Raw genomic sequence first — 57,671 nt, forward strand, 5'->3', positions numbered from 1 at the left:
GAGCCTATTGCTTGTTATCAGCGGGGGGAGCACCTATAGATGTCATCAAGCAATATATAGAAAATCAGGAAAAGCCTACAGAATGATTGCTCACCTCGCTTTGGCTCGGATCACAATTCGCCTTTCCATCCCCCACTAAATCTGGACACCCTTAGCAGGGTTTAGACTCTAGTGGGGGAATTCTGGCGGGAAATGTTAAACCATAGGAGAGCAAGCTAGCTTAGCTGGCTTTTTTTCCTTTCCACGCTGTTTGGCTTTGCTGATTGACGAATTCAAGTACTTTATTGCGACTTAACACTCCTACCACATGTCCATCATCATCTGTAACCGGATAAGCATGAAACCATCGATCGATAAACGATTGAATGGCATGAAATATCGTTGTTTTTTGATTCATACTATAAATATCGTGGCTCATGTAGTCTTCGACAAAGCGGGGTTGTTCGTTAAGATATCGCAATTGAGTTGCTAGCTTCAAGCAGTCCTTCTGCGAAAGAAAGCCCACGAGGCGCTTCTCTTTATTTAGAACCGGTGCTCCCGTTATGTTCGCTGCGACGATTTTATCGATGGCAGTCTCAATGGACGAGGCGGCTTCAAACCAAAGATACGACCGATCCATGATGGTCGCGATGGGTTCTTCAAACTGATTTGTTTCTTCCCGCACCAAGTGCGGCGTGTAGTTAACCATAGCCGTTCCTTTCTCTAAACGTTGGCTGCCACATCCTGTATCGTCGGTCTTTCCTGTAGAACTTAAGGCCTCGCTAGTAATCTTACTAAGAATTCTAGATTTTGAACGGGAATTCAAACATGCTCACCGGGAACTCATTGTGAGCACACGATAAATTATAAGTTATTGATATTATTACAGCTTGATTTTGACACCCCAATTCAATCGCTCACCTTGAAAAGGAAGTTTTTGCAACTAAACAACTTGCCTTGCACAAACCATCCTTTTTTTCCTAAGGTCTTATTATCGAAGCAAGTCATAGGATGATTTATGCATCGAGTCCATTATCAGATGAATATCTGAAGTCTAAATAATCCCATCTTTAGAGAGGCCGGTAAATTTTCTATCGGCCTCGAATTTTTTCTACTCCTTCAAAAAACGCCAAATGCACGAACTTATCTCCTATTGACAAATGTCGATAATGAATCGAACAACTCTTTGAGGCTGACTTGCGATTCGTAACACGATGGCTACTTTTCTCGGCTGGTATAATTGCTATAGCTGGGGAATCGCGATCCGACATTAAAATAACGAAATACCGATTCGACTTTGAATCGCAGTCTGCATGGCAAATTTTAGCCTCTCCGGCGACTGATTGGGATGAAGCTCTTTCTGCTGAAAGCTGGCAGGCTTACAACGTTTCATTTGAAGATCACGATGAACCGCAATTCTATTGGCTCAAATCGTCGATAACCAACCACCTACCTCTTCAGAAAAATGTTTTTTTTCACGTAGTGCCAAGCCTGATCGATCAATTCCAAGTTTTCATTGTGAAAGATAGAAAGCTAGAAAGTAGTTTTCGCTTGGGCATGGAGTCTTCGGTCCGCTCTTCAAAGGTGAGTGGATTTAGCCATAATTTTTCCCTCAATCTGCCACCAGGTGCCAAGCGAATCATATTAATTAAGCTCGAAAAAACCTATTTAAACCACATAAAAATCAAGCTTCAAGATCAGGAAACATTTAAGGTTCGGCTATCAGAGACCAGATCGTTTCACGGTGCCATTATCGGGGCGATTGGCTCTCTTTTGCTGGTAGGCTTCATCTTGAGTCTTGCCCGATCCGATCGACTATGCTTCATTTTTAGCATTGGCTCACTCTTTTCTATCGCCCTTATTGCAAGGGCATTGGGCTATTTAGGGTTTAGTGATCCAACTTTCGCTTCTTGGTGGAACCTTTGGAGCATCACTCTATTTGAAACCCTGTACATTGTATGCATGGCTCGGTACTTCTCTTTTGCACCGACTCTGAACACAGCCCATCAGGTGAGATCCATCATGAAGTTTTTTTCATGGCTGGCTCTGCTCTTTCTGCCGCTTTCCTTGATCGACATTCACTCAAGTGTAACCGTTTCCTATCTACTTAATATCTTAGGGTTTCTTGCTAACCTTCTTATTCTCGTCTCCCTTCTATCCAAACGAGATAGAGCTGTATGGCTATTTGCTCTACCACTGGTATTGCAAGGCGGGCTGATTTCATCAAGTAGTTTGATTCGCTGGGGATTTGCAGATGCTGAATCATTGGAAGCTTATCTCTATTTATTTTTCCTTGTGATCGTCAACTACTACGGAGCACTTTTGTATCAAAGTGGTGCGAAGAGACAGTCCGAACCAGCACATCCAACGCCACAAGGAGCAGGCATGGAAAGCTCCGTCACACCTGATAGCAAAGACGCACCTCTCGTTTTAGCAAAGCAAGCAAGTGCCGAGCCAGATGAAAGCAGCCTTTTTCAGGAATTTAGAATCGCCTCACTCGGAACTCTGACCAACGGTCTCGCCCACGAGCTTAATAATCCGCTCGCAATCATCGCTGGCCATCAATACCGATTGTCTTCGATGGTCCGCTCCAAAGCCCTCAATATGAATGACATCAAGGTGTCCCTCGAAAAAATTGGCAGTGCTGTGAAACGCGTTCTGTCAGTCATTGATGCTTTGAAGGCCTACTCACAAGATGATTTTGCAAAAGTCGAATTCAGTTCACACAATATTCGAGAAACTATTCAGTTCGCCTTGGATTTAAGTCGGGAGCGCTTAAATAGCCTTGGAGTTCACTTAACAACCCAGCCCATTCCTGATACTTTTATAAACTGTAACCAATCGCAGATTATGCAGTGTATTTTGATACTTATCGACAACGCCCTCGATGCTGTTCGTGACCAGGAAAGCAAAACCATCGCCATCGAATTCAAACAAACAGTCACCATGGTAGAGGTTTCTGTGATCGACAACGGGCCTGGCATATCTATCTCTCACCAATCCAGAATCTTCGATCCATTTTTTACCACTAAAAGTTCAGATCAAAGGAAAGGGCTAGGCTTGAGCATCGCAAGGGGTGTTGTGGCAAACCATGGCGGCAAACTCTATCTTAGAGCAGACTTCCCACAAACCTGCTTTGTTGTTCAACTTAAAAGATAAGTTGCTCCCGAATCAGGAACTACCGATTTCGAGTTGCATTGCTTCGTCATTCCCACCTATCGTAGGCACCCTGCAAGATCTCATTTACGGAGCACTTATGATTGTCAATGGTAGCCATAGTGAAGCCTTTTATCTTCTCCATGGTGGCGCTGGCCCGATGGACCCATCGAAGCCCTGGGTCCATAAAGCCACCAGTGCATTAATAGAGTTGGGTAAGATACTTGAAATGAAACCCTATCAGAGTGGAATTGACTTTATCACAGAAGGCTTGATGCTTCTGGAAGATCATCCAGAATTTAATGCTGGACTGGGATCTGCACTTCAGGCAGATGGTCAAGCCAGACTTACGACGTCTGTGATGTCAGGTCCTCAGCAGAGCTTTTCCGCAGTGATGTCTCTTGAAGGTATACGCCATCCTTCGAAACTAGCTCGACGACTTCAAGAAAAATCATCCCGAGTCCTTACAGCCCCTGGGCACCAAAGGCTTGCCCAAGAACTTGCCTTGCCGTTTGAAAACTTAGTCGTGCCGAAGCGCCTGGATGCGTGGCTCAAGGACATTCGTGAGGCCATGCCTGATCATGATACGGTGGGTTGCGTGCTTTATCATCCCCGAGATGGGGTTTTCGCTGGGTCGAGCACAGGTGGACGAGGTTTTGAAACTCCTGGCCGGATCAGTGACTCTGGTACCGTCGCCGGGAACTATGCCAGCCGTTTCGCTGCCGTGACTGTCACTGGTATTGGCGAAGAGATCGTCGATGATGCTGTAGCAGCGCGGTTAGAGAGCCGAGTTCGAGATGGTATGTCATTGGAGGAGGCCGGACAAAAAACTTACCACGAGGCCAAGGCCCTGCAGCGGTCCTACGGCTGGGTCGCTACCGATCACCACGGCTGCTGGCAGGTGGCTTACACGTCACAAGCCATGACATTTCTTGGCAGAAGTCTCGTAGGAGATCACCTCATCGATTCGATGGTAGCTTTTGATTGACGCGCTTTCGCTGAATTTGGCATCATTAGATTCATGAGCACAATCTAAAGGTGAAACATAGTGAATGAGTCGATCATGATCCTCGGTGGCGACCTCTTTAGCTTAATCGCTGCCCAGGTCCTGGAAAAGCTAGGCTATGAAGTGATCTGGGTTAGTAGTCGCCTGAGCCAGCAAACCAACTATGGACAGGAAATCAATCGCACCGTTACATCTCACCCCAGAATCGCCGAGTATCTTTCTTATCTATCCACCGAAGATCCGTTCCTTGCAACGGATCACATGAAAGAAAGGGTCAAGGTTATTGAATCGGCCAGCTTACTAAACTTTCTTGATAATGGTTCATTTGTTGACGTGAGACTAAAAGTTCAAAACAAGGTCCATCGCTATCGACCCGATTATTTGATTGCTACCAATCGCTTTTTCAATGTTCAGAAAAAGCTACGCATTCCCTATGAGCCAAGTCCTTGGGGCGACCGACTCCAGCAGCTTTCAGTATCTCGCTGCCATATGTTAGGTGAGGTAAGCTTTTTATATTTTAAAGCTGAGCAGATCGATGCCTGGTTTGATCAACTAAACCATTTTATCAAGTCAATGCGATACCGCACCAAATCAAAGCGAAGTCATGGCTTGCCCTGGAGTCCGAAGCAAAGGCTGGCTCGTAACTTTCCATAAGCTACATTCCTTTTTTTAGGAGTCGTAATTTATCGAAACCAAATCCGATGGATGGTACTGCTGGATTGATTATCAACATCATCATCACATTCCCAATCATCCTCATCAACTCCACCACGAATATCCCAGTTTCTCGTGCCGTTATTGTCTCGAAACGTTCTTTGGGTCATCGCTAGTTGCTGCTGATCAACCAGGCCATTATTAGAAACCCCCGGAATATCACCAATATGTCCTGTTAAGGGGGTGAAGCTGTTTCGAACGTCATCACAGTTACCGACCCCAGTTTTGAGGTAATCAATACAAGTTGCTGCATCAGTTTTAAAGTGAATCACGCGATTATGAGCATTGGTTCGACAGAAGAAACGAAGCTCGGTAAATGTCCAGAGACTCAGGAACGCTGGGTTCACATGACCGAAAAACTCTGTATTCTGTTCGTCATCACCAAGATTATTTTTATCAAATTGAGGAAAGCGATCCGTTAAGGTTTGCGTTGGGGGGTTTGTTCCTCCTAAGTGAACATAGTTCAAGACCATAGTCCATCCACCGTCCTCATCCATATCACAGTGGGCATCAAATTTTGTGAGCTGCCCGGCCTCGTCCCTCTGATATAGCTGGTATTTTCCACTGGGCGCTTCGGGATTTTTGGTCTTAAGATCGAGGCAGCTGGTAAATGCTAAAAAAGCAACTTGCTCTTCGCCAGGAACAACCTCAAACAAATCAGGAACAGCTGCGACAACATCAGCAGCTTGGGTATCAACATTTACGTCTGGGCCAAGCTCCTGACTTGGGGCCTCTTGATTCTCTCCACCCTGAAATCCAGTTTCAGAGTTTTCCGCATTTTCGGCTGGATTACATGCCAATAGCGACAAGCTCACAAGAGTCAGTCGTATCATACTTATTCTCCCGATTTTCCAAACGTCCCTTCAATCCTTATCGGAATAGAATAGGCGATTCTTAATAAACACCGATATACCCCTTTAATTACAGTATCTTAATAAGTCATTCAAATATACGCATTCAGGGTAAACTATTCTGAAAACGCGATTTCGATACCATGAGGCATTCCTCAAGAATGGTCGGTTTTCCAAAAAATTATCAACAGATTGACAAACCACGACGTATTCATGAAACTGAAAGACCAGTTTGCATTTCTTACTATATTTGAGGTAGCTGCTGTATGCCTTCTCGTACTCAAACAAGTAGCCAGGGCTTTCCACCGTTAACTAAATTGCTCGAATATTCTCCTAAAACCCTTGCAAGCTCTCCTACAGCTATCTATCTTGCAGGCACGATTTTGCCGGTGTTTCTACTTGGTCTGACGAAGAATGCTATGGGCCCTTGGCTCGCATTAGCTCTACTTTTAGCCGTTGGTGTGTATCTTGTGAAGATTCCAGCCGCTTGGTCGAGGCAAGGCATGCTGTTTGTCAGTTGCTTCGCCGCCTGGTCCCTGTGCTTAATGTCTGACTTACCTGCCTGGGCGGTGATGATTAGCTATGGAGTCGCCGTAACGTGTTATCATACACTCAGCCAGCAGGCTATATCTTGGCTGGGGTTAAGCCTGGCACCACTTATCTTCGGTTCGTTTGTCCTAAGCCAGTCGGAAACCCCTAGTTCACCTCTTTATAGCCTCATCATTCTGAGCCCCCCTGTGGTCCTCAGCATGACCCTCCTGCGAGCGAGGATCGCCAAAGCCAATCAGAATGAGTTGGGGAGCCAAATCTCATATAAAAACCTGATCCGCGTGGCTTGTCACGATATTAGTAACCCTCTGACCCTCATTCTGGGGTCTGCCCAAATTGCTGAAAGCGGGGTGTTCGACAAAAAGCCAGAAAAATTAAAAGAGCTTTGGCCCAAAATTGTTCGGGCGACAGATTCAATTAACCGCGTACTAATCAATTTGAGAGCCTTTGAAGCAATTCAGGAGCCATCGCGATTGACTATCGAGCCCATCAATATTGAAAATTTTCTACAGGATCTGAGGATTCTATACCTAGACATGGCAAACGCCAGGCAGGTTACCATGGAGTATATTGACCATGTTTCATCTGACGACACCTTCGAAGGTGACCAGCTCATTCTAAAGCAAGCCTGTTTTGGCTGCCTATTGCATAACGCTATCCGCTTTTCAGAGGCGGGAGGCACCGTAACAGCCGAAACACGCTTAGAAAATGATCAGTTGCGCTTTCAAGTGACCAACAGCGGCTCCATGTTTAGCCCTGAAACCTTGCAGAATCTCTATAAATTCGATTTTGTAGCCAGGCCTGCCACCCAGTTGGGCAATAAGGAAGGAGGGTTTTCACTCTCCGTTTGCCGACTTGTTATCGAACGGTTTGGAGGCTCCCTCAGGATCGATCAAACTCCGAGCTCTCCGCAAGGGACCACCTCCGTAACTTTGATCATCCCCCAAAAAGCAAAACTTAACTGAGATATCAAAGCGCCTCCCCGTCGGGTGCTTAACCTTACCTGAGAACGACAATCCCTAGCGGCTAAGGTTCGCTTAATTCTTTCGGTGATGTATATCCGGTGAACAAAACTTGACCTCATTGCTTGTCATTACGTTCCGATAGCCTTTCTGATTGAAGCTTCATATACATCGAGTCTTCCAAGGGAGAGTAAAGGTGGGTCAAGTGTTTGATAACTCAGAAATGGAATTGCTGATTCAAACGTTTTTGGGAGAGGCAGATGAGTTCATCGAAGAGATGGAGGCGGGCCTTCTGAGTCTCGAAGATGGCCCTGATGACTCCATGGTGATCGACCAAGTTTTCCGTGCGGCCCACAGCCTCAAAGGCAGCTCCATGGCGGTAGGACTAAATCAAGTAGGCAAATTCACTCATGAAGTCGAGGCCCTGCTGCTGAAGGTGAAAGAGCATCAGATCCCAGCATCCCGCGACGTCATCAGCGTCCTGTTGAAGTGCAACGATCACATTAAGACCATGATTGAAACGCTTAAAGAAAATCTCAATGCCGAGTTTGATTCCGACGACCTCTTTGAACAGCTTCGTTTAATGCAAGGAATCGACGCCAAAAAAGCAGCGCCTACAAAACCGGCTACTGGTTTTGGTTTCTTTGACGACGATGAAGACGAACCAAAGGAAGAGCCGAAGCAAGCTCAAGTTGCCCAAGCTCCTCAGCAAAATTCCAAGCCCACTCCAGAACCTCCCAGTGAGCCTGAAAAGCGAGCTAGCCAAGCAGCACCTGCCCAGCGGAAAAAGCCTCAGGAGCAGATCAAAGTCTCTCAAGAACGTATTGATCGATTGGTAAATAACATTGGCGAGATGGCAATTCTTCTGACCGTTCTCGAAGAGCAAATGTATCAATTCGCAGGGACCAATTTAGAGAGTACTGTCAAGCAGCTGTACAAGATCAGCAAGGATGTCCAGGATGTCTCGGTATCTCTTCGCATGCTGCCCGTGAAACCCATATTTCAGAAAATGCGACGAATCGTTCGTGATACTTCAGCGAAACTTGGAAAGCAGGTGAACTTTGTTGTCATTGGTGAAGATGTTGAAGTTGATAAATCCATTCTCGACTTGGTAGGTGATCCCTTAGTTCATATTATTCGGAATGCTGTGGATCACGGGATCGAGATGCCAGACATTCGTCAAGGCAATAGCAAAGATCCTGAGGGCACAATCACCCTTCGAGCTTGTCACGAAAGCGGACGACTCGTCTTCTACATCGAAGACGATGGCGGTGGCATTGACGCCGAGCGTGTCAGAAAAAAGGCCATTGGTCTCGGCATCATCACAGAAAATCAAAAAATGAGCACCCAAGATCTTCACAACCTGATCTTCCACCCTGGCTTTTCTACAAAAGATCAGGTTACCGACATCTCCGGACGAGGAGTTGGCATGGATGTGGTTAACAACAACATTAAGCAGATGTCAGGAGAAATCGAAATAAGGTCTGAGCTTGGCAAAGGGAGTCGTTTTAAGATCACGCTTCCCCAAACGTTCTCAATCATTGAAGGCACAGTGGTGCTCTCAGGTGAAGACAAATTCGTCATTCCACTGGGAGACATTCAGGAGTCTGTGAAAGTAACCGACCGAGAAATCTCAAAATCGACAGCTCTTGGCGAGGTACTGACCCTTCGCGGTGATCGCCTTCCTGTATTCCGCTTCGAAGATCTTTTTGAAGTCAAAGAACACCAAAAACCTGAAGAACAGATCGCCCTAATCGCTAAATCCCAAGAGAAAAATTTTGCCATCGTCGTCGACGAAATTCTCGGCCGACAACAAATTGTAATAAAAAATCTGGGCAACGAAGTACAAAGCCTTAAAGAGTTTAGTGGCAGTACAATTCTTGGGGATGGCAAACCTGCCCTGATCGTCGAACTCGCAAACCTAATCAAGCGTAAAGCAAAGCCAGACCTTCACGTAGAAAGGATATCTGCATGAGCGAAGATATGACTAGCCAAGTCAATAACGAGATTAAGAACAGCCATCTGAGCGATCACGATCGATTTCTGGAGTTCAACCTCGGTAAAGAACAGTTCGCTGTGCCACTGCTTTCAGTTAAAGAAGTGATTGCAGTTCCTGAGACCACAAAAGTTCCATTCACACCAGATTATTTCCTAGGCATCATGAATCTTCGTGGCCAGGTTCTATCTGTGATCGACCTTCGAAGGCGGATGAAAATCGAGCCGCTTACCGAGAATTCTGAAACCGCAGTTATCATCATTGACCTTGATTATACTCACCTTGGCGTTGTCGTTGATTCAATCAACAGGGTGATCGCAGTAGAAGGGGAAGACTTTGCCCCACCACCAGAAATAGAATCAAACACATCTACTGAATTTGTAACGGGATGTTACAAAAATGACAAAAATCTAGTCCTATTCCTTGACGTCGATAAGATTCTAGATAATAAAGATCGAGAACTCATTCGACAAAAGGAAGTGGACAAAGCTAGCTAAGGCCGGAGAAGCACTTGGGAGCAGCAGCCCAACAAAACGATCGGCAAATCTTTGAAGCCATTGCCCAAAAGATTTCGAAGATTACGGGGGTTCAGCTCGGTGAGAAACAGTACTCCTTAGTACTATCTCGCCTGAGCAAGCATCTGCGCAACATGGGCGGTTTAACTCCTGCTCAGTACTGGGAGTACCTTCAAGGAAATGAAGAAGACGAAGTTCCTGTCCTAATTTCCCTCTTGACAACCCATCACACCTTTTTCTTTCGTGAACAGGTTCACTTTGATTACCTTGAAGAAGCCTTGCCAAAACTAATTGAGAATGTAATATCTCAAGGCCGCGACACTCTTTACTTCTGGTGTGCAGCCTGCTCAAAAGGCCAAGAGGGTTATACCCTAGCAATGTTTCTAGATTACCACCTCAAGCAGCTCCGCTGCACTCTTAAATATAAAATCCTATTTAGCGATGTAGATCAAGCCTCAGTGAACTGGGCTGAAAATGGGGTTTACTCTAACGACGAGCTAGGGAGAGTTCCCATAACCTACCGATCCAATCACTGGATTCGGGGCAAGGGCCAGATTTCCGATTTTTCCAAGGTGAGGTCGCAACTCAAAGAAAGCTGTAACTTTCGAACTATAAATCTCTTGGAACTTAAAAACGAACGCTTTCCTAATAAGTTTGATGTCGTTTTCTGTCGAAATGTCTTTATCTACTTTACAGTCAAAGAGATCGAGTCCATATCCAGAAATATTCTCAACAGTATGGAAGAGCATGGACTTTTTATTATAGGAGTTTCAGAGTCCCTATTGGGAGCTAAGCTCACCGTCGAGCACCTGGGTAAGTCCGTCTACCAGAAATCTGATGAAGAGAAAGTAGTCAACATTCGGACCGACACATCAAAGTTGAAGCCAGGCACCAGCAGTATTCCAAGAACACCCCCGAATCTGACTCAAACATCACGCTCTGAGCGACTATCTTCAGTCCCACCGCAACCTCGGAACCTTGCTGAATCTGTCACTCACGCAGTTTCTCTAAACCGAATGAGTCCTACTGCCGAAGACGACCTCAGAATCATCACCTTGCAATCATCTCTGAAACTCGGATCCGACCTTCGCTCCGTAATTAATAATTTCCCTGGGTGCAAATCAGTTGGCTTTGATGTCATAACATCAGCCGACGAAGCCATCGCCAAAATCAAAGGCAAGCAAGCAAACCTTTTGATCCTAGAAATAAACGCATCGCGATTCCTTCGTAGGATTCTAGCCGAAACGGATGTTGCCACCTTAATTGCAACCACAGACCAAGATGAAAGTGAGAAAATCAATCAAGCTTTGGACGCGGGAGCTAGAGACTATATTGTTTTTCGAACCAAGGTCCTCACTGAGCAGGATCGTGAGGTTTTGGCTTCAAAGCTTCACAATGTAGGTAGAACTGTAGGTCATGACTCCAACTCAAGATCCCGCACCACGAGTAAGCTAGATAACCAGTTTATTGTGGGTCTCGGTGCCTCGACAGGAGGGACTGAAGCAATCACAAAAGTGCTAACCAAGCTGCCCCATGACATGCCACCCATCGTCATCGTTCAGCACATACCTGAGTTCTACTCCAAACAGTTTGCTGATCGCTTAAACAAACTCTGTGAAATCGATGTAAAAGAGGCTGTGGATGGAGATGTACTGCGGCCAGGGCTTGCCATTGTTGCTCCAGGGAATTTTCAGATGAAGGTGGTCAAGCGTGGTGGACATTACAAGATTAGCGTATTCGAGGGTGAAAAGGTCAATGGCCACAGGCCAAGTGTCGATGTGCTATTTAATTCTCTTGCAGAGGTTGTTCCCGAAAAGTTACTAGGAGTATTGCTTACTGGCATGGGCTCTGATGGCGCTAAAGGACTGCTACAGATGAAAAAAAGTGGCGCTAAAACATTTACTCAAGACGAGGCAACAAGTGTTGTTTATGGAATGCCTAAGGTGGCATTTGAAATCGGTGCCAGCGACAAAGTTCTGCCCTTGGAACGGATTCCCGATGCTCTTATCAAAGCTTCGAAGAAAGCTGACCAAAGCTAGTGTTTAACAACTGTTATTTAAATGCTCATGTAATTCGAATAGCTTTGGAAAATCGCTAGGATTTTGACCGTCTACCAGCCCAGCCAGGTCACTGGTCTCTGTTTTTCGACCCAACCGAATATCCCGCGCCATGGAGTTTTCATTTTCAGAAGTCGAGTCAATCAATTCGAATAGATCCTGCCTTAGATCTAGGCGAGGCCTATCCCAAGGCCCGAATAGATCCTGCCCCAATCTGAAAGCTTCCTCATAGACGAGATCTACTTCTGTAGAAATGTTCTTAAGTTCACCATTGGAGCTTAGTCGATACTTACCGCACAAGCTATTCATAACGGTATTAAAAAGCCACTTCTCACGACGCAGTCGGTCACAGTCAGTGCGACATTGAAAGCCGAACGGTGCAAGCCGTGCTGCCATCAATCGATCAATGTCACGAGCTTCAGCACCACCCCAAGCAAGCAAGCCTCCTTGATTCTGAATTACCCAAGAGCCTCGTTGCGAGCCCTTCACTCCAATATTAGTCGTTCCTAGTTGCCAAAGTCCCTCACGAAATTCAGGATATGGATTGAGCTTGGGATCGAGGAGGCCATTGCAAATGATCCGGCACGGAGTAGAGCGCACAAACTGGTGAGATTCTAGTGCAGCTTTCACCTGATAAGACTTCACAGCAATAAAGCAGAAGTCAAACTCATCGAGACTTGCTGGCCCACCTACGATGCGATGAGTTCCCTGCTTGCCATCGTATACCTTAAAGTCATAGGCGATAGACCCTTGACGCCCTATGAGAGTAGGCTGAAGACCAACCTGTTGACAATAGAAAACGATCATGGAGCCAATCGCTCCTGGGCCAATTATGGCGATCCGGGGTTGAGATTTAGGCTGACTTGCGATGACTGGTCCTCCAACAACGTTGCGATTCCCGCTTTAAGGTCGATAGAAGCAGTTTTATCATATTCACCCTGATGATCAAGCCACCGCTCTCGCCAAACCAATAAGCCATTATCGGTTCGCTCGATATCAATGACTTTTTTGAACGACTGACTTAGCCAGCTTCCTTCCGGCTGACGCCTTCCCAAAATCAAAGACGACTGTATTACAGATGAACCAAGGCTGAGGTTCATTGTAAGACTGTATAAGATCGCTCTCTCATCTTCGGGAATGATATCCCAGTTCAATGACACGGATTTCATGTCCTGTCTCTCTACATAGTCCATGACAATGCGACTTTTGCGGTACTCCACCAAAGGTGCGTCAGGTTCCTCGATAAGCTGCCACTGGAAATCAGAAACTACATGGGTGTGTTCTCCCGTCTCTACCCGGTAGCCACCACCTTCGACTAGGACCCCCATATCATAGAATAATAAGGTGGAGACAAGATCCAGGTCCGGTAATTCTTTAATATCAAGTTTGGCAGAAGAGCCCTGCTCCGCCACGAGAAATGCTGCACTCCAAAGTACACTATCCAGTTGGGAAAAATCAGGATAAAGCATGAGGTCAACATCGTACAGGGGGAGCTCGATATCCGGCTTAAGGTCTTGAAAAAGACCTGCACCAAAATCGATGGTCTGCTCCTGGCTAGTAAGCTCAATGACCCTTTTTTCGAGATCCAGAAAAGTTTTGCGAAGACGGCTACGCAGGCCCTGTTTCAACTCCTCCACTAGGATGCGACCTTCATCTGAGTCAGGTTTTCTTAGGGCCTTCAGAAATCGATCCACATCAGTGATAGCCAGGTTATCGACATCGGCAATCGCCAAGCCTACCTCGTCAGGAATAAACTCAGGGCGCTCACGTTCCTTTTTACCCACTTCAATTTTAAAGCCACAGGCGTGGGCAGTCATAGCGACTATTATAATTGGCAATGTCCGAAGCATAGTAGCCTCCTACGGAAATCTGACTCATTCCTAGCAAGCACGAATGTCTCGGTCAATGACATTTCTATAAAATTACCTTGAAACAATTATTAATATACATAAAAAAATTAAAAATTTTTATTATAAATCTTGGGATTCTTTGGGAGTATTCGAAGGAGTCTTGCAGCCTACCATCACTGTCAATGCTACTTGGTGAAGCATTTCTAGCGAGCCGATACTCATCCTTGCGAACTATACCAATCCAGCTTTCTGAGCCCTAGTCTGCTGCGGATAAAGCTCGCCTAGGAGTTGGAATAGACGTGTTTTATCCAGGGGCTTGGGCAGATGTGCTGTAAAACCCAGTTCAAGGCATCGCTTCACATCCTGGTCTAAAGTCGCAGCAGTCATCGCTATGACAGGTAGCTCGGCATTCTGGAAGCGACTTTGGCCATTGCGAATAAATTTGATAGCTTCGTCACCATCCATGATAGGCATGTGAAGATCCAAAAGCACTAAATCGAATTTTTGCTTTTTAGCCATCTCTACAGCCTCATAGCCGTTGGAAACGTAAACAGTTACAAATTGGGTTTTCTTAAAAAAGGCCCGCAAAATAAGCTTCACATCGTCACCATCATCGGCAACTAAGATACTTAAAGGCCGTTCTACAATAGAGATCGAATCCAGATCTACCTGGGGGTGCTTAGTGGCCCGACTTTTAAAGTGTTGTAGCAACGGCATGCGAAAGTCTTCTGCCTTTGAGAAAGTTGCAACTCCCCGGCTTGCGAAGCGGCTCCTATCCTGATCCGAAAAGCTGGATGAGACCACAGCCACGGGAATCGGCAGATTCTGCCCCACATCATCGATAAGTTTTTGCCCTACCCCATCCGGTGACGAAAGATCGGTTACCAAAAAGTCCACAGCACCACTAGCCAGAGATTCCTTGGCCCGTGCCAGCGTAGGCGCTCTTAAGACCTGGTAACCCTCTTCCTTGAAAAAAACTTTCATATAGTCATGAAGCCTGCTTTCTTCTGCTGCGCAAAGGATAATCGGTTTTGAATAGTCATCAATTTCAAAGGGAATAACGCAGGTAAAGGTGCTACCTTTTCCAAGTTCGCTCTCAACGGTTATAGAGCCCTTCAATGCCTCGACGATTGATTTTACAATTCCAAGACCCAGGCCGGTTCCTCCGAAATGCCGGCTTGTGTGCGAACTAGCTTGCTGGTAATTATCAAATATCTTCCTTTGGTTTTCCTCAGAAATTCCAATCCCAGTATCCGACACCCGAATGGTAGCCGAGACTCCTGAAACGGACTCTTTCAGATGTATATCTAATCCTATTTGTCCACCGGGAGGGGTAAACTTAATGCTGTTGGATAGGAGGTTCATCAGTATTTGCGAAACCTTGTCGGGATCACTGCGAATCATGCTCGAAACCTGCCCTGTAATCGATCGCACGAGGCTGATATTTTTTTCAATGATCTTTGGTCTAAAAATCGCTTCGATGTCTTGGACGATGGAGTCAAATGTAAAAGCCTCAGATTTTAAACTGATCTTTCCCGAGCGGATCTTGGCCACATCCAAAGTGTGGTTTACTAGCTTCAGAAGGAATTTAGAGGAGCGATCCAAGGCGTCTAATCGATGATCCTGCTCTTTAGCATGGGTTTCTTCTTGCAACAGATTAGAAATTCCAACAATGGTGCTAATGGGAGCCCTCAAGTCGTGAACCAATCGCGCCAGAAACAGTTCCTGCTCTGACTCAGCTGACCGAAATTCAAGCTCCCGTTGAAAGCGGAGCACCGCCTTCCGAATAACCCTCTCATGAGCCACGTGGGAATCGAGCCTTACGATATCTTGCACACCAAGAGCAAGTAGCGGAAAATACAGGGCTTCACTTGTGGTGTATACGAGAACGGGTGCTTGGGCAAGGTCTACAAGGTTCTGCGAAAGTATCTCGATATCAGACTCTTGTGGATCTGTGAGTAAAATGGCATCGCAGTTCGGCAACTGAAAGTCTTGCTGATCGCGAATCAGATGAATCAGTTGCTTACCCGGATAGATTTCAAACTGAGAGAACTCAGCCCATAGAAAAGCTGGTAAATCGCCTACTATTAGAAGCCTGAGTTTAGCCTCGCAGGAGCTGGACCATGTCATCGAAATCTACCATTCGTATGATTCTTACCCGATAATGTGATTTCGGAATTTTCTGTTGAAAATGAATAGTGATCGAAGCGTAGGCCAAAATCCCCATACTAATATTACTTGTGTTTACAAGGAGCTGTAGGAAATCACCAAGCATTAGTCCAAGGCCAGTGACGGCCTCGAACCGAGTTTTCCCAGAAATCTGAGTGTAAAATTTCGTCCTTCGCTTTTTATTACGACAAAAAAAGGTTCTATACTCAATATTTGCTTAAAATAGCTCGAAGAGATGATAGTAAAGAGGAGGTCCTATGAGCCAAGAATCCCAAGTCAATCATCCGGAAGGATCACCGAAAATTATTTTGGTCGACGATGATCCCATGTTTGGTGCCATGATGCTCAAACAGGCAGAGAAAACTGGTATATCGTTAGACTACTATGACTCTCTGAGCAGCCTGGGGTTCATATCTCAACTCGCCGAATATGATATCATCATGGTTGATTACCAGATGGATCACATCAACGGTATCGAAATCGCTGCTTATATGCCGTCGTTCTTTGACGATAAAACGGTGATCTTAGTGAGCGCAACGGCAATCGAAGAACAGCTAGAAGCTCTTCCAGAATATATTACCGCGTTTATTCATAAGGACCACGGTCATCAAGCTCTCCTGGAAGAATCTCTCAAGGTATTCGCTGACGTCCATCGGAAAGCTTCTTGATGACACATCCTATCAAGCATCTTCCGATTTTTTTTTCTGCTTTGAATCGGTACCCGGCTGCCGACCTTGGTCCTGCTTCGCTTTTAGCTTTGCATAAGCCTTCTCATAAAACTCTGCAACGATTCCCTTCATTTGAGCGGCACTCACGGGGTTAGTTCTGGCTTTGGGTGGTTTTGGTCGATGGCCACAAAGAGGGCAGGCCATAGATGAATCGTCTATTTTTTCGTGAGTCACAAAACTTCGACATTTTAAGCAGACTCTCTGCCTTTGAAGTATCTTGTCCGAATTGTATTCGTACATACACAACCCTCCCCTATTTACTTCGGACGTGGGTAGAAAAATCTAAACCTCGCCTTGTTCACATGGCAGTGGCATTTTCCTAAGAAGCTTGAGCATACTTAAAGATTTCGTTCCATTAGGATCCAGCCAGCATGCTCTTTGTCATGCCCCTACCTTTTTAAAGAGACTCGACTCCTTAACATCACTGTAAAACATCCGAAAGGTAATTAAGATATGCTTAGAAAATTATCAGGGTTCCGGGGATGACTCCAAAAGGCATTCAATTTCTTCTCGTTCTGTGGCTTGGTTTTTCCAGCCAGTTTGGTATTTCCCAGGGAAGCGGTCAACAATACTTCGAACTTGGTTATCAGGCCTACATGCGAAATCAGTTTCCTATTGCCGAAACCCACTTTCGCCGAGCCTTCACTAACGCTAGTACTCCCGAAGACAAGGGCTTTATCCTTAAGTTTCTGGGAATCTCCCAGTTTATGCGCGGTGACCGAAAGTCAGCGGCGGCGTCTTTCATGCAAGCGGTTCGATTAGATCCCAGTTTGGCTGTATTCCAAGAAGAGGTTCTGGATCCTAGTGTTATCAAGTTCTTTGATGCTGTAAAAGTGCAAGCCTTAAAATCTGTCGTTCGTAATACACCTCCACCCAAAAGTTCAACCCCAGCACCTGGTGCGATGACTGGCGCAGACATTATCGAAGAGAGCGACAGCGTGGATGCAAGCCCTCCGGTAGAACAAAAAGTTGAAAAGAAAAAGAAGAAAAAGAAACGCAAAAAACGCCGGCGGCGCAAGAAGAGACCTCCTGTGGAAGAAGAAAGTAGTTTTAGCATGATGCACCTTCTGCCCTTTGGAACCCCTCAGTTCTACAATGGCGAATACATCTTTGGTTCGATCTATGGTCTTGGGCAGGTCGCAACTTTAGGAATTTTTATTACTCGACAATCTGAAATTGCTAAAGAAGAAGATGAGAACAGCCGCGTGGAAGCTGATGAATCCCTCAGCCAAGAGGTGAAAGACGCTTTCATTGAGGAAAACAGCAACTATATCAGCACCCTGGAAACAGACGCATCCACAGCTTTGATCGGCTTTGGACTCTTATATACGACTTCAGTGGTCCATGGGATTCTCAGTGCTCCGGACCCCACACCCCCAAAACGGCGACGTCGAACAAGCCTTAATAGGGATAACTCCGACCTACAGGTGACCCAGATGTCTTTGGATTCTTATCGTTCGTCGCAGGTCACCCAATGGACGATTCTTCCCTTAAAAAAAGGGTGGGCATTCCACTTTCAAAGAAAGTTTTAGGCCATCAAGATTAGCTAGATTTCCTTGATCGGGACGAATACAATAACCGAAAAAATCAAGGAACACCCTAATGCCCAGTAGCCATAATTTCAGATCATATGTGGTTTCCGAGCTAGTTGACACTGGCGAGTTAGCAAAAAAGCTTCATGCTGCTCATTCGACCATCGATCCACGCGCGGCTATCAATCATCGCATCTCCAACGGCGAGATGTTTGCCTTTAACTTTGGAGCGATTGTTTTCTGGAATGTACCGGACGAGGCGCAAGCGGCAGAACTTTCAAGTTTAATCGATCTTCCCGGGCTGGTGAAGGACAGCATGTGTTCTGAAGATTTTATCGCCACTGAAGATCCCGATAAAGCACCACGAGTCGAGTTTAACCGAATTTTAATCGACCACCTATCCAAGGATCGAGCTGAAGTGATTACTTCAACGATCGCACAGTCTACCACAATGGAATACTATGAAAGCATGTGCGAGGAAGCTTGGACCGAGGTCGATGGTATCATCGCTACCTTAAAGGTTCGGGGCAAGCTTTCCCCCTCACCGAACAAACTTATGCGATGGGTCGCCCACTGCCTTGAACTCCGTAGCCGCGTCGTTCGAGTCCTGCACCTACTGGTGCCGACCAGACCTAATTTGGGAAGACAAGGTTATGGACGAGCTCTATAGCGACCTCAGGGCCATGTTTGATCTAGATGAGCGCTTTCAAGCATTAGAGTACAAACTCCAGCTTATCCAACAAAGTCTTGAGTTACTGGTGGATACGTCCCGAGACCGGCGCCTCTATTGGGTAGAGATGGCGATCGTTTTGCTGATCGTTTTCGAAATCGTTATTACCCTGATTCCAGGAGGGCATTAAGCCCTTCTAGGATGCTAGTGGGGTGGCGTGATCCACTCTCACATCGCTCTTCTGGATTAGGATGTGATACCACAAGACCCCGATTCCATAGATAGCTGCGGTGGTTAGAAAGATAGTCGTATAAGAAAAGCCACCGGCGCGCAGCACACGAAAGATTTGGGTGCTAAAGAACCAGGAACCAGCCCAGAAAGCTTGTTGGAGTGCACTGGTAATTTCGCGATTCTTTTCGCCAACATACTCCATGGCAAAACTAGCCACAATCGGGTTTGCCATATTCATAAGGGGCTGGCGCAGGAGATAGCACAAGACTGCCAGTGGAAACGCAATAGCCAAAGTTTTAAACTGTTCGGTAAGGGCTAAGACCACAAGAGCAAGCACCGCCAGGGATTGCGTCATCGTGATCGCAACGCGATATCCGTAGGCCTTTTTCAACCTAGGTCCATACATGTTCCCTATTGTGACAAACAAGGTCGAGATCGCACCCATCATGGAAAACTCATCGTACTCCATAGAGAAAACATGGAGAAAGAACAGGTTGATGAACGGGATGGTCAAGCCCGCTCCAATACCGATGACTACCGACGGAGCCAAAACCCTTGCAATCACGGCCCAATCATAGGATCTAAAATTAATCGCTTGATCTGGATCTGGCCGTTTTTCGTTCATAGGCAGAAAAGCAACGACCACTCCAATCAAGCTCAGAGCGGTAAAAAACATCAAAACCGAAGATTCAGGGAGTTTTTCTTGCAAGAAGGCATTGGAGCCAAACGATACCACACCCAAGAGAAAAGAAGTTACGCTCCAAGTAGTAAAATGTAACGCAATGGCCTCAGTACGCCGCTCTTCGGATTCATTTCTCATAATAAACGGCACCATGATTACCTGAACTGCTGCTGTGGCAATCCCAAAGAGGCTAATCCCTAGGGCAAGCAACTCGTGTCGTTGCGCTGGTGCGGCCCAGAGAATCAGTACAGAAGATATAGGGATAAAGCAGGCCGCAGTTCTAAATATAGGTAGTAAGCGTCGGCTTGGTATGAAAAAGCCGAACGGCAGTGATAAGGCCATGACGGCTAAGAAGCGATATGATATCATCTGAGCGATAAGCTGATCCTCATAGCCATGCCGAACCAAAAAAAAGTTTAGAATCATAAAGTACGATGTATTCATTAGCTGTAGGAAGAACTCAGCTAAGACCAGCCGCTTGATGACAGGACTAATGGCCCCGTAGCTTTTTAACCAACTCATATGTTCATGACTCCAATCGATGTAGGGAAGGCAACGTCTAAGCAAGCCCAATGTCTAATAAAAAACGTAGGTGAACATGCCCAAACTGCCTCCTAGGGATATCATGAAAAGGAGCCTCAATCACCTAAATACTATTATCTACGCAGTGTCATTTTTACCTTGGTACTGACTGCCATTGCGAATCTAGGTTACAATATTGGTAACCGCTGGGGATTCCTTGTTTGGGAGAGTGTATGAACCCTTTGCGCATTATTATCATTGATGACACCGAAGATATTCACAATAATATCAAGATTTTATTCCAATCTCAGAGCTCACAAGATGCCCTTGATAAACTGAGTGAAGAAATCTTTGGTGCAGGCAGCGCACCGTCTCGTCAACAAAGCGAACTAGAGATCGCTATAGATTCTGCCTACCAAGGGCAGGAGGGCTATGAGATGATCAAGCAGGCTGTGAAAGAGGGCAACCCTTACGCGGTCGCTGTGGTTGATATGAGAATGCCCCCAGGCTGGGATGGCTTGATGACTATTGAGAAAATTCGGGACGTAGATCAAGATATCGAGATCATCATCAGTTCCGCCTATTCAGATTACTCGTGGCAAGATATCGCCGATCGCCTTGGTGTCAGCAACAAGTATCTTTTTCTTTCCAAGCCATTTGAAGTTGCTGAGATGAAACAAATGATCGTAGCCCTCACTCAGAAGTGGACTCTAGACCAGGAAAACCGGAGCTATATTCGAAAACTTAAAGAAGCAAACGAAGAGGTTCAAGCAGCAATTCGCGCCAAGGATGACTTTCTTGGAGTCATGAGTCACGAGCTACGGACCCCACTAAATATTATCATTATGACCCTGGAAGATATTCTAGAAGCAGAATCTGATCCAGATACTGCTCGTATTCTCCAGAACTCTGAAGACTCCGCAAAATACTTGGCAAGGCTCATTGATAACATCATGTACTTCATTCACCTGGATAGCCACAACTTCCGCTTTGAAGAAACCCAGTTCTCTATGGATGATCTGGTCCAGGAGGTCATGGACGAGTGCCAGGTAGAAAACCACCGCGACCGACTCCAGTTCGACGTTGAACTCGACTCATCATTGCCAGAGGTCACTCTCGATCGCAAGCGCATGCGAATCGCCCTCCATCAACTCGTGGATAATGCTATCAAGTTCACAGATGAAGGACAGGTCAGGATTCGAATCCGTCCACAATCTAGCGGCACGTCTCTCTTTGTGGAAGTCGAAGATACTGGTATCGGCATGGGACCAATGGAACAAAAGCAAGCCTTCGACCTATTCTATCAGGGTGAAGCTACCAACCATCACAGCCGTACTGGCACTGGAGTTGGGCTGAGCTTGTGCCGAAAAATCGTTCGTTCCTTAGGGGGCGAAATCGGTTGCAAAAGCCAAGAAGCTATTGGTTCTACCTTTTGGTTCGAAATCCCCCTAAAGTCAGTCCCGGAGAACAAGGTGCCGGAAAAGAAGCTCGCCTGATCAAAAATCTTAACTTTCTGATTTAAAAAGAATTTCTTGCACTATGTACCTTGAGCTTGAGTTTGCTAAGGCTTATTGATTGCATCTCCCGCAGGCTGTGGTATCTCTGAGCAGTGTAAATGTGGCAAGCTAGGAGTCTCCATGCAGCAGGATGAAATTTCACAATCCATCATATCGTATCTTCAGCAGCACAATCGGCCAGACCTCGCCTTGATGCCTGACCAAATCAGCCAAGGCGTGCTCGATATCCTGATTGAGGATACTCGTCATATGGCCGAGGCAGCCTTGGAAAGTCGTCCACGTGCGGGGCGCTATATCACTCTCGCTGTCTTACTGCTTCATTCTAAGCTAAAGGGCCAGTCTTCCATCCAGATGACTGAAAGTGAATTACAGAAAAGCATCTCCCGCTATACTCAAGCCATCTACTTGGAAAATTTGAGCCGCCAAGGAATCATCAAGAACTTGAGACCAGCTGTTAGCCAAGACAACGTATTCGACCCTAATATCAGACCCGAATACGATTTGACTGAGCTTGGAAAGCAGGTCGCTAAAGAAAGCCTTCAGCCACTTCCTGATTACCAATCTACCTAACCCTGAGCCTTAAACTGAGCCGGCTGCAAGTTGTGGCGAGCCATCAGCTTGTAAAAGTCGGTTCGATTGCGCTTCGCTGCTCGCGCTGCTTGGCTTACGTTGCCTTTCGCCTGGCGCAGCACTTGAATCAAGTACTGCCTCTCGAACTCACTTTTGGCATCTGCCAAAGACTGTAGTTCCTCTGTATCTGGGGTTAGAGCCTCGCGGACCGAACTCTCAGAAATCACCGATGTCGTGCTCAAGACAACCAGTCTCTCGACAACATTGTATAGCTGACGCACGTTTCCCGGCCATTGAGCGTTGCAAATCAACTCTAAGGCCTTAGGAGCAAATGACTTCACTCGCGGCTTGTGTCTCGAAGCCACTTTTTGCAAAAATGATTTGGCTAGGAGAGAGATATCTTCACGCCTTTGGTTCAGTGTTGGGATGGAAAGACCAATCACGTTCAACTTATAAAAGAGGTCTTCCCTGAACTCACCAGCTTGAACTTTTTCTTCTAAGTCCTGATGGGTTGCCGACATAATTCGAATATCAGCAGCAGCCGCACTCAGGCTCCCCCCCGCTCGCATCTGACGTTCTTCTAGAACACGAAGCAGCTTAGCTTGCAAGCCGAGTGGCATTTCGGAAACCTCATCTAGGAACAAGGTGCCGCCCTTGGCTGCTTGAAACAAACTTTTCTGATCGTTGCCAGCGTTTTTAGTGGTTCCAAACAATTCAGCTTCTAAGAGATCCCCTGGTAGCGCCGCACAGTTAATGGCGATAAACGGCCCAAACTTGCGACGACTAGCATTATGGATGGCACGAGCAAGAAGCTCTTTGCCGGTGCCGCTTTCCCCTTGCAGAAGAATATTGCTATCTGACTGAGCCACGAGCTTGGCTTTCTTCAGAAGATCAAGCATAACCTGACTTTGGGTTATAATATCTGCACACCAAGCGTTCTTTTGTTGATCGGGTTGCTTGCCACTCTGAGTCAACGCTTTTTGAATGACTTTAAATAGCTTATCCTTATCAATCGGCTTGGTTATGAACGAGAAAACTCCCTTTTGGGTTGCTTCAACAGCTTCTGGAATCGTGCCATGGGCCGTAATAATAATGACCGGGAGGAACGGGCGACGACTGGAAACCTCTTCAAAAAGTGTCATTCCATCGATCTTATCCATCCTTAAGTCGCTTATGAGAACATCCGGCTCAAAGATATCTAGCCTCTGCAAACACTGCACTCCATCTGTAGCAGTCTCGACGACAAACCCCTCAGAGACCAGCCTCATTTTGAGTAGTTTGAGTAGCCCTTCATCGTCATCGACCAGTAGAATTTTTCCATGCTGAGTCATCATTCACCTCCTCTAACGGGCATTTCGTTGGGAACGTTTTTGGATTTTCTTTTCGATAGTTGAAAGAGCTTGCAACTTGTCTTGCAGATCTTTGGACTCCTTGCGATATTTTTCTGACGATTCATATAACCGCCGCTTAGCAGTTAGGTGGAGCTGGTACCACTGAGCTGCCAAGCGACTGTCCTCGTCAAGGTCTTGCCTTTTTGCGAGACGATTGAAGATCTGAGTCGCCTTTTGATAGTCAGATGAGCTTTGTGGCCGTAGGCCATAAGCTATACCCAGCTCGAAACTTGAAACCCAATCGTCCCGTTTACGATTTTTAATGCGTTTGGCTCGCTCTCTAGCAAAGGTCTTATCAGACATCTCCATAATATCCTTGCCATAGTCAACCCAGTAGTTCAAATCCCTATAGCCGACAAAGACAATGGTTTCCTCAAACTTCTGCGAGAGGTCTGTGGTACAACTAGCTGATAGAGCTAAACAGACGATAACTCCGATCTTTCTCATGAAAGCTCCTTATTTGCGATCACATGGGGAATATCCACTCTCATGTGAGCACCAATCAATGAATCTATGATCTGCAACTGGCCGCCGTGCGACTCAACGCACTCCTTTGCTACAGATAATCCTAGGCCTGTGCCCTTTAGTGGGCCCTGTTTGCGCGCGGTCCCTTGATAGAAAGGTAAAAACACCTTGTGTCGCTCCTCTTGGGGGATTCCCGGCCCTGAGTCGAGCACTTGGAACACAAGATTTTCTTGTCCTTCAGGAGACCAGTTAATTTCTATATAGCCACCCTTAGGTGTATAGTGCACAGCATTGGAAACTAAGTTATCAAGGGCTGCTCGCAGCACGGAGCGGTCAGCTCTCACCTGTAAAGCCTGACCTTCCACTTTAAGAGAAATCTTCTTACGCTTGGCCGTCAACTTATGAGCATTGACCGTGTCTTGTACTATCTCCTCCATATCAAACACGTCGGTATGCAGGTTAGGATCGCGGCGGAGTAGGTTGAAATCGAGGAGGTTATTAATCAAACTTTGAAAGCTGGTGGCAGCACTCGATAGAATTCCAACAACTTCTTGCTGAGCCTCGTTCAGTTTACCTGGAATCTGATCTTCAAGAAGCTCAATACCTTCCTTAATCGTTGATAGGGGGGTTTTCAACTCGTGCGATATATGTCTGAGGAAGCGTTTCTTTTCTTCTTCTGATTCTGAAAGCTGACGCCCTAGCCAAGATAATCGCTGGGCTACGCGCTGCAAATCCACGGGACCCTGGACTGTGAACTCCCCGTCGTACTCGCCTTGGCCAAGCTTACGAATAGCCGTATCTATTTGTCTCAAAGGCTTTAAAATCAGTGAGGTAAAAAGAAATACAAGGGCCACCGTTAAGGGGAGCAGCGTTACCACGTACAGAACAAGCTCCTGGCTCACTTCTTCCACAGATCCCTGAGCATCCTTGACGCGTTCGTTTAAAAATAGAGACCCTTCCTGATTGAGAGTCTGAACTAGGAAAAACAGTCGCTCAAACCGCGCCAACTCTTTATTGAAGGCAGGGTCCTTGTCATCGACTTGATTGATGCCCTGCTCCAGTTTTTCTAGCTCCTGAAGCAAAATTCTTGCAATGGGAACCAATTTTTCGCCGCGACTAATCAGAGTGATATCAGCCAAGGCATTTTGCGCAGCTTTGTATCGCTCATTGAACATGTCACGAATGGAAGGGTCACCCAGCAACTGATATTGGCGGGCAGATCGTTCCATATCTTCCAAATTGCCTTGGATCGTTCGCGTTGACTCGGTGAGTAGAACGATGCTGCTCATATCGGTTTCATGCTGCGTCGCCATGCGATCCAATGACTGAAAGCCGCGAATCGTGCCTAAAAGCAACGGCATGAGCACGACGACAAAGCCGATCAGGGTCAGGTGCAAAATGGTTGGTGGTTGAAACTTCTTCATGTGTCACCTTGATTCAGTTCACGATCTCACTTCTAGCACCTAAGTTCCTAAAACGGAAGATTTTTTAGCAAAAATGACTGTCTCTCGCTGGCAACAGATCCCCCTAAAATCGGCTATCACCCCGATTTAGCAACGGTATTGTATAGCAGTCATTATGACTTATTTGCAAGAAAAATAGTCGGAGTTCGGCAACAGGCACTTCCGTGCCCTGAAAACTCGTCAATCGTCGAGTCCCAGCAAGGCTAGATTGCTCTGGCCGCCTGTGTCGGGCTTTTGAGATAGTTAAAGTAAATCAGATTATTAGCTCCAAAGCATTGCGCGCCAAGGCTTCCATGGTTCGACATCCCGCGAAATTGTTACGCGAAAGTAATTTCACAAACCGCTCTAGCTCGTTTATCAAGGGATCAGTGGTAGGGCTCCTGGAGCCAGAGGATTGGTCAGCGGGCATCGCCTGCGCAATCTTTTGGCTCCTTCTTTTTATTCGACGGCGCCGCTGAACGAGAATGTATTATGACACTGCTCACAACTCTGGTACCGGCTGCTAGAGTGATTCGGACTGGTGACCAAGTCTGCCTGCGACTGATGACAGCCGGCACAATCTGTGGGTAGAGCCACGTAGTTGCCTTGGTTGTGACAACTTCGACAATCCGTCAAGCGATGCACTCCGCGGAGTGGAAACTGAGTCATATCGTGGATAAATGTCGTTGACTCCCAAACTGTCTGAGTATGACAGTCTTGACAGTCATTAAGGAAACCACCATGAGGATCATCTTCGTGGTGACAAACGCGACAGTCTTCGCTACTGCCTCGAAGAACCTTCTCCTCGATATGACACTGATCGCAACCCAACACTAGATGCACTCCTTCGAGTGTGAAGTCTTTATGGAAACCATCGGCCTTCTTCCAGCCTGCTTCTGTATGACACTTGGTACAGCGAGTCCCGTTAGTTCCTTTGTGAGGGTCCCGGTGACAAACTTGGCAATTGCGAGTTTTCAGATCGGGGAACATATACCGACCCTTTCTCGCCTTGCGCCCCTGGGTGAACCTCTTCGCCGTTCGGGTATGACACTCCTTACACTCGACCTTCTTGTGCTTGTATCGAAGTGCAAAGTTAGTTTCGCTGTGATTGAAACGCTTCAAGTCGCCAAAAGTCGAAGTCTTATGGCATTCTCCACAAGGCTTTCTATAGAATTTGGCTCTAAACATATCCCTGTGCTCGTTTTTATGGCAATTATCACAGAATCCACGGTTCTCTCCGGGGAATTGAAACTTATGAGCAACCTTTGGCGGTTTTGTAGGCAGTTTTTTGTTGGTCTTGACATGACATTCGAAGCAATTGTTTTTGACCTTCGCATGGCGACCAGTTAGCTTAAATCGGGTCTTATCGTGATTGAATGGTTTCCTCTTCGTAAATGAATTGGTCGTGTGACAATCAGTACAAGCTGAGCGCCTGATAAATTCTGGGCTGAACTGTTTGCGATGAACGTTATTATGACAATTCTCACAGTAGCCATTCTTAGCGAACTTGAATTTGAATTTGTGAGCTGTTTTAGGTGGCTTCGTCGGTAACTTGGCTCGGGTGGGAACGTGACACTTGCTACAGTTCTTCTCGAACTTTTTATGCTGCCCCGTGATTTTGAAATCAGTTATGTTGTGATTAAACGGCTTTCGTTTGCCGAAACTCATCGTTGTGTGGCACTCTCCACAGCCCATCCTGACAAACTTTGGTGTAAACTGCTTCTTGTGGACCGAGTCGTGGCAGTTCACGCAAAATCCTTTGTCAGCATTAGGAAACTTATATCGCTCCTTGCCATTTACCAAGTGACAGGACTTACATGGCTGATTGGTGTGTTTACCGGTCAAAGGGAAACGAGTATTTTGATGAAACCTACGATCCCCGCCAGGCATACCCTTAGCTCCTGCCATGATGTTCCAACCCCGAGGGGTGTGACAATCAGCACACTTAACCCCTTTAAATCGGCGATGGAAGGCACTGGAGTGAGGAGACTTATGGCAGGTCTCACAGGTTTTTGTTGTCAAGCTTTTAAAGTGATAGATCCGCCTCTCATTGGTTTTTCCTTTTGTTTGACCCTTGAGGGTTACATGACACTGGAAACAATCATTCCTCAAATGCTTTCCTTCAAGGGGGAAGATCGTTTGAGAGTTATGATTGAATTGAATATTTTGCTTCCACCCAAATTCATTGTGACATTGAGCACAGTTTGATAGTGAAGGCATCCGCTTAGGTTTGGTATTGCCGTAGCCATGATAGTCAGCATGACAAGAACCGCAGGACTTGTTTAGCCCCACCCATCGGAAATCCGCCAGCTTCTTGCCCTGATTTCCCGGCTTATGGCAATCGATACATTGATTTTGGGCATGCTTGCCGCGTAGGGGCCAACCAGTGACTTCGTGTTTAAAACCAGTGATATCCCATTTTTCTTGGCTGTGACAGGTATCACAATTCCCATTTTGGAACTTTGGACTGAGGTTTCGACCGTGATGATCCTCGTGGCAGGTGAGACATTTTCTAGTCTTCAAACCGGGAAAATCATAGATTTCAGACCCCTTACCTTTAGGAGCGTGACAATCGGAACACTTATTTCTAGCATGGGCTCCAATAAGCGCATAACCTGTTTCCCGAGCGTGATCGAAGAACTTCGTATCTTTCCACTCTGTCGTATTATGGCATTTGCTACATTCGACCTTCGCGAACTTACCCGTATAGCGATGGATATCGTCATCAGCATGACATTCGCGACAGGATGGAGACTTTCCAAACCATCTTGTATCACTTCGATTGATAGGCTTATTGAGCCTCTTTTCTGTATGACAGTCGGTACACTCGACTTTCGTGTGGGCGCCGTCAAGAATAAAACCTGTTCTCTTATGATCGAAATTTTTCTCGTCAAAACGGACGGCATTGAAGTCGCGACCCTTATGGTCCTTATGACAATCAACGCAGGCTTTACCACCCATCAGGCCATGAAAGCTCTTCTTCTGCCTAAGTTGAACCCCAATACCTTTATGACAATCAACACAGCCTTTATTTGGAATTCCGCCACCTGGATCGTGACAGGTGAGGCAATCCGTGTGCTCCAATTTTTCGTGCCCGATCATCAAAGGGCCTGGCGCAAGAAGCTTGTTCATCAAGCCTTCAAATTTCTTTGAATCGCTCTGGGCCAATGATGAACTCGCCATCATTGTGAGTAAAGCTGCGATGATAAACTTAAAGTTCCTCAAAGCTCATAGCCCTCTTGCGCGTTGGAGAAGTTGATTCCTTACCAAATTGATACCCTAAAGAGAACATCAACGACGTAACGGTACGATCCTCTGCTGTGCTTAGAATATAGGATGTACTTCCTCTTAGTTTATCGGATGTGTAGAAAGCAAAATCCAGATGAATTGTCTGCGGATTCAGCGTATCACCAGTATCAAAATTCTCCGTTTCCATGATGTAAGCGGCTGACAGACTATAAAAATTCTGGTAATAGCGAGTTGATAGCTTAATATAGTTGTCATCCGATTCAAAGTTATCACGTTGCCCATAGTAAGCGCCCAGGCTAAGCCTTCGTCTCAACATGCCACGATAAGTAGCACCGACTTCTAGTTCTGTGCGGCTTAGTCCATCAGCAGCTCTCTGGGCGTACTCAAGCCCGTAGGTGAAGTTTAAATCTCGGTTGAATCGCTGTGTCACGGTGGATTTTAGAGCGTTCAGAGTACTTGGCTCCAGATCGTCACGAATATCCTTTTTCAGCCGATAATCCTCCGCTGTTATGCGGGTAAAAGATGATCGAACCCTAAACTTCGTTAAGTAGTATCCATGGGTGACGTAAGCTCTGCGTAAGCTAGCAGATGGCATAACATCAAAATTCACGTAGCTAGAAACCCGATGCTTGAACCCAAGGTTGAAAATACCCTGATGGTAATAGTAAACCTTATTGACAAAATCATCGAGCTCGAATGAGGGTGCCTGAGCCAAGGTATTGATCATAAAGGTGGTATCCATGCGACCGGCATTTTCTCGCTTATAAACTGAATAAATACCACCCTGGTTGCCATCAAACCCTCGCTCGTCTGGACTGACACTAGCAGGAGTCACCACATCCTCGGGCGCAATTCCAATAAACCCCCCGACCCGGTGAGATCGGTTCAGACGATAGCCGTATTCTCCACCATCATTTGCAATGATCCCAGCCTCAGGAATCGAAAACCGGCCTACGGTATAGTAGCCTCGATTGACTTCCCAAGGTTTTTTATAAGCAGCCTGGCGGATGATAAATTCATTGGAAGATTCAAGGCTTAGAATCTCGGAGTTAGCCTTCCCAAAGAAGTCATACTTATCCCGAAGGTCTAAAACGAAGCCATCGCGGCGCGAAAACAAGTCCTCACCTTCTAGGAAAAGCCGAGTGCTGATGATAGAAATATCATTTGACTCCTCTCCCTGGATAGGTTCGGAGTAACGGATTTGACTGTTGATGGCTCCAAGACGCACCTGCCCCGTGTAATCAGCTGCGATTCCCTTTGTTGCCAAAGATAAGCAGGCTACACCGATAGCGGCGACAATCTTTTCGACTTCAGCGTTCATAGGTCCGATGCTTATTAATATACATTCTAGTGTATCAGCTCCACTAAAACCGTACTAGTTAGGGACTTCTACAATGCTATCTCACGAGACTGATCACAGACCAATCTGGAAATGAGTGACACGAAACACAATCGCCAGTGCGGGTGTGAGAGTCCCTATCTGGACGGGTTTCCTCGTGACAAACATTGCATTCAGTAAAAGTAAGGTGAGCCCGGCGATCGCTAGGGCTTTTAAAATCCTCACTTGCTTCTGGAGCCTCGACTCCACAGCTACTACTAATTAAGATCATACTCCCTATGATGAATCGAAGCTTATTCATGACTTGGTCCCTACCCGGTTTTCACAGCTTCGCCATACTTGGTGTCTATCACTACCCCCAAACTTTCCAAAAATTTGAAAGGTAATTCAGCTCCAGCAAAAATAAAGAGAAAATCGTTTTGAAGGCGAAGCCTTTGCCCTTGACGATCTACTATTAAATAATCTTCATAAATTTCGGATACGACTGTATCAAAGCACATCACCACCTTCTTTTTCTTCGCCATGTCAAAGATGATGTTCTGATTGTCTTCGTTACAGCGATCGAGTTGCGGACCTCTAACTAGAAGATACACTCTATTCTGAAGCCGACTCTTGGCTAGGTACTGAGCGGCCTCAACCGCCGCGTTACCCCCACCAACAACTGCGATATCACACTTCTGATACTGATCTGGATCGAGAAGATTGTACGTTACCTTCGTACTTTCCTCGCCCTTTAAGCCGAGTTTTCGGGGACTTCCTCGAACTCCCATTGCCATAATCACCTTGCTAGCCGTGATGATTCCATTGTTGGTTTCCACATGGAATATGCCGTTTTTCTTCTTCAAATTTATAAACTTTGCATTCTCTTTGATCTGCAAATTGTACTTCTTACGAAGTCCTCCCCAGACAGCCAAGATTTCTTCTTTTGAGACTTTGTTTCTAGGAAACTTTACCATCCCCGCAAGGGGAAATTCGAGAGGGTGAGACATAACAACTTTCTGCTTTGGAAAGTTATAGATCGTCCCCCCAAATTTATTCTGCTCAAGGCAAATATACTTTTTCTTTTTTTCTGCGCAGGTCAGAGACGCTGCAAGTCCCGCTGGCCCTGCTCCAACAACGAGGACATCATATTCAGCTTTACCTGGAGAAACTTTTGAGCAGGCATGCTCTGCAGCAAGTTTGCCTTGCTTAACGGCATTTCTGATTAGCCCCATGCCTCCAAGCTCGCCCGCGATATAAAGACCACCGACATTGGTCTCATAATAAGGGCTGATCCTAGGGAGTTGCATCCCCCGCGTCTTGGTTCCGAAGACGAGTTTGATGGCATCGAGAGGGCAGGCCACCTCACAGGCTCCATGCCCCACACATTTAGTAGGTTCTATAAGCTTAGCCTTGTGATGGATGAGTTTTAGGATTTCCCCTTCAGGGCAGGCCGTGACACAGGCTCCACAACCACTGCATAGGTTGGGGTCGATCTCTGGATGGAGAGTCATAGGCTCATCCATCTTCTTCTCAACCGCATCTTTCCACTTCTTTTTTGCTACCTTTTCGTGCTTTTCCCGGCTTTTGACACCACGAAGGGCTAGGTAGACAAAGAATCCAACTCCAAATACCCAAAGATATTCTGTCAAAATATAGTACAGCTTAAGCATACCGGTCCCCATACAAAGCCCGAGTATTATCGACTTTCCCGTCACTAAACTTTAGTTTTCGCTCTGTGTTTCGGCGCAACAACTAATTTACTTTAAATATCAGAGAGGAAACGATGTGAATGATAGCGACAACATACATAAATATCGCAAAGGGAGTATGAAAGGTTCGCCAATATCCGAAGAGAAGCTGATAGTAGTGCATAAAGATTAGACGCCTTTTGATGAATGCCCAGTCCCGTAATTTTTTTCGTATCGGCCGACTTCCCCCCCACGGTGTTGCTGGAAGCCTGAACATGAGGTTAATGTCCCCCGAAAACGAGCGAAAAATAAATTCAACCAAGCCCATCTGTCTTAGAGATTCGCCCATAACACCGCCCGTAGCCTGGTATAAAGCAATGGCCTTCGCTCGCTCCATATCCTGCTCGCCGATGCCACGACTAGAGATTCGCACGTAGTTATGAAACCCTTGTTCGAAAGCGTCCAGTGTAGAGCGAAGACCGGTCTTTCGCTGCAGCAGTTGGATGTAAAAATACCGTCCAATAATACCACTCACAAAGCTCACGACCATGCTCCAGAAACTGATGGCAACAAGCCCACCAACCTTAAAATTGCAGTGGAAGACAATCAGAGTGGGGCCCATTAAGCCAAAGAAGATATGCCAATCAAGCCAAGCTTGCAAGTTACCAAGCTTCTGTAAGGAGTGGACCCGTTTGCGAATAATATAAAGATTTGTTAGAGCCATCACCCCAAAACCGAGCCAACCAAGAAAGTAGCTCACTGGCTTACCAGGTCGAGGATCGAAACGTCGACAAGAATCAAATAGGAAGCATTGTATATCGAGCATCAGACCAGTGAATCGAAAATAGCCATTGGCAGCTAGGTATTCGATTGATAACCATGAGGTTATCGCGATCCACACCAACGTGAGGCCCTTTAGAGTCATACGAATTCACTCTTTTCTGATCGTCATTCTCATCCTATAGTAAATAGTATACAACTAAAATTAACTCAGACCTATCTACGGGAGCAATGGTTCAGCTAAATGGTTTTCAAAAATCGACCGATTAGCAGATGATCAGGGGCCAACTTATAGCAATTCTCAGAGTGGATTCATGGTCTTGACAATAACCCAACACCACGGAGGAACCGATGATTCGGGTATTTTTCTTAATTGCACTCGGTCTTTACACTAGTGGCTACGGAGACAAGCACCATGGACATGGTGAAAGCTACAGCAAATGCGAATCGGATAAAAAGAGCTTATGTGGCGAAGGTTCTGCCTTTGCTAACGAAACAAAGACAAACTGCCTACAAGAACAATTTGAAAAAATAAAAGATAAAGCCTGTAAGGAGCAGCTAGAGGCATCCCGTAAAGGTTGGCAAAAGCTTCAGGATAGTTTCAAGGCTGTAAAGAAAACTTGTGATGCAATCGTTGACAAAGAGTGTCCCGAGGATAAAACCTCTCAAAAAAACTATAAGGTTTGTCTCATGATGAACTCAGGAAAGCTGAGTCTTGAGTGTAAAAACGAGCTTAACCGCCACATCAAAGAACACCTTCCTGGCATTCGCGAAGTCAAGTAAGACCTTCATATATTTTTAAGAGGAAAAGAAAAAAGAGAGACTCCATCTTGGGTCTCTCTGTTTCCCGTCTTGTAGAACAAGACAAAAGCTAACACTCATACTCTTCTCGTGTCAGCTAGTTTGCACAACATATGCCATCTACAAAGTATGGTATTATCGGCTACTTAAACGTAGACCTATGTTCGAGGAAAAAACCATCCGAAGATTGATATCGAGGGGATTGAGGGCTAAATAAATGATTTTATTGGCAATAGTTCCATGTGTCTCGCTTTACATAGGCTGGGAAGACCTGCCTAACCCTAGCGATTGATATAAAGCACTAATATTAAATAATTTTCTAAGACACTTCTAATCTGAGATAGTCCATATTTTGCCTTGAACATCAGAGAATCCGCTCCAAGAATCCAAGCTCTGGATTAGGTTCAAATCGGCCTCGACTTGGTGATTATCTGCAATCTTACAGCTCATTAAGACACTGGCTCCGAAGATGAAGTAAAGTAATAGCTTCATTTTTGCACTCCTATGCGGCGCTCTCCAATTTTCTCTCCCCCTTGATTGAAAGCTTGCAGAGTCAAATCAAAACTGCTGCCAACAAGCCTTTGCTTAGACCTAAAGAAGGTTCGACCTGCCGGACCATCGATAGCTTCAAACGCCAAAACTCGATCGCAATCCGGGCCAGAGCATGCCCTTAAACCTTGGGTTTCAAGGGACGCTGAAGCCATTAGATAGAAGCCATCACTTCCATCTTCATCAACAGCGACGTAGATCTTTGACCTGGCCTTGAATTCCTGTTCATAGGATCTATTTTTTCCATCGGGAAAAAGGCTTCTCAACAGAGGAGATGCCTCGTATATCAACCACGCCGGGGTCCCAAAATTCCAAGCTTGCGACTGATCTTTGCTTGATCGATCCCAATCACTGGTTCCAAATTTACTTGGACCACCCTTAACAACTGCGATCAGCATTTGATTCTCTGCCTTAATAATACCTCCACCAGAGTTGCCGTTGATGACTCCAATATTGTAGTAAAGTGAGCCTTCTGCAAGGCGCTTCGCGCGCCCCTGGGCATAGGTGGCCTTCCATACAGAGCGCTTGTCGTCTGGAAAACCGACAGTGAAAATCAAGTCACCCTGATTCGAGCGATCGTCGATCCATAGATCTGAAACTGTGGTTGCAACATACGCGGGGTATTGTTGCCCTTCGCGAGGGCCTCCAGCTGGCCATCGAATCCTAGCGATGGTGTAATCGAGATCCTGATTCAATTCCAGAACTTCGTCGACCTCGATATCGTTCTCTTCACCTGCTCCTACAGCGAGCCCGGAGGTATAGAGTTCGCCGACTGCGGGTCTACAATGAGCAGCTGTTAATAAGTATTGTGGGTTGAGTAGCGTCGCTGAACAGCTACCATTGCGAACTGTCCAAGACAATTCACTCTGATCCGCATCATGCCGACGTTCGTTCCCGCTAGGAAGCCCACTTTGGTCTTCTCGATAAATATTATTGAGAAGGCTTGGAGATGACTCCATACAAGAGATCGTTAATAGTGACAAGAAAGGCCATATTTTTCGTTTGATCGACATGATTTTCCTCCCTCTTTCCGATTGCAAATCAGAGGCCTATGTATCGTTCCTGTCGGAGGAATAACATTCTAATATTACAGCATTTATTTTCATTTCGCGAATCGAGTTTCAAATAGCAGTGTCACTATCTTTGACAATTGTCCTCTTTCGTCAGAATCACGATTAGGTATTAAACTGCCCTAATAATCTACCGATCTCTTACTGTCGCTGGAAAAAGGACTATCATGGATTTTGAAATCGAAATTAAGAGAGAATTTCTCCTTGAAGCCCGAGAACTGGTTGAACAAGCCGAGGAGGCATTTCTTGACTTCGAACGCAACCACTCAGACCTGACGGTGATTGACAATATTTTTCGCTTGTTCCACACCCTTAAGGGATCCGGGTTTACCGCGGGATTTGACCAGCTCGGCAACTTTACTCACAAACTCGAAAACATCCTGTCGGCCTTGAAATCGCGGGAAATCAATGTCACTCCTGAGCTGTGTAACACTCTCATCCAATCAAACGACATCCTATCAGACTGGATTAGTGATCTTCAGGATGATATCGACTACTTCAACCCTAAAGCAGAGGCCCTGGAGACGGAGCTAAAATCATTCCTCTCTGAGTCCAGCTCTGCACCAGTCAGTGAGGTCCAAAAGCCCTCACAAGCATTTGGAATGTTTGACGATGATGAGGATTCAAGCGAAAACGAAAGCTTTGCTGCTCCACAAATTATCGTTCCAACTCCGATCAAGAGCACAGCCATTGGTCGAGTTCTTGTTGTCGACGACGAGCCTGATATTAGAGAATTGATCCAAATGTATCTGGAAGAAATAAATCTGGAGATCATCACTGCTGGCAACGGCCAGGAAGGATTAGACTTCTTTAAATCTGGAAACAAACCAGACCTAGTTCTATCTGACCTTCGCATGCCCCAGATGGACGGCCTACAGTTTATTGGTAAGCTGCGAGAAATAGAGCCTGATATACCAGTTATTTTTATATCGGGTGCTGCGGAACGAGAGGATATTATCAGCTTTATCGAGCTTGGTGCCTTCAACTTCATCGAAAAACCAATCACTCGCCAGCTATTGCTTCATCAGGTAAAAAACGCCCTATCGTTTCGCAAGACTCAAGAGAGTATCACCAAAGTCTCTATGCTAAACTTTAAAGTCCATATGGCCTGTTACCAATTAGTTCGAACCAAAGACCAAGAGAAAAAAGCCAAGCTAGAAAACGAAATTCTTGCCTTACTCGAGCAAATATCCGAACTTAATAATGAAATGATTAACTATAAGAATCTAAGCGTCGCTTAAGCTAAGCTTAGTGAACCCTTCGAGTCTTACTCAGGGGTTAAGAGACTTACCATCCAAAGAAAGTCGACGCCACTAAACGTCTCTGTACATTCGCCGGAGTGAGGAGTGTATTCGATCGAATCCCTTTGCCAAAGATAGTCCGCTTTTCGATCGCAGTTTTGTGGCAACCGATCAGCGGGGAATTGATCCATCGAAAGCAGCTCTTCAAGCATCTGTGCCTTTGATTTTTCGGTCAGTGCCCCGGCGCTCCGCAGCTGGAGCCAACGGAAGAAGAGATTCCGTTCATCAAGGTCAACTAGCTTATGAGAAACCCACATGAGTCTCTGATCCTCGATCGAGTGACTTTTAAAGGGGTTAAGAAGCTGATCCAACAGCTCTGTCACAGACCGAACCTTGTTGAGGCTCTTCTTAGCCCTCAGCTCCATTTCTAACCAAATCACTAGTGCGTTCAGGTGAGAGGTGTAACCACGACCTGCAGTGAAGGTATCAAACTCAATGGTTGAAAATCCGTATTTGATGTCTGGTGGTAAGGCACTATCAGCAATTCCCTCGCGACGGGCCAAATGCCTTATAATTTCAGCAAGACCTGGACTCAGCTTTGAAACGTAAAATGGGCCGCTTCCAATATAGCCGCCAGTCTTATCCACATAGCTCATGAGATCCTGAAGATAGAGCCGAGAGTCCTCTGGTCTTTGGCTTAAGGCTGCAAGGAGACCGACAATCATATCACGGGATGTCCACCGACGTTTGCATTTAGGATGCCGATGCCACTTTCCATGATCATTGGCCTTGAGAATCGCTTGCCATGCGTCGTTTGCTTCGCCATGAAGACCCATTTTCTTCAGGGCAACATATCGTAGGCTGGAAAACAGCAAGCTATCGCACTCTGCCAAGATCCTATTATAGTGGTCATCATGATTTACCACCATGCCCATGGACAGGTTCTTCTTTTGAATTTCTTCTTCGTAGAAAAGAGCCCTCTGATAGGCTTCGGTAAGAAGCGTTTGGTACCTGCCGTAGTCCTGGTAACTGGTCTGAATAGATTCATTCCGTAGCTTAGCGGAAAGCTGGAGGACGTTACCCGTCGTACCAATTATTTGGAAAAAACCCATTCCAAATAGGCAAACCACGAGAAATATAGATAGACTAGCAACCTTCTTCATGACGATCACCCAAACCATTGCATCTTCTAATCTTTTCGGCAAACATAAGAGAAATTTTAAGGGGAATATTAGTTATACTAATAGTGTAAGATTTTCTAATTCATTTCAGTCAGTAAGGAATGAGCAGAAGCCAAGAAAAATATTCTTAAAGTAAAAATCCCATAACAATCCAGCTCAAATAAAACTGAATCCTCCTTGGGATTTTCAAAGTTGACTCGTTTCAATAGAGCTGACAAATTAGAACAAGAGCACATCTCCGGGGGCGTGCTTTTCTGATTCATTTTCTGCTGCATCAGGGATAAAGAACTCGCAAGAATATTTTTCTTGATCTGTTACAAGGGACTTGTTTACTAACTTGAAAACATCTATTTGGATCGCTGCCCAGTCCTGCGACTGGCGATCGAGGTAGCCCTGAATCGTTTCAGCTTCTGCAAATCGATGTTCTAAGATTTGGCGCAGAAGGTCAAAGCCCTGGAGCAAGATCACGGCGTCGCTGATGGCAGAATCTATACTTTCGATCTGACTCAAAAATTCTACTTTGGTTTCTTCCCAGCTATCCTCTGATAGGGGGTCCATGATTTCCAAGATATCTCTGATTTGAGCTAGAAGCTCACCAGTAACTTTCTCGTCTTCGACCTTCTCAAGCCTAGTTTTGAGGGTGCTTACGATCGATAGCTTTGATATTTTAGATCCTGTATTCGCACCAATTTCCTCTACATGAGGCAGCATTGGCTTCAGAGACAGGGTTGTTTGTGTGAAATCTTGAATCAGTTGATAAAGAGGGAATCTGTCGGAAAAGTCCTCTTTATCTGCTAACAACTGCATCTCTAGCAGAGTTTTTTGACTATTTTCTGTCGCACTCTTCATAGCCTCAGATAATTGAGCGCAGGATTTTTGCACCTCATCCACAATTGCATCGATACCATCGGAAGTATGAGCATTATCACAGTGAGAAACCAAAGAGACAGCTTCCTCAGAACTACGCACGCCCAACTCAATTTCCTTCAGAAGGTTGGCGAGGGTCAAGCTTAGGGATTCGACAAGGTCAAGTGCGAGAAAGCCAGTCGTGTTTGCGAAGTTGCAGTAGTCAAACCAGAAGTTATACTCATCCAAGTTTTCACGGTACCATTTTGCTTTTTCAGGCCCTGCGGCTGTCGCGGACTGCCCAAATTTATCTGGACAAATAAAGTTGTCGCGACCAATAATCTCTTCATTTGAACTGACGCGAAGAAAGGCACGACTAGTCTCGTTAGAGATGAGCTGGAGGTCTTGAGTTGAGAGAAACACATTTTTCGTCCGAAGTGTCGGACAATCGACTTGAACAACGTTTAGCTCAACTTGGTCCAGCTTGTAGTTTCTATTCACCTCGGGCATTAGCCTAAGATAGTTGAAAATATGATTAGGAATATTTGTGAGTGTCACCTGGGAGTCTAGCTCTCTAAGATACTTGTCAAGCCGGATAACACCGTTCCAACTAGCACTCATCAGGTTCGAACAATCGAACTCATTGGTCCCGTCCACCATCTCGTCGATGACCTTAAAGTTCGTCGTATCGCTTATTACCCCATGGAGAAATAGCGTGTGATCGGCTTTATGCACTTTGAAACGGTTTCTGATAGACACGTTAGCTCCCTACTTTTCGAGTTGCCTTTTATCGCACGTAGAATAGGTATCGGAGGCGTTATCCGCTCCCCTAAAAACCTTTTTAGCCTCTCGCCTAAGATATGGTAACAACTGCTTTTTTTGCGACCAATTTGATAACATTTAAGCACTACTAAAAGGAGCATTTTTCCTTTTACAAAAGGTAATGTTTCAATTCGACTTAAGTTATGAAAAATACGACCGAAAGCCAGAAATGTAGAGGATTACTAAAATCCGGAGAGAGCTGATGAAATTTAATTATAGCGGAAGGGGGACCCTTGCTTGCGTCAAGGTCATAGAGTTGGGTCAGATTTCTCATCGTTATCCTATAGAAGCCGTATTCGATCGTTTGGCCCAGATTCAGGCAATTCTTCGAGACTCTTGCAATCGCCATGGAGGCTTATATTCTGGTGATATTAGCACCACCTTCTACACATTTTTTGGCTGGGACGCTAGCACTACACAAGACCCTTTAGAGCACACCCATGCGGCATTTAAATGGGCACAGTATGTTCAAAATTACTTGGCTCAGGAAATCGCTGGTCATGATACAGAAGCCCCACTCATTCTCTTAAGAATCGGTCTGAATACTGGCTACTACCATATTCATCGAGACGTTGAGCAAAGCTTTCAATCGCTTGTTACGGATGATTTTCCCTTGATAGACCAGTCCACCGATCTTTGTGGGATCAATGGAATTATCCTAAATGAAAAACTACTCCGAGCATTAGCGCAGCATGGTGTGAAACTCCAGCATCTTCACAAACTCAAGGAGAAGTTCCCCCACCACGCTAACCTCTTAACCTTTTATGAGTATAATGCGGTCTCACCAGACACGAACCTAAACAAAAAGGTCATCACTTGTGTCAAAGATAGTCTTAATCGACGAGAAACAAAGCGCTGGCCCTGCGAACATAGCCAGTTCGAAATCAAAGACCTCCAAACTGATGACTCATTTTCAATCAGCAATTTATCGGTTGATGGCTTGGAAGTGGTAGGAAATCAACCGAAAACAACTGGATCTTTTTTCAAATTTTGCTTCGTAAGCAATGAAGAATCGATCATTCAAGAACTCGTTGCAAATGACTTAAATCTGGTCGAAGCCCAAGTCCGTTGGCAAAGACATGATGGTCAATTTTACCGCATTGGTTTAAGAATTGAAAACGTAACTCTCAGTGACCGGGAAGAAATCGTCAGAATATTGCTATTTCCCGGAAAGAAGGGCTCTCTTCTGAGCTTAACTGCCTCCTGAACGAGATAGTATCTGACAAGAGGCTATCTTATTGGATTCCCCAGAAAGAAAATCAGCGGAATAGCTTACATCGTACCATCGGTTTTTGCTCAATGTTTGATATGACCTGCCGATAGCATCTCGTAATTGGTCAAATTTCGTTGTTTAGCGAGGAAACCGGTTTATGAGTGAAGCAACAGATATCACCACCTCTGAAGACCGTGAGCGAACTGTCGAAAACCTCAGGACAATGATCAGGGGCAAAGTGCTCTCGACATTGACTAAATCCGCGCGTTTAGAGGAATCGAGAATTGTAGAAGTAGAGAATACAGACGACTTCGTCTACGGACACTGGATGGCATTCATCCTTATATCCGGATCGTCTGTGCGTGTCACACTTAAACTTCACTTTAGCAATCGAACGGCCAAAATCATGCTTGGCAATAAGGTGAAAAATGAGACTGATAAAGACAAGCTCGAACGTATTTCCATGGACTTTATGAAAGAACAGTGCAACCTCATGGCTGGTGCGCTTAAGACAACCTTCAATAACTCAAAAATTATCACTGGACTTTCGATTCCATTAGTAACGAGAGGTTTTGATGAAGCTGTTTTTTCTGACAAGCTTGACCACGGCAAGATCAACGATGTTTGGCGACTAACATGGGGTCAGGAGGAGGGTGATGTTATTTGCTCCTCCGTTACTGAGGTACTACAGTGGTCGGACTTTAATGGTTTTTCCTACGAGGAAGTAGATGAAGACGACGACGAAGGAGTTTTCCTATGAGCAACGCCTATAAATTGGATCCACAAAACGAACAGGCAAAAGCTGAGATTATTGCTGCTGAAGGACTACGAGCAAGCCACGAGATCATCACAGTTTTAGAAAAGTGTAAATCGTCATCCGAACATATTCTCGATCAGTTGCCGGACCTACTAGTCATCATGTCCCTAGACGGACGAATTCTAAAAGGCAACCTCGCGGCTGCTCGACTAATGGGTGTTGATACTGAGGATATCCTAAATAGAAACCTTTTTGACGTATTTCATGTAGAAACTCGAAATATCATGAAATCGAGGATATCATCACTCCTTAAAGACCGCAATTTGAAGCAGCAACAGTTTGAGCTACCGATTATCAACAAAGACTCCCATCAAGTGGAGCACCTTTGGACCGTCAGTCTATTTACCCAAATCAGTGAGCGACGAGGACCGTTAATCAAGGTTCTTGGCAAGGATATTTCGAAGATCAAGGAGTTCGAGAAGAAGCTTTCTCAAATCTTCTCTGCCATTCCCCTTGGTATTTTTACTGTAGACTCTCAAGGAAATATTGAATGGCCATACTCACTGTTTACTGAGTATCTGCTTGGCCAGGATAAACTCGCAGATATGCCCCTCGATGAGGTACTCTTCAAGCCTATGTGGGATTCCCTCGATAGCATCGAGAAAACTGGTGCAGGGCAAGTTGTTGATTGCATAGGTGGTGACACTCTGTGGTTCGACATGGCTAAGCTTCATTTTCCAAAAGAAGTTCGGTTCACCCGCGAGACTCCGGATGGTGTGAAAACTTGCTGGTTGGGAATTACCTATCACCCTATCGTTCACGAGAACAAGATTGAAAAGCTCATGATCGTTCTCGAAGATCGAACTGAAGTCGTAGAAGCTCGACGTGCACTCGAACTTCAAAGAGAAATCGAAAACAATAAGATCAAGAAGATCCTTGAAATTCAGAATTGCTCAGGATCACTTTTGGAAGTCACCTTCTCTGACTTCGACCTCCTATTCCCGAGGCTCAGCAAAGAATGTGAGGATTATGAGCCCGAAAAGGTCGCAAGAACCCTTCATGGGATCAAAGGCATCGCTAGAACTGCCGGCTTTAGTGACCTGGAGCACCATGTTCATGCCTGCGAAGATAAGCTACTCGCATCGATCTCTGACGAGAACGTTGATCGGCAGTGGCTTACAGATACCATTGGCTCTCTAAAAACTGAGTGGCACGAGCTTAGATCCCTATGTTTCGCACTTTCTGGGAGACAACACGGGCTACAGATCAAGCAAGTCGACTACATGGAAGTCCTGCACGAACTCAAGGAACTTCGTACTAACCTAGACGACGAAGGCCGTCGTCATGCCGACAAAATTCTTGAAAAGCTCGGTGGAGGCCAGTTTGCTGAAGAAGTAGAACTGGCCACACTCGAACCCAAACTAGAAAAGCAGCTCAATGTTACTGCCTCATCTTTAGAAAAGAAGATTGACTTAAGATTCGATTGGGACGGCGTTCAAGTCATTCAAAATGAAATTTTGACTTTCTCAGAAATATTCTTACATCTACTAAATAATTCAATTGATCACGGGGTCGAAGCCCCAGCAGAACGAAAAAAAATGGGGAAGGGCGAAACCGGTACAATAATATTCCATGCAGATATGAGAGAAAAGCATGTTCACATTGAGGTTTCTGACGATGGTCGCGGAATCGACAAAGATAAAATCCTCAAAATCGCCATTGAAAAAGAGATCATTACCCAGCAACAGGCTAGCAAACTCAAAACCGATGAGGATATACTAGAGTTAATGCTTTTACCTGGCTTCTCAACAAAAAAAGAGGCCGACACGATCAGTGGTCGGGGTATCGGCCTTGACTCTGTGAACGACGCGGTGAAAGCATTGGGCTGTACCAAACTATATATTAAATCGGAAATCAACAAGGGTACGACCTTTGTTTTCGACGTTCCGTTAACAACTGTCGATTGATGGAGAATCAACTATGGCTAAGATCTTAATCGCTGACGACTCTGAAACCCTAAGGACTGAACTGCGGGAAGTTCTTGAGGGAGCTGGTCATGAGGTAGTCGAAGCTGTCGATGGAACTGACGGCGTGAAAAAGGCTGAAGAAGCTGAGGGTGTTCAGCTGATTATCAGCGACTACAACATGCCCGGCCTAGACGGCATTACCATGATTCGGAAGATCAAAGAGATCGATCGCTATGGTAGCGTTCCAGTCGGAATGCTAACAACAGAATCGTCAAAAGAGCTAAAAGCTACTGGCAAAGAAGCTGGCGTGATCGTATGGTTTGTTAAACCATTTGAGCCAAATCGACTATTGAGTACTATTGATAAAGTACTTGAGAAGTTTGCTGCGGCATAGATTCGTTCTAAAAATTAAATTGTCTCATGAAGCCCTCTCCTAGTTGAAATCTAGCGAGGGCTTAGATCGTGCCCGCCTTTGCCTATCATCCTACGGAAGCATGAATCTTAAGAATATCTGGTGCGGGAACATCAAAAATCAGACTAAAAGCTCTGAAGCCATTTTCCAGCTCAGGACCTAACTCCACATCAACCTGTCCACCTAGCTCGTATACGAAGGACTTAACTGCTTCCATCCCGACTCCTCGTCCTGAAATGTCAGTTACCATTTCCGAGCAGCTAACCCCAGACTCGAAGATTTGCTCAGCTACTTGCTGATCGTCATTCAAATCGATATCTACACCACTCTCGTTGGCTTTTATGCGAAGCTTCTGTAGGTTGAGACCCTTGCCAGAGTCTCGATACTTGATCAACCTTCTATCGCCCTTCTTCTCAATATGGATAAAGATCCTACCCCGTTTTTCAGCCTGAAATCCATGGTCCATACTGTTTCGAATCAGATGTACGAACATATCTTCATACTTCTCAGCACCTTCCTTGCTAATAAAGAAGTCTTCCCCTTCAAAGACGACCTCAGGACAAGGTTTACCCAACTGCTCAGCTAAGGATGGCATCGAGTCCATCAATGGCCGCAAGGCCTTCTGGAAGGTATCATTGGTTAAGTAATTAAGCCTATCAAATAGTTTAGTTACCTCTCGCCTGTGGTAAAATTCTCTTAGATGACCACCATCAGCCAATTCTTTGAGGAAGTCTGTCACGCGCAAAAGGGTATTTTCCGCCTCAATAGCTTCGGATCTTTCCAAGGTGTGGTCATTAATCTCCCGGTATTCGTTAAGAACATCGACCACCTCACCAAGTCCTTGCAATGCATTTAATACCACTTCTTGTGAGATTTGGTTTTTTGGAACTGAAAACAAGTAGTCTTCCAATCGATGTACCGTTTCAGTAATCTCGTCGAATCCGTAGGTTCTAGAGTTACCCTTAATTGTATGAATATTACGTAAAACCGTTGTCCAGTGATCAGCAGGATTTGATGAATTGAGATGAAATCTAGAGTCATTAATTAAAGTGAAACAAGATTTTATGTAACCTGTGAATTTTGAACCATTTAGTTTGAGAATCTTGCCAATCTTAGCCAATTCCTCTTCCTTGCTCCTGGCCTCCTCCCGAGCAGCATACAGTTCGGTAACGTCCCGTATCGAGACGAGGAGCTTGCCGACTTCGTCGTTTTGATTCGCTACCGGTGCCCAGTCGAATTCCAAGATGACTTTTGTATCCTTTATTTTTGTTTCCACAGAACTAGGGAGAACATGTTGATTCGCTTCGAAATTCAGTATGTCTTCACCGATCATCGCTTTGACACTAGTTTGTAGGAGGCTGAGTTCATCAGCCTTTAGCTGAGATGGCTCAAACACGATCCTCATGAGTGATTTACCTTCTAAAGACTCCGAGCCCAGAATAGTCTCCATAAAACCGCTGTAGTGACCCTTGACCTTTAGATCGTCGTCAACGGTACAAATACCTTGTTTGATGGAGTCCATCATGACCTTAATCTCTTGATTTTTTGCCCATAGATCGGCTGTGCGCTCTGCGACTAGACTCTCAAGTTTCGTCTTCATCATCTCAGTCACACGATTTGTTTCAATCTGAGCTTCTAGGGCCTCCTTCTGCGCATGACGGATCTTGCGATTGATTTCGTTAATTTTTGCTGTCTGCCCCACAGCAAGAGTAAGTGCTTGGAACGCCGCTGATAGCTCGACGCTATAGACGGACAGGAATGTGACCGGAAGGACACCAAACTTTTGTAGCCCGTAAACCACCGAGGCAGCGATCAAGGCAAACCAAGATATCATAAAATACTTAGCAGGTTTGAAGCCTTTTCTGTAGCAATAGGCACTTGATGCCACCAGAACAATGTCAAAAAGAAGACCAAGTAGCGTGTAAACTTTGATGAACTTGTAGGGCAAGACTAGACTTAGTGCCGCACAAGAACCTAGAATTGCCAGGGATACGATGAAGGCATAGTTCCAATAGCGATATTTTCTTATGTCTAGGAAGACATAAGTATACAGGCCTGCGGCAAAGAAAACCAAAGGCGTGGTTAGCGCTGAAGCTGCATTGGTAAACCAGATGGAGTCACCCCAAACGTACTCCATAGTTACACCATTCATTGTCATCTTGAAGGCTGCGAGCGCAAAAACATAAAATGCGTAAAATAGATACTCGCGATTCTTTGCGCCGATGCCGATAATTAGGTAATACATACCCATGATCAGCATCAAACCAACAAAAATACCTTGCCCAAATTGGCTTTCATGATCCTGAGCCGCATACTGGTAAGCTGACATTAGCTTAAGTGGAATCTCTGCCGAACCCTCAGTCTGGACTCTCAGGTATAGATCCCGACCTTCAGAAGGAGAGAAACGTAACTTGAAGTATGTATACCGGTGCTTGACATCCCTATTATCAAACGACCTTCGATCTCCACCCAGTTTGCTGACGACTGTCCCGTCGTCATCCAAGTAGTAGAGGTCAACATAGTCGAGAAGGCTATATTCGACTGCCAGAACCCATTCTGTTGGCCTGGTATAGTTGCTTTTAACAGGCAACTTGAACCAAAATGCGGACGTATTGAAGCCAAAGTTCGCGGTATCCTTCGATAGAGCCTGAAACTTAGTCTGAAGCTCTGGGGTCACAACATCCGTAAACTCTAGATTTCGGCTTTCATCCCTCAGAAACTCAGCCTCGGGACCAAGATTGTAGGTTTCAATTCCCGGCTCTAACTCCACAGAATTTGCCAATTGAGGCCAAATTAATACCAGGAGTAATAAGTAGTGACGCCCCATGTTTACCTCGATAATCCCTTGATGCCAACTGTGAGATCTAATCGGCGTAGAATTAATACGGGTTAAGCAGTCTGTACTAGTCCTTGTCAAGACCATTTGATTACTCCGTAATCAGCCAGACAAGTTTTGCCTAATGAGACACGAATAGAACTACCGATAACTTACAGAGTGCAAATTATGGGGCTTGCATGATGGCTAGCATTATTCAAAAGATCACAGATCTATTTCGAGCTGAGCGCCGTGAGGATCGGTACGCGGCCTATGGAAATTTTCCCGGTAAATTTAGCAATAAGCAAGGCTCTCCGTTTTCCGTAATGCCCATTGACATTAGCTCCCGGGGCATCGGACTCCTCATTGACCCAGCCCCCTCAGTCGGCGAAATTTTGAGCTTTTCCTTTGTCGCTAGCGAAGACATGGGTCCTTTGCATTTCCGTGTCATTCACGTTGGCAGAAATAGCATTAGGCCTGTAAACAGTCTCGAAAAGATGAGGCGATGCGGGCTTGAAATGCTACCTGAACACTCGGTGGACCTCATTAGCCTGATGGCTTCCCAGGATGATTTTATGGTGCAGGAATAGAGGATACATGGCCCAGCTACCACTCCAAAACCTCGTAAACAGAAGCTGTCGGATAACTGTGATCAGCGATCAAGATCAGATCCGTAAAACTCTGTTAAAAAATCTTAGACTAAAAGGTTACAAAAATGTGATGGTTCAGGGATCCCTAGGAGAATTCATTTCTCAAAAAGGCTGGGAAAAGACTCAGTGGCTTATCACTCCCCCGGAACGAGGCAAGCAAATTGATATCCTTAGGGTTCTCAAAAAGATTATCAACTCCCGTGCCCAAACTCGTGTAAGCGTGCTGCTCTATAACAAAGATGTAAAGATTCTTGAAAGTGCATTTCGAAATGGTCTATTGTCTTGGTTTGGTGCCGAAGACATTCTGGTTTCGGATGAATCGTTCCGAATCCAATTGGATCGATTTCTCCTCAGAGCAAACCATTGTTTACAGAGCGACCTGAAGGAGGCTCTCCTTACCGCCATCTATTTCAGGAAGGCTCTAACGATTCAAAAATCATGGGAATCATTGATAAATCTTGAACTAGATCTATGTCATCGATTTTCAAATAAGCCAGAAACCTTGGTTAAACTTGCCGAAGCTTACCTACTCGCGGGGGAATTCCATCAAGGCCGGATAATTTTAGATAAGGTTAAACAGATTAATTCACCAGATACCTACGAAGGCATTGAACGCTTAACCAAGAACTACCCTCAAGCGACACAGACCAACCCATCAACGGCGGCCAAAAACCATATCGACTCTGCGTTTGTCATTGAGGCAGATGATACCGAGTATAGTAAGATCCTCGAAGGCTTTGCAGGCATTGGTCTCACCAAATTCTTCCGCTTTCCGAATTTCCAAGAAGCTTGGAATGCGTTGCAACACGGACCTCGTCCAGATATTATAATCACCGAATGGACCCGTAAATCAAAAGATCTCAACAGCGAACAATTCTTGCAGCGAGTGCGGGGGAAATTTGGAACGAGAATTCCTTTTCTACTTCTGATTTCATCGGTACCTGCCAGAGACTACCAGCTCATCACAGATATGCGGGTTTTACAATTGATCAAGAAGCCAGTCCGGCAGCATAACTTTTTGATGGCCCTCACTTACGTGATTGAGCAACACAGAAATCCGACGGAACCCAAAACCCAAGAAATTAAGATTGAACAACTTCTTCGCGATGGAGATAATCCCTATATTCAGTTTCTGAGGGGTAAATTTCTAAGCGATAAAACCATTGATCCAAAACGAAAGTTTTATATTGAAAGCTACTACCACTTTCAGAGGCGTGATTACCAGAAGGCAAAAGACCTACTCATGAAAGGGATCAAAATCCCTGCTAAGGAAACTGACAGTCACATCCTGCCTAATCTAGATAAGAAGATTTTACTTTCGTCATGCTTCCAGCACTTGCAAGACCTATCCTCAGCAATCAAGCTTCTTGAGATTGCTCACAAAGATTCACCGCTCAATGTCGAGGTGAGTACTAGACTGGCTTTATTGCTATACCAACACGGGGAGCCAGAGCGAGCAAAGGAGCTATTGGAAGGAGTTGAAAGTCAAGATCCAGGGCACCCTGAGTTCATATCTGCAAAGACCCAAATTGCCGTTTTTGAGGGTCATAACGAGCACGCTGAAGAACTTCTTCAAAATGCGGGCAACATCATTGATATTATCGCCGCTATCAATAGCCAAGCTGTTAAGAAAATCAAAGATCAAGAGTTTGATACGGGATTTAAAATCTATCGAACCCTTATCCGCTCGATTCCAGAAAGTGTTTCTGAATACCAGGGAATTGTTTACTACAATCTAAGCCTTGCTTATCTAAAATCTGGTATGGAAGAGGAAGCTGAGAAAACACTAAAGGCGGCGATGGGATATCGAGGCTCGAAAACTAGTAAAAAGGCAGCTATACTGCTAAAGAAGCTAGAACAAGCCCAAAAACAAGGTAAGGACATCAAACGACTCTTCCAGGATGATGACCATCGCGACGAGTCCGATATAGATGAGACTGATTCCTTTACCATCGGATTACATGGTATCCTCAATCAAATTCCCGCTCGATCCCGCTACAAACAAATTAAGCCTGCGGATGAGCAGGTTAAGGTACAAGCCTCATAGGTCTTCAGTCAAACTAAGGGCTTGCAGCATGCACACCTCAAGCCACAACTACTTTCAGGAAGACTCCTTTCCATAGCAAGCAATGAAATCGTCGCCATCTATTGCTACATAGATACCCCATGAACCCTTACTTCTATAAGTATCATAGGGTTTGCCCCCTTTAATAGTTGTACCTGAAGATACTTTTGTATCGGCGTTAGAAATCACTTAGAGACAAGAAAATCCGCAAGGAAAAAACGGCACGAAAACACTCCCCCGATGCTCGTCAATAGTCTACGAGGCTTGGTGCCCGTCGTCGGGGTTATCGCCATCGGCGTGAACAGGGTGTTCCCCCTGCTCCCCCTCTTCGTCGTGATCCTGAAAGTACTCAGGGAAGAATCGAGCATTGTTAAGTAAGAATTGATCGCGTTTGAACTGCTCTACAAAGCGAAGGGCTTCACCAGCTTCCATATCGAGGCGATCTCTCGCTTCAACGAAGGCAGCGTCGTGATGGCTAATAACATTATGAGCAGCCTTGTTCCAGACGATTTCAATGGTGTTGGTGAAGCGGTTGATCACTGAGTAGTAGATGTTATCAGGAGACAGCAAGGTATTTGCTACCGTCATCAGGACGGATAACAAGATACCAACGATCGAGGTATTCATGGCAAAGGATATTTTACTCAAGAAGTTATCCATCACAGCCTTGCTCGCAACCGAGTCTGTAACATCCATACCACCGAGAGCTGGCAAGCCTTCCATGATACCAAGGAAAGTCCCAAAAATTCCTCCGATTACGAAAAGTCCTGGTAAAATGTTTAGAAAGCTATTGATGAGATTCACAGGAAGATAACCGAATAGTCGCCCAAAGATTGGGTTGTGTTCGAAAACTGCTTTGGTAATTTCGAGAAACTTCGGGTGATCATGCTGGGGCTCTAAGTAGCGTGCCTGTCGCAAAAAATCTAGGATAATTCGCGCTGTTCCTTCCTGAACCATAAATATCCTGTCATTTAAAGTCATGATTTGATCGGGGTGACGACGACCATACTTACGACGCAGCTCGAAGATTTCGTGGTAGGTTTTCTGCATTGTATCTTTAAGGATCGTAAAAAATGATACTTCCTCATCGTGCCTCAGATGAGATAGGACACGATAGACCCTTTTTTCTAGCTCTCGAACGAACCAGCTCTGTCGCTGGACGGTGATGTAGATGAGCGTTCTGAAAATCAGTGCCAAACCAAAACCGACTATCATGATCGGGATTAGATTATTCGCCAGAAACACGATGGCATCAAAAAGCGATCCTAACGGGTGTTCTTGTTGCATGTCTCGTCCATCCTTAGTCTTTCAAGTTAAACCTGATAATCACATTCTGTGATTTTTTACAGTCATATTTTTTACAGAAGCTTTTCATATCCATATTGCTATCAACACCACCTTGAATCTCTTGAGTAAAGAAGCTTCTACCCGTGACTTTAACAAGAGGCAAAAGTCTCTGCTGATAGTCAAAATTCATTCTATTTGTATTAAAGATATGCTTAAAGATCGCTCTAGCACGCTTGTAACTCAAATCTAGATTGTAGTTGATCGCAGTTCGATCTCGGGGATCCAAACTATTTGGATCAACAACTCTATTTTTGTAAGTTGGAGAGGCAAATCCAACAATCTCAACTGAGTTAATAAACTTAGAGATCGAGGTATCTTCAAACAAGGACTTTGCATAGATCGGAACCGCCTGGTTCAAGACCTCTGTCATTCCCGATTTGATAAAGTATTTACCAGTATCAAAGTATTCTTGGCCAAAGTTCAAGATCAGATCGCCATTATCGGGATTAACACTGACATCCAACCCAGAGTTCCGAAAGCTTTCCGCAATCTTTTTTGCTACTTCCTTGCGACGATTCGCCTTTGCTTCGGCAGCTTTGAGAGCCTTTGCCATTTCAACAGCTTCAGCCTGCCTCTCTTGCAAAGCTTCTTTCAGCTTACCTTGCTCATTTTTTGCTGAAGCCAGACTTTTCGATAGATTCGCATTTTGCGATGCGAGGCTTCTCTGCTTGTCCCTCAGCTCCGTCATTTTCTGGTCCCGTTGCTGAAGCTCATCCTTAAGCCCACTTAGTTTTGAGTTAAATTTTTGCGCCTCAGCTTCCACCTTCGCGCGATATTCTCTTTCTGCCTGCAGTTTTTCCTGGGCCGTTAATTGAGTTTTCTTTAGTGTTTCTTGGTACTTTTTCTTCTCTTCCTCAAGAAGGGACTGGTGAGCCTGCTCCAACTGCTGGATCTTTGCCTGACTTTGAGCCTGAGCTGTTTCTACTTGTTTGATAAGTTGCTGGTTGCGCTGGGCCTGTTCAGCTATAGTGCCTTTCGCATCTTCAAGTTGCTGAGTTTTCTCTTGAAGAGCCATCTGCCGCGATTCCAGCTCTTGCCGCGCTTGCTCAAGCTTCTGCTTGCTTTCCTCTGTAATCGACTCAATTTGGGTCTTGAGTTCTTTTTCCTTCTGGGCTGCTGCGATTCTTGTCTGTTGCTCTCGTCGGCTGGTTTCTCTTAGCTTACTCACTGTTTTATCTAGTTCTTCACCGGTCACATTAAGCTCACGTTGCTTCTTTCTGAGAGCAAACTCTAACTCGTTTAGCTCCTTCACACGCTGGGATAGCTTTTTCTCCCGCACCTTGACATCTTTGGTCGAGTTCATATTAGCAGTAATTAAGTTCTTGATAGTTTCCTGATAGCGATTTAGCTTTTCAGTCTTCTGCATCTCTTCAGCCAGTTGCTTCTTAAGCTCTCTTTGTTTTTCAGTGCTCTTATCTCCGAGAAGATCTAACTGGGAAATGACATCGTCGTAGAGCTGCTTTTCAGCCTTAGTCGCTTCTTCATCGACATAGTTTTTTGAAATTCTTTCATAGACCCGAATTTGCTCCTGCAAGCGTCTTTGGTCTTCAACAAGATCAATCTGCTTTAGCTTTGCTGAATGACTCACTGTTCCGGTGCGAAAGCTTGCCACCACATAGAGAAGCAAAAACAGAAACGAGAGTGCCATGAACAAGTCACTATAGGAAGCCCAATGGCTCCCACCATCGTCTTGCTGTCGCCTGATTTTTTCATAATCAAAATTCATGAGATCACTTCAAAATAAAACTTTCTGGGACTCAGACTGGTTTCGGACTGAATATGAAAAATCTTAGACATCCCAGGTTAAAGAAAGTGCAAGTATTAGATCTTTCTTCACTGTTTTCGATGGGTTAGTTGTTTTACCCCATATCTAGAAAAACGCCCTGTTCTGAGGATCTGAAAGCAGAAAACTCACCAAGAATGGCCTTGATCAGGGGCAGAGAAGCCGGTATAAACATGGGCTCTAACTGACGTTTGGACCGTCGAAAGGAAATTTAGTCATGTCATTTCAGGATCTTAGAACGATCTCGTTCTACCAATACAAAAATATTTCGGAACCTCATAGCCTCCGCGAAGAGCTTTTTAGCACTTGGTCGGCCCTAGGAATTATTGGCCGCATCTATGTCAGCAGCGAAGGAATTAACGCCCAGCTGAGTGTACCAAACGAAAATTTTGCAGATTTTCAAAATCACGTGCACAGTATTTTTCCTAAAGTCCCGTTTAAAGTGGCACTTGAAGAGTCAGCTCTGCCTTTTAAGAAGCTCATCATCAAGGTTCGGGAAAAAATTGTCGCTGACGGGCTTAACGACGAAACGTTTGACGTCACCGATGTCGGTCGTCACTTGAGTGCTGATGAGTTCGATCACGCCCTTGAGCAAGACGAAACTATCGTCGTGGATATGCGAAATCATTATGAGTGCGAAGTAGGTCACTTTAAGAAGGCTTACTTGCCCAAGGCCCAAACCTTTCGCGAAGCACTTCCCGAGGTAGAGGAATATTTGCATGGTCAGGAAGACAAGAAGATCCTCCTCTATTGCACGGGTGGCATCCGTTGTGAGAAGGCGTCAGCCTATTTCAAGCACAAGGGCTTCAAAGATGTGAACCAGCTTCATGGTGGCATCATCGACTACGCCCGCCAGATCAATGAAGAGCAGAGGCAGAGCAACTTCATCGGCAAAAATTTTGTCTTTGATGATCGGCTTGGGGAATCGGTAACTGACGACGTGATTTCAAACTGCCACCAATGTGGTAACTCCTGCAACACCCACACAAACTGTCAGAATCCTGGATGTAACTTATTATTCATTCAATGCGGCAGCTGTAAGGACGATATTGGAAATTACTGCTCCTATCAGTGCCGAGACATCGTTCAGCTACCTCGCGAAGAACAAATTAAGATCCAACAGCGGCAGGACGAAAAAGGCTATAAATTCTATCGAAGTCGCCAAAAGCATGATCTCATGAGAATCGCCGCAGAGTATCGGGAAGCACAAACCAGATCACAAGACCTAGTGCCTCCAAGCCTACCTCAGTAGGCTACTCAAAAATCTTTTAGTTTTAAGTTTGGAAACCATATGCCCTATGCAGATAGGGTACTCACTTCAGAAACTGAGCCTCGTTCTGGCCACTGAAGTTTAAATGTGGTGCCCCTTGCACTAGTCTTCATCAGATGAAACTTTCCCCCTACCTGTCGCGCATCACATGCAACTGCATCCATTCCCACACCACGCCCGGAGAGATGGTCTACTGTGTCACGTGAAGAGAATCCTGGATGGCAGATCAAGTCGAGAATATCGTCGTTGGACCAGCGATTGAAGTGTTTGACTTGCAAACCTTTGCTGACAGCCTTTTTCCAAAGACTTTCCTTGTCGATCCCTCGACCATCATCTGATACGATAACTTCCCATTCACCACCTGAAAACTCAACTTTGACAGAAATATCACCTTGAATCGATTTATTTTTAGACGAGCGTTCCGTAGGACTCTCGATACCATGGTCCAAGGCATTTCTTAAAATATGTAAGATATTGTTCTTCATAAAACGAAAATCGGTTTCGTTCATCTTCCCGGGCTTCGAGACCCAATCAATGTTAATCTCTTTACCCAGTTCATCTGCTATCTGCGTCATGGAGCAGGAGACTTCTTGGGTAAATCCGTTCCATTTGTAGGACCACGAATTTTCTTCGCCTTGAGAGTCTGCGGCAGCAGTTTGCTGAAGAAAGTCACGGATGGCTTCAAGGGCTTTTTGCATTGAGCAAAGGTATGATTTCACGAGCATTGTGTCTTCGTCTGTTAATATATCACCTTGTCGGCTCTTTTCAAGAATCGACTCAGACTCATGACAGAGTTGATCCATAAAATCAAGACCCAAGGATCGTGAAGCACCTTTCACCGTGTGCAAGATTCGGAACGTCTCGTCTAGCTGATAACCACCTTTCACATGAGCGATAGCCTTAGCCATACTCATAGCATGCTCGTCAGCATAGCCGAGAAGAGATTGCTTTTTCCAGGGATCCGCAAGATGATCATGAATCTGAACAAGGCCCTCAACAGTCTGCCTTGCTCCAAAAATTTCCACATTTCTTAGAGCTTGCTCACCCGCTTCACTCCGAAAAGTTACGATAATTTTTTTAACCTTATCACCCTCAATGTAAGGGGCATAATTAAACTCATAGAGTCCGTTATGGTCCCCAAACGAGACCGGTAAATGGCGGGGGGACGATTTCATGATGTCGCCAAACTGTTCTGGCAGAAATAGATTGAATGCCGTCATCAGGCAGCCTTTGAGCTTCTCTAGTTCATGACCTGGTGATGTCACAACCTCTGAGAGAACTTCGATGAAAGCTTGCCCTTTGAGATCTTTTTGTTTGAGCAAAATTTTCGCACGATCAGAAACACCCTCTTGGATCGTTAAGGACTCATCAATGACCAGCAGGCCTTCGTGCACCAGTCGAACGATAGAGTTCAAGTACTGATTATCCGACTTCAATTGGTTTGTTTTCATTTGTTCGCGATCGTTTTGAAAGTTCTTAGCCTGCTGCATCTGGCTCGATCGAAGAGCAATATGATTAAATGCCATGGCCATCTGCTTAGTCTCAGCGGAGCGAGACTGAAAGCTGACGTTATCCTTGCCCTCGGCAAGAGCTATCAACGAATCTCTTAGGGCCTGAAATTCACCCATCATATACGAACTTAGAAGCTTTATCAGCATCCAGATGCCTAAAATTACAATGGCAAGAATCGCAAGGTTCTCCATCCACATATTGAGAGCCCGCTCTGACTCGATTCTGGAAAGATTGATCAAAATAACCTGATCCGTTCGACGGGACACCCCAACGATCCATGTATGTTCACCAACCTTAAGGGTCTTGACCTGAGGATCTTGCGTGCCCCCAAGCTTCTTTAAAGCATCGATTCCCTTTGCCAGTTGTGGATTCAATGTTCGCTCAGAGACCTTTTCACTAAGTGAGAAATGCTCCATGAATGGAGTTTTTAAATTTGGATTGGGGTTGCTTAAAGCTTGTATCACGTGAGTCGTCTGCTCAGAAAGAATGATCTGCCTCAGAGCGTGAAGCTGATAAACCGAGAGATAAGCCCAACACAGGCACGCCACCACAGTAAGCACCAGAAAGGATCTTAGTTTCATTGTTTTCCAAGCCCATTGTATTGTCCGAGTTTCTACTTAATTCATCGGAATCAGGGCAAAGAAATCTTATTAACACTAAACCTTCTATATTACATTAATATTATCGATACCTTAAAACGTTCAAAAAAAATATTATTTGCTATACGTAAGATTTGGAAGGGAGAATACGGCCAAAGGACTATTTCGTATCGTTATTTTTTAAGAACTTTTATCATCCCAATGCTGCTTTAAAAAAGCATGCCTACCAGAGCCAACCTTGTAATTCTGGTAGTGGAGCGGATTTTTCTCAGCGTAATTGCAGTGATATTCCTCCGCCTTGTAAAAAGCACTTGCCGGTTCAATTGCAACTCGAATGGGCTCCTTAAAGAGGCCACGGTCTGCCATCCTATTCCTACTTTTTTCAGCGAGCTGCTGCTGAACGTCATTATGGAAAAAAATTACAGGCCGGTATTGGTTGCCCCGATCAGCAAACTGCCCTCCGTCATCAGTTGGGTCTACATTTCGCCAGAAAACTTCGAGAAGGTCTTCATAGGTGCAAGGGGGCTCAAACGCAACTTGGACAATCTCCACATGGCCGGTACTCCCGCTACACACTTGCTCGTAACTAGGATTTGGCACCTCGCCCCCCATGTAACCTGGCACCGATGAGATGACACCATCAATCCTTAGAAAGGGAGGTTCCATACACCAGAAGCATCCTCCACCAAAGCTAGCTAGTTCCATTTTACTCTCCTTATGGGCCTGTTTTCATTTTTCAAATTTGATTCTGTCAATTTCCGTCAGCGAGATAGATCGAAAAAGTACTAGAGTTTAGCAGCTCAATTCCGAAGAACTCGTAAAAGGATCAATTTGCACCCTAGCGCGAGGTTCTCATGAAACATGCGGCAATCTTCTTAACCCTATTCCTTGAGCCACTATTGATGGCCCAAGAGCCGGTCAATGAAGACGCCGTTGCTATACTGGACCGTATTGATAGCCTCTACCTTTCAGAAACAGCAAGTTCCAAGATCAGACTATATGTGTTTCGCCCTGATTTTCAATGGAGTTACAACCTAGAGTGGTACTCAAGAGGGCGAAACAATGCTTTCGTCCGCATCAATTCACCTCTTGACTACCGGGGCCGCGCCATTCTGAAAGTAGGCAAAGAGATGTGGTTCTACAACCCTAAAGAGGATCGCGTTAGCCAAATGTCGAGAGCTGGAGCCCTCAGGCGATTCTTGCAATCAGAATTTAGCCGCGACGACTTTATGAAAATAAATAGGTTGTCAGAAGAATATAACGTCAATATGCGTCAGATGGAAACCACACTTCGTCTCACACTTACACCAAAAATGATCACCCCCATTGTGTGGGACAAGATTGTATTTGAAGTCGATCAGGAAACACTTAGCCCCTTAGAGAAGATCTATTTTAATGAGCGAGGGAGAATTTCCAAGAAACTAGTTTATTCCAAACCTGTCGAGATCAATGGAAAGATGGTCCCAACAGTTTTGGAGATGACAAGTTATCAGTTTAAAAATTACAGGTCCCGGATTGAGTATCTTGATCTTCAGCTAGACGGCCCCATAAAACCCCATATATTCTCTATGAAACACTTGAAAAATCTACTCTACGAAGAGCAATAACCGTTTCTATAAGTGAGACTACCAGGATCCTGTGCTTTCCATAGAAGCCCAAGGCTCCTTTGGCTCCAAGCTCCCACCTTTTTGAAGCAATTCGATGGAAATATCATCTGGGGACTTTACAAATGCCATGCGCCCATCCCGTGGCGGCCTAAGAATCGTAACACCGGCTTTTTGCAATCGATCGCAACTTTCGTAGATATCATCGACAGCAAACGCAAGATGACCAAAGTTTCTTGCATCACCATAATCTTCCGTAGAGTCCCAATTATAAGTCAATTCGACTTCTGGTTCGCCATCTTCAGTCGCAAGGTAGATCAAAGTGAAGCGCCCCTGCTCGCTTTCATACCGTCTGGTTTCTTTCAAGCCGAGATGGTCACAGTAAAAGGCAAGAGATTCCTCGATATTTCGGACTCGGACCATTGCATGTAAATATTTCAAGGCTACTCCATATCAATCGTTTAGCGATATCATGGTGTACCACGGTCAGAAAAATCCGCAAACTTGAGAATTTATGCGGCACAGCTGCTCAACCCTAAGAGTGGGCCGCTCCAAAAAGCTCATTGAGGCCGAAT

General features: G+C 45.3%; 49 protein-coding genes (1 of these 49 running past the window's edge). 23 read left to right on the top strand and 26 right to left on the bottom strand.

The features are described 5' to 3' along the window. Window positions 1-220: 220 nt before the first annotated feature. The gene (locus tag B9N89_RS15075; protein WP_132320287.1) at window positions 221-805 is read right to left on the bottom strand and encodes a CBS domain-containing protein; all 585 of its coding nucleotides are present in this window, start codon (window positions 803-805) and stop codon (window positions 221-223) included. Between the two features lie 371 nt (window positions 806-1,176). On the opposite strand from B9N89_RS15075, the gene B9N89_RS15080 reads away from it, so the two are divergent. Genes B9N89_RS15080 through B9N89_RS15090 form a run of 3 tightly spaced genes read left to right on the top strand, consistent with a single transcriptional unit; the run spans window position 1,177 to window position 4,795 of the window. Next, a complete protein-coding gene (locus tag B9N89_RS15080; RefSeq protein ID WP_132320285.1) occupies window positions 1,177-3,138 on the top strand; it encodes a sensor histidine kinase in 1,962 nt (653 codons plus the stop codon). Then, window positions 3,119-4,123 carry an isoaspartyl peptidase/L-asparaginase gene (locus B9N89_RS15085; protein ID WP_207912289.1) on the top strand — a complete coding sequence of 335 codons (1,005 nt, stop codon included), beginning with the start codon at window positions 3,119-3,121 and terminating at the stop codon, window positions 4,121-4,123. Before B9N89_RS15080 ends, B9N89_RS15085 begins: the two co-directional genes overlap by 20 nt. Before the next feature lie 60 nt (window positions 4,124-4,183). Continuing rightward, entirely contained in the window at window positions 4,184-4,795 is a 612-nt protein-coding gene (locus B9N89_RS15090; RefSeq protein ID WP_132320281.1) for a hypothetical protein, read from the top strand. A 29-nt stretch (window positions 4,796-4,824) separates the two neighbouring features. Here B9N89_RS15090 and B9N89_RS15095 read toward each other — a convergent pair whose 3' ends face one another. Beyond that, window positions 4,825-5,688: a fibrinogen-like YCDxxxxGGGW domain-containing protein gene (locus B9N89_RS15095; RefSeq protein ID WP_132320279.1), complete on the bottom strand. Its 864-nt coding sequence runs from the start codon at window positions 5,686-5,688 to the stop codon at window positions 4,825-4,827. A gap of 284 nt (window positions 5,689-5,972) precedes the next feature. Between B9N89_RS15095 and B9N89_RS15100 the strand changes: the two genes are divergently transcribed. The 4 genes from B9N89_RS15100 to B9N89_RS15115 all read left to right on the top strand — a co-directional run bounded on the left by B9N89_RS15100 (window position 5,973) and on the right by B9N89_RS15115 (window position 11,767). Further along, window positions 5,973-7,220 carry a sensor histidine kinase gene (locus B9N89_RS15100; RefSeq protein WP_132320277.1) on the top strand — a complete coding sequence of 416 codons (1,248 nt, stop codon included), beginning with the start codon at window positions 5,973-5,975 and terminating at the stop codon, window positions 7,218-7,220. Window positions 7,221-7,413: 193 nt separating this feature from the next. Next, on the top strand, window positions 7,414-9,192 hold the full coding sequence (locus tag B9N89_RS15105; protein ID WP_132320275.1) for a chemotaxis protein CheA: 1,779 nt from the start codon (window positions 7,414-7,416) through the stop codon (window positions 9,190-9,192). Further along, a complete protein-coding gene (locus B9N89_RS15110; protein WP_132320273.1) occupies window positions 9,189-9,710 on the top strand; it encodes a chemotaxis protein CheW in 522 nt (173 codons plus the stop codon). The genes B9N89_RS15105 and B9N89_RS15110 overlap by 4 nt, the downstream gene beginning before the upstream one ends. A 14-nt stretch (window positions 9,711-9,724) precedes the next feature. After that, the gene (locus B9N89_RS15115; protein ID WP_132320271.1) at window positions 9,725-11,767 is read left to right on the top strand and encodes a chemotaxis protein CheB; all 2,043 of its coding nucleotides are present in this window, start codon (window positions 9,725-9,727) and stop codon (window positions 11,765-11,767) included. A 3-nt stretch (window positions 11,768-11,770) separates the two neighbouring features. Here the strand turns inward: B9N89_RS15115 and B9N89_RS15120 are convergent, their stop codons facing one another. From B9N89_RS15120 to B9N89_RS15130, 3 genes are all read right to left on the bottom strand, one after another. Continuing rightward, a complete protein-coding gene (locus B9N89_RS15120) occupies window positions 11,771-12,592 on the bottom strand; it encodes a ketopantoate reductase family protein (RefSeq protein ID WP_132320269.1) in 822 nt (273 codons plus the stop codon). A 23-nt stretch (window positions 12,593-12,615) separates the two neighbouring features. After that, window positions 12,616-13,635, bottom strand: a complete 1,020-nt coding sequence (locus B9N89_RS15125) for a hypothetical protein (RefSeq protein ID WP_132320267.1) — start codon at window positions 13,633-13,635, stop codon at window positions 12,616-12,618. Window positions 13,636-13,866: 231 nt separating this feature from the next. After that, entirely contained in the window at window positions 13,867-15,765 is a 1,899-nt protein-coding gene (locus tag B9N89_RS15130) for a hybrid sensor histidine kinase/response regulator (protein ID WP_132320265.1), read from the bottom strand. Window positions 15,766-16,061: 296 nt separating this feature from the next. Here B9N89_RS15130 and B9N89_RS15135 point away from each other — a divergent pair, with 296 nt between their 5' ends. Next, window positions 16,062-16,472, top strand: a complete 411-nt coding sequence (locus B9N89_RS15135) for a response regulator (RefSeq protein WP_132320263.1) — start codon at window positions 16,062-16,064, stop codon at window positions 16,470-16,472. Between the two features lie 12 nt (window positions 16,473-16,484). Here the strand turns inward: B9N89_RS15135 and B9N89_RS15140 are convergent, their stop codons facing one another. Beyond that, window positions 16,485-16,772 (bottom strand): hypothetical protein, encoded by a 288-nt coding sequence (locus B9N89_RS15140; RefSeq protein WP_132320261.1) that lies wholly within the window; start codon window positions 16,770-16,772, stop codon window positions 16,485-16,487. Window positions 16,773-17,014: 242 nt separating this feature from the next. Between B9N89_RS15140 and B9N89_RS15145 the strand changes: the two genes are divergently transcribed. The 3 genes from B9N89_RS15145 (at window position 17,015) to B9N89_RS15155 (ending at window position 18,924) form a co-directional block, all read left to right on the top strand. Beyond that, window positions 17,015-18,064, top strand: coding sequence for a tetratricopeptide repeat protein (locus B9N89_RS15145; protein WP_132320259.1), 1,050 nt, complete (start codon window positions 17,015-17,017; stop codon window positions 18,062-18,064). A gap of 70 nt (window positions 18,065-18,134) precedes the next feature. Beyond that, on the top strand, window positions 18,135-18,734 hold the full coding sequence (locus B9N89_RS15150; RefSeq protein ID WP_132320257.1) for an RMD1 family protein: 600 nt from the start codon (window positions 18,135-18,137) through the stop codon (window positions 18,732-18,734). Then, window positions 18,718-18,924, top strand: a complete 207-nt coding sequence (locus B9N89_RS15155) for an RMD1 family protein (protein WP_132320255.1) — start codon at window positions 18,718-18,720, stop codon at window positions 18,922-18,924. Before B9N89_RS15150 ends, B9N89_RS15155 begins: the two co-directional genes overlap by 17 nt. Before the next feature lie 6 nt (window positions 18,925-18,930). Here the strand turns inward: B9N89_RS15155 and B9N89_RS15160 are convergent, their stop codons facing one another. After that, window positions 18,931-20,169, bottom strand: coding sequence for an MFS transporter (locus B9N89_RS15160; protein WP_132320253.1), 1,239 nt, complete (start codon window positions 20,167-20,169; stop codon window positions 18,931-18,933). 233 nt (window positions 20,170-20,402) lie between these two features. Between B9N89_RS15160 and B9N89_RS15165 the strand changes: the two genes are divergently transcribed. Next, the gene (locus B9N89_RS15165; protein ID WP_132320251.1) at window positions 20,403-21,665 is read left to right on the top strand and encodes a sensor histidine kinase; all 1,263 of its coding nucleotides are present in this window, start codon (window positions 20,403-20,405) and stop codon (window positions 21,663-21,665) included. A 141-nt stretch (window positions 21,666-21,806) separates the two neighbouring features. After that, entirely contained in the window at window positions 21,807-22,256 is a 450-nt protein-coding gene (locus B9N89_RS15170) for a hypothetical protein (protein WP_132320249.1), read from the top strand. Here B9N89_RS15170 and B9N89_RS15175 read toward each other — a convergent pair. The 8 genes from B9N89_RS15175 to B9N89_RS15210 all read right to left on the bottom strand — a co-directional run bounded on the left by B9N89_RS15175 (window position 22,253) and on the right by B9N89_RS15210 (window position 32,737). Then, window positions 22,253-23,587 (bottom strand): sigma 54-interacting transcriptional regulator, encoded by a 1,335-nt coding sequence (locus tag B9N89_RS15175; protein ID WP_132320247.1) that lies wholly within the window; start codon window positions 23,585-23,587, stop codon window positions 22,253-22,255. The two genes, B9N89_RS15170 and B9N89_RS15175, sit on opposite strands and share 4 nt — an antisense overlap. Window positions 23,588-23,599: 12 nt before the next feature. Beyond that, window positions 23,600-24,094 carry a hypothetical protein gene (locus B9N89_RS15180; RefSeq protein ID WP_132320245.1) on the bottom strand — a complete coding sequence of 165 codons (495 nt, stop codon included), beginning with the start codon at window positions 24,092-24,094 and terminating at the stop codon, window positions 23,600-23,602. Then, complete coding sequence (locus tag B9N89_RS15185; RefSeq protein ID WP_132320243.1) at window positions 24,091-25,536, bottom strand: HAMP domain-containing sensor histidine kinase; 1,446 nt, start codon at window positions 25,534-25,536, stop codon at window positions 24,091-24,093. The genes B9N89_RS15180 and B9N89_RS15185 overlap by 4 nt, the downstream gene beginning before the upstream one ends. Window positions 25,537-26,013: 477 nt before the next feature. Next, on the bottom strand, window positions 26,014-28,779 hold the full coding sequence (locus tag B9N89_RS15190) for a cytochrome c3 family protein (protein WP_132320241.1): 2,766 nt from the start codon (window positions 28,777-28,779) through the stop codon (window positions 26,014-26,016). After that, window positions 28,766-30,124, bottom strand: a complete 1,359-nt coding sequence (locus B9N89_RS15195; protein WP_132320239.1) for a hypothetical protein — start codon at window positions 30,122-30,124, stop codon at window positions 28,766-28,768. The genes B9N89_RS15190 and B9N89_RS15195 overlap by 14 nt, the downstream gene beginning before the upstream one ends. 76 nt (window positions 30,125-30,200) lie before the next feature. After that, window positions 30,201-30,443, bottom strand: coding sequence for a hypothetical protein (locus tag B9N89_RS15200; RefSeq protein WP_132320237.1), 243 nt, complete (start codon window positions 30,441-30,443; stop codon window positions 30,201-30,203). Window positions 30,444-30,453: 10 nt separating this feature from the next. Then, a complete protein-coding gene (locus B9N89_RS15205; protein WP_159455392.1) occupies window positions 30,454-31,794 on the bottom strand; it encodes an NAD(P)-binding domain-containing protein in 1,341 nt (446 codons plus the stop codon). Window positions 31,795-31,876: 82 nt separating this feature from the next. Continuing rightward, window positions 31,877-32,737, bottom strand: coding sequence for a hypothetical protein (locus B9N89_RS15210; protein WP_132320233.1), 861 nt, complete (start codon window positions 32,735-32,737; stop codon window positions 31,877-31,879). A gap of 206 nt (window positions 32,738-32,943) precedes the next feature. Between B9N89_RS15210 and B9N89_RS15215 the strand changes: the two genes are divergently transcribed. After that, entirely contained in the window at window positions 32,944-33,375 is a 432-nt protein-coding gene (locus tag B9N89_RS15215) for a hypothetical protein (RefSeq protein WP_132320231.1), read from the top strand. Between the two features lie 348 nt (window positions 33,376-33,723). Here the strand turns inward: B9N89_RS15215 and B9N89_RS31375 are convergent, their stop codons facing one another. Both B9N89_RS31375 and B9N89_RS15220 read right to left on the bottom strand, forming a co-directional pair. Then, entirely contained in the window at window positions 33,724-33,885 is a 162-nt protein-coding gene (locus B9N89_RS31375; RefSeq protein ID WP_159455393.1) for a hypothetical protein, read from the bottom strand. After that, window positions 33,882-34,955, bottom strand: coding sequence for a trypsin-like serine peptidase (locus B9N89_RS15220; RefSeq protein ID WP_132320229.1), 1,074 nt, complete (start codon window positions 34,953-34,955; stop codon window positions 33,882-33,884). The genes B9N89_RS31375 and B9N89_RS15220 overlap by 4 nt, the downstream gene beginning before the upstream one ends. A gap of 224 nt (window positions 34,956-35,179) precedes the next feature. Between B9N89_RS15220 and B9N89_RS15225 the strand changes: the two genes are divergently transcribed. Beyond that, a complete protein-coding gene (locus B9N89_RS15225) occupies window positions 35,180-36,253 on the top strand; it encodes a response regulator (RefSeq protein ID WP_132320227.1) in 1,074 nt (357 codons plus the stop codon). Between the two features lie 26 nt (window positions 36,254-36,279). Here the strand turns inward: B9N89_RS15225 and B9N89_RS15230 are convergent, their stop codons facing one another. Together B9N89_RS15230 and B9N89_RS15235 are read right to left on the bottom strand one after the other, a co-directional pair. Next, window positions 36,280-37,458, bottom strand: coding sequence for a hypothetical protein (locus B9N89_RS15230; protein WP_159455394.1), 1,179 nt, complete (start codon window positions 37,456-37,458; stop codon window positions 36,280-36,282). A 195-nt stretch (window positions 37,459-37,653) separates the two neighbouring features. Next, complete coding sequence (locus B9N89_RS15235) at window positions 37,654-39,039, bottom strand: hypothetical protein (RefSeq protein ID WP_132320223.1); 1,386 nt, start codon at window positions 39,037-39,039, stop codon at window positions 37,654-37,656. Between the two features lie 265 nt (window positions 39,040-39,304). Here B9N89_RS15235 and B9N89_RS15240 point away from each other — a divergent pair, with 265 nt between their 5' ends. The 4 genes from B9N89_RS15240 (at window position 39,305) to B9N89_RS15255 (ending at window position 43,433) form a co-directional block, all read left to right on the top strand. Further along, entirely contained in the window at window positions 39,305-40,309 is a 1,005-nt protein-coding gene (locus B9N89_RS15240; RefSeq protein WP_132320221.1) for a PilZ domain-containing protein, read from the top strand. Between the two features lie 163 nt (window positions 40,310-40,472). Further along, window positions 40,473-41,075 (top strand): chemotaxis protein CheX, encoded by a 603-nt coding sequence (locus B9N89_RS15245; protein ID WP_132320219.1) that lies wholly within the window; start codon window positions 40,473-40,475, stop codon window positions 41,073-41,075. Next, window positions 41,072-43,039, top strand: a complete 1,968-nt coding sequence (locus B9N89_RS15250; protein ID WP_132320217.1) for an ATP-binding protein — start codon at window positions 41,072-41,074, stop codon at window positions 43,037-43,039. The genes B9N89_RS15245 and B9N89_RS15250 overlap by 4 nt, the downstream gene beginning before the upstream one ends. Before the next feature lie 13 nt (window positions 43,040-43,052). Continuing rightward, window positions 43,053-43,433, top strand: a complete 381-nt coding sequence (locus B9N89_RS15255) for a response regulator (protein WP_132320215.1) — start codon at window positions 43,053-43,055, stop codon at window positions 43,431-43,433. Window positions 43,434-43,518: 85 nt separating this feature from the next. On the opposite strand, the gene B9N89_RS15260 is transcribed toward B9N89_RS15255, so the two are convergent. Beyond that, window positions 43,519-46,278: a 7TM diverse intracellular signaling domain-containing protein gene (locus B9N89_RS15260; RefSeq protein ID WP_159455395.1), complete on the bottom strand. Its 2,760-nt coding sequence runs from the start codon at window positions 46,276-46,278 to the stop codon at window positions 43,519-43,521. 188 nt (window positions 46,279-46,466) lie between these two features. Here B9N89_RS15260 and B9N89_RS15265 point away from each other — a divergent pair, with 188 nt between their 5' ends. Further along, on the top strand, window positions 46,467-46,856 hold the full coding sequence (locus tag B9N89_RS15265; protein WP_132320211.1) for a PilZ domain-containing protein: 390 nt from the start codon (window positions 46,467-46,469) through the stop codon (window positions 46,854-46,856). Between the two features lie 7 nt (window positions 46,857-46,863). Further along, window positions 46,864-48,963, top strand: a complete 2,100-nt coding sequence (locus tag B9N89_RS15270) for a tetratricopeptide repeat protein (protein WP_159455396.1) — start codon at window positions 46,864-46,866, stop codon at window positions 48,961-48,963. 273 nt (window positions 48,964-49,236) lie between these two features. On the opposite strand, the gene B9N89_RS15275 is transcribed toward B9N89_RS15270, so the two are convergent. Continuing rightward, on the bottom strand, window positions 49,237-50,268 hold the full coding sequence (locus tag B9N89_RS15275) for a hypothetical protein (protein WP_132320207.1): 1,032 nt from the start codon (window positions 50,266-50,268) through the stop codon (window positions 49,237-49,239). A 13-nt stretch (window positions 50,269-50,281) separates the two neighbouring features. Then, the gene (locus B9N89_RS15280; RefSeq protein WP_132320205.1) at window positions 50,282-52,054 is read right to left on the bottom strand and encodes a coiled-coil domain-containing protein; all 1,773 of its coding nucleotides are present in this window, start codon (window positions 52,052-52,054) and stop codon (window positions 50,282-50,284) included. A 274-nt stretch (window positions 52,055-52,328) separates the two neighbouring features. Between B9N89_RS15280 and trhO the strand changes: the two genes are divergently transcribed. Next, a complete protein-coding gene (gene trhO, locus B9N89_RS15285; protein WP_132320203.1) occupies window positions 52,329-53,363 on the top strand; it encodes an oxygen-dependent tRNA uridine(34) hydroxylase TrhO in 1,035 nt (344 codons plus the stop codon). Between the two features lie 44 nt (window positions 53,364-53,407). Here the strand turns inward: trhO and B9N89_RS15290 are convergent, their stop codons facing one another. Together B9N89_RS15290 and msrA are read right to left on the bottom strand one after the other, a co-directional pair. After that, window positions 53,408-55,474 carry an ATP-binding protein gene (locus B9N89_RS15290; RefSeq protein WP_132320201.1) on the bottom strand — a complete coding sequence of 689 codons (2,067 nt, stop codon included), beginning with the start codon at window positions 55,472-55,474 and terminating at the stop codon, window positions 53,408-53,410. A gap of 198 nt (window positions 55,475-55,672) precedes the next feature. Continuing rightward, on the bottom strand, window positions 55,673-56,197 hold the full coding sequence (gene msrA / locus B9N89_RS15295; protein ID WP_132320199.1) for a peptide-methionine (S)-S-oxide reductase MsrA: 525 nt from the start codon (window positions 56,195-56,197) through the stop codon (window positions 55,673-55,675). A gap of 149 nt (window positions 56,198-56,346) precedes the next feature. Between msrA and B9N89_RS15300 the strand changes: the two genes are divergently transcribed. Continuing rightward, window positions 56,347-57,099: an outer membrane lipoprotein-sorting protein gene (locus B9N89_RS15300; protein ID WP_132320197.1), complete on the top strand. Its 753-nt coding sequence runs from the start codon at window positions 56,347-56,349 to the stop codon at window positions 57,097-57,099. An 18-nt stretch (window positions 57,100-57,117) separates the two neighbouring features. Here B9N89_RS15300 and B9N89_RS15305 read toward each other — a convergent pair whose 3' ends face one another. Together B9N89_RS15305 and B9N89_RS15310 are read right to left on the bottom strand one after the other, a co-directional pair. Then, complete coding sequence (locus tag B9N89_RS15305; RefSeq protein ID WP_132320195.1) at window positions 57,118-57,537, bottom strand: VOC family protein; 420 nt, start codon at window positions 57,535-57,537, stop codon at window positions 57,118-57,120. Between the two features lie 94 nt (window positions 57,538-57,631). Continuing rightward, window positions 57,632-57,671, bottom strand: the end of a protein-coding gene (locus B9N89_RS15310) for an HNH endonuclease (RefSeq protein ID WP_132320193.1). 470 nt of this gene lie beyond the right edge of the window; 40 of the gene's 510 nt are visible here — the last part of the coding sequence; its start codon lies off the right edge, out of view; its stop codon occupies window positions 57,632-57,634.

This window comes from Pseudobacteriovorax antillogorgiicola, from assembly GCF_900177345.1.
Lineage (GTDB): Bacteria > Bdellovibrionota_B > Oligoflexia > Oligoflexales > Oligoflexaceae > Pseudobacteriovorax > Pseudobacteriovorax antillogorgiicola.

Excerpts from the sequence above, each read along its gene's own strand:
- B9N89_RS15095 (WP_132320279.1), bottom strand. The coding sequence starts at position 5,688 with ATGATACGACTGACTCTTGTGAGCTTGTCGCTATTGGCATGTAATCCA.
- B9N89_RS15100 (WP_132320277.1), top strand. The coding sequence starts at position 5,973 with ATGCCTTCTCGTACTCAAACAAGTAGCCAGGGCTTTCCACCGTTAACT.
- B9N89_RS15110 (WP_132320273.1), top strand. The coding sequence starts at position 9,189 with ATGAGCGAAGATATGACTAGCCAAGTCAATAACGAGATTAAGAACAGC.
- B9N89_RS15120 (WP_132320269.1), bottom strand. The coding sequence starts at position 12,592 with ATGATCGTTTTCTATTGTCAACAGGTTGGTCTTCAGCCTACTCTCATA.
- B9N89_RS15125 (WP_132320267.1), bottom strand. The coding sequence starts at position 13,635 with ATGCTTCGGACATTGCCAATTATAATAGTCGCTATGACTGCCCACGCC.
- B9N89_RS15130 (WP_132320265.1), bottom strand. The coding sequence starts at position 15,765 with ATGACATGGTCCAGCTCCTGCGAGGCTAAACTCAGGCTTCTAATAGTA.
- B9N89_RS15135 (WP_132320263.1), top strand. The coding sequence starts at position 16,062 with ATGAGCCAAGAATCCCAAGTCAATCATCCGGAAGGATCACCGAAAATT.
- B9N89_RS15140 (WP_132320261.1), bottom strand. The coding sequence starts at position 16,772 with ATGTACGAATACAATTCGGACAAGATACTTCAAAGGCAGAGAGTCTGC.
- B9N89_RS15145 (WP_132320259.1), top strand. The coding sequence starts at position 17,015 with ATGACTCCAAAAGGCATTCAATTTCTTCTCGTTCTGTGGCTTGGTTTT.
- B9N89_RS15150 (WP_132320257.1), top strand. The coding sequence starts at position 18,135 with ATGCCCAGTAGCCATAATTTCAGATCATATGTGGTTTCCGAGCTAGTT.
- B9N89_RS15155 (WP_132320255.1), top strand. The coding sequence starts at position 18,718 with ATGGACGAGCTCTATAGCGACCTCAGGGCCATGTTTGATCTAGATGAG.
- B9N89_RS15160 (WP_132320253.1), bottom strand. The coding sequence starts at position 20,169 with ATGAGTTGGTTAAAAAGCTACGGGGCCATTAGTCCTGTCATCAAGCGG.
- B9N89_RS15165 (WP_132320251.1), top strand. The coding sequence starts at position 20,403 with ATGAACCCTTTGCGCATTATTATCATTGATGACACCGAAGATATTCAC.
- B9N89_RS15170 (WP_132320249.1), top strand. The coding sequence starts at position 21,807 with ATGCAGCAGGATGAAATTTCACAATCCATCATATCGTATCTTCAGCAG.
- B9N89_RS15175 (WP_132320247.1), bottom strand. The coding sequence starts at position 23,587 with ATGACTCAGCATGGAAAAATTCTACTGGTCGATGACGATGAAGGGCTA.
- B9N89_RS15180 (WP_132320245.1), bottom strand. The coding sequence starts at position 24,094 with ATGAGAAAGATCGGAGTTATCGTCTGTTTAGCTCTATCAGCTAGTTGT.
- B9N89_RS15185 (WP_132320243.1), bottom strand. The coding sequence starts at position 25,536 with ATGAAGAAGTTTCAACCACCAACCATTTTGCACCTGACCCTGATCGGC.
- B9N89_RS15195 (WP_132320239.1), bottom strand. The coding sequence starts at position 30,124 with ATGAACGCTGAAGTCGAAAAGATTGTCGCCGCTATCGGTGTAGCCTGC.
- B9N89_RS15200 (WP_132320237.1), bottom strand. The coding sequence starts at position 30,443 with ATGAATAAGCTTCGATTCATCATAGGGAGTATGATCTTAATTAGTAGT.
- B9N89_RS15205 (WP_159455392.1), bottom strand. The coding sequence starts at position 31,794 with ATGCTTAAGCTGTACTATATTTTGACAGAATATCTTTGGGTATTTGGA.
- B9N89_RS15210 (WP_132320233.1), bottom strand. The coding sequence starts at position 32,737 with ATGACTCTAAAGGGCCTCACGTTGGTGTGGATCGCGATAACCTCATGG.
- B9N89_RS15215 (WP_132320231.1), top strand. The coding sequence starts at position 32,944 with ATGATTCGGGTATTTTTCTTAATTGCACTCGGTCTTTACACTAGTGGC.
- B9N89_RS31375 (WP_159455393.1), bottom strand. The coding sequence starts at position 33,885 with ATGAAGCTATTACTTTACTTCATCTTCGGAGCCAGTGTCTTAATGAGC.
- B9N89_RS15220 (WP_132320229.1), bottom strand. The coding sequence starts at position 34,955 with ATGTCGATCAAACGAAAAATATGGCCTTTCTTGTCACTATTAACGATC.
- B9N89_RS15225 (WP_132320227.1), top strand. The coding sequence starts at position 35,180 with ATGGATTTTGAAATCGAAATTAAGAGAGAATTTCTCCTTGAAGCCCGA.
- B9N89_RS15240 (WP_132320221.1), top strand. The coding sequence starts at position 39,305 with ATGAAATTTAATTATAGCGGAAGGGGGACCCTTGCTTGCGTCAAGGTC.
- B9N89_RS15245 (WP_132320219.1), top strand. The coding sequence starts at position 40,473 with ATGAGTGAAGCAACAGATATCACCACCTCTGAAGACCGTGAGCGAACT.
- B9N89_RS15250 (WP_132320217.1), top strand. The coding sequence starts at position 41,072 with ATGAGCAACGCCTATAAATTGGATCCACAAAACGAACAGGCAAAAGCT.
- B9N89_RS15255 (WP_132320215.1), top strand. The coding sequence starts at position 43,053 with ATGGCTAAGATCTTAATCGCTGACGACTCTGAAACCCTAAGGACTGAA.
- B9N89_RS15260 (WP_159455395.1), bottom strand. The coding sequence starts at position 46,278 with ATGGGGCGTCACTACTTATTACTCCTGGTATTAATTTGGCCTCAATTG.
- B9N89_RS15265 (WP_132320211.1), top strand. The coding sequence starts at position 46,467 with ATGATGGCTAGCATTATTCAAAAGATCACAGATCTATTTCGAGCTGAG.
- B9N89_RS15270 (WP_159455396.1), top strand. The coding sequence starts at position 46,864 with ATGGCCCAGCTACCACTCCAAAACCTCGTAAACAGAAGCTGTCGGATA.
- B9N89_RS15275 (WP_132320207.1), bottom strand. The coding sequence starts at position 50,268 with ATGCAACAAGAACACCCGTTAGGATCGCTTTTTGATGCCATCGTGTTT.
- B9N89_RS15280 (WP_132320205.1), bottom strand. The coding sequence starts at position 52,054 with ATGAATTTTGATTATGAAAAAATCAGGCGACAGCAAGACGATGGTGGG.
- trhO (WP_132320203.1), top strand. The coding sequence starts at position 52,329 with ATGTCATTTCAGGATCTTAGAACGATCTCGTTCTACCAATACAAAAAT.
- B9N89_RS15290 (WP_132320201.1), bottom strand. The coding sequence starts at position 55,474 with ATGAAACTAAGATCCTTTCTGGTGCTTACTGTGGTGGCGTGCCTGTGT.
- msrA (WP_132320199.1), bottom strand. The coding sequence starts at position 56,197 with ATGGAACTAGCTAGCTTTGGTGGAGGATGCTTCTGGTGTATGGAACCT.
- B9N89_RS15300 (WP_132320197.1), top strand. The coding sequence starts at position 56,347 with ATGAAACATGCGGCAATCTTCTTAACCCTATTCCTTGAGCCACTATTG.